The 56,888-nt window shown below is 62.5% G+C and carries 48 protein-coding genes and 3 pseudogenes (1 of these 51 running past the window's edge); 24 read left to right on the top strand and 27 right to left on the bottom strand.

The features are described from left to right. On the top strand, positions 1-325 hold the 3' portion of the coding sequence (locus tag MFF34_RS00255) for an iron-sulfur-binding ferredoxin reductase (protein ID WP_238209465.1). 596 nt of this gene lie to the left of the window's left edge; the window shows 325 of its 921 coding nt (coding positions 597-921); the start codon falls outside the window, past its left edge; it ends in the stop codon at positions 323-325. Positions 326-399: 74 nt separating this feature from the next. On the opposite strand, the gene MFF34_RS00250 is transcribed toward MFF34_RS00255, so the two are convergent. Both MFF34_RS00250 and pyk read right to left on the bottom strand, forming a co-directional pair. Then, positions 400-1,638 carry a delta-60 repeat domain-containing protein gene (locus MFF34_RS00250; protein ID WP_238209456.1) on the bottom strand — a complete coding sequence of 413 codons (1,239 nt, stop codon included), beginning with the start codon at positions 1,636-1,638 and terminating at the stop codon, positions 400-402. A gap of 160 nt (positions 1,639-1,798) precedes the next feature. After that, complete coding sequence (gene pyk, locus MFF34_RS00245) at positions 1,799-3,250, bottom strand: pyruvate kinase (protein ID WP_027594073.1); 1,452 nt, start codon at positions 3,248-3,250, stop codon at positions 1,799-1,801. Between the two features lie 180 nt (positions 3,251-3,430). Between pyk and MFF34_RS00240 the strand changes: the two genes are divergently transcribed. The 3 genes from MFF34_RS00240 to sbcB all read left to right on the top strand — a co-directional run bounded on the left by MFF34_RS00240 (position 3,431) and on the right by sbcB (position 5,782). Next, positions 3,431-3,817 carry a tol-pal system YbgF family protein gene (locus tag MFF34_RS00240; RefSeq protein WP_238209454.1) on the top strand — a complete coding sequence of 129 codons (387 nt, stop codon included), beginning with the start codon at positions 3,431-3,433 and terminating at the stop codon, positions 3,815-3,817. Between the two features lie 123 nt (positions 3,818-3,940). After that, positions 3,941-4,309 carry a PilZ domain-containing protein gene (locus MFF34_RS00235; protein ID WP_027594075.1) on the top strand — a complete coding sequence of 123 codons (369 nt, stop codon included), beginning with the start codon at positions 3,941-3,943 and terminating at the stop codon, positions 4,307-4,309. Between the two features lie 36 nt (positions 4,310-4,345). After that, positions 4,346-5,782 (top strand): exodeoxyribonuclease I, encoded by a 1,437-nt coding sequence (gene sbcB / locus MFF34_RS00230; protein WP_238209452.1) that lies wholly within the window; start codon positions 4,346-4,348, stop codon positions 5,780-5,782. A gap of 73 nt (positions 5,783-5,855) precedes the next feature. On the opposite strand, the gene mvaT is transcribed toward sbcB, so the two are convergent. Beyond that, positions 5,856-6,233, bottom strand: coding sequence for a histone-like nucleoid-structuring protein MvaT (gene mvaT, locus MFF34_RS00225; protein WP_027594077.1), 378 nt, complete (start codon positions 6,231-6,233; stop codon positions 5,856-5,858). A gap of 283 nt (positions 6,234-6,516) precedes the next feature. Here mvaT and purU point away from each other — a divergent pair, with 283 nt between their 5' ends. Next, complete coding sequence (gene purU / locus MFF34_RS00220) at positions 6,517-7,368, top strand: formyltetrahydrofolate deformylase (protein ID WP_027594078.1); 852 nt, start codon at positions 6,517-6,519, stop codon at positions 7,366-7,368. Positions 7,369-7,653: 285 nt separating this feature from the next. On the opposite strand, the gene MFF34_RS00210 is transcribed toward purU, so the two are convergent. The 5 genes and pseudogenes from MFF34_RS00210 to MFF34_RS28195 form a co-directional block, all read right to left on the bottom strand. After that, positions 7,654-8,646, bottom strand: a complete 993-nt coding sequence (locus tag MFF34_RS00210) for a lysylphosphatidylglycerol synthase transmembrane domain-containing protein (RefSeq protein WP_027594079.1) — start codon at positions 8,644-8,646, stop codon at positions 7,654-7,656. Beyond that, entirely contained in the window at positions 8,643-9,407 is a 765-nt protein-coding gene (locus MFF34_RS00205) for a DUF2334 domain-containing protein (RefSeq protein WP_238209448.1), read from the bottom strand. Before MFF34_RS00205 ends, MFF34_RS00210 begins: the two co-directional genes overlap by 4 nt. Next, positions 9,400-10,521: a glycosyltransferase family 1 protein gene (locus MFF34_RS00200; protein ID WP_238209446.1), complete on the bottom strand. Its 1,122-nt coding sequence runs from the start codon at positions 10,519-10,521 to the stop codon at positions 9,400-9,402. Before MFF34_RS00200 ends, MFF34_RS00205 begins: the two co-directional genes overlap by 8 nt. Positions 10,522-10,755: 234 nt before the next feature. Continuing rightward, positions 10,756-11,352 (bottom strand): annotated as a pseudogene (locus MFF34_RS28200) (methyl-accepting chemotaxis protein); the annotation flags it as partial. 261 nt (positions 11,353-11,613) lie between these two features. Then, positions 11,614-12,486, bottom strand: a pseudogene (locus tag MFF34_RS28195) (cache domain-containing protein); the annotation flags it as partial. Positions 12,487-12,797: 311 nt separating this feature from the next. On the opposite strand from MFF34_RS28195, the gene MFF34_RS00190 reads away from it, so the two are divergent. Beyond that, positions 12,798-14,273: a helicase HerA-like domain-containing protein gene (locus MFF34_RS00190; RefSeq protein ID WP_238209444.1), complete on the top strand. Its 1,476-nt coding sequence runs from the start codon at positions 12,798-12,800 to the stop codon at positions 14,271-14,273. Between the two features lie 164 nt (positions 14,274-14,437). On the opposite strand, the gene MFF34_RS00185 is transcribed toward MFF34_RS00190, so the two are convergent. Further along, the gene (locus MFF34_RS00185) at positions 14,438-15,910 is read right to left on the bottom strand and encodes an inorganic phosphate transporter (RefSeq protein ID WP_027594084.1); all 1,473 of its coding nucleotides are present in this window, start codon (positions 15,908-15,910) and stop codon (positions 14,438-14,440) included. Positions 15,911-16,223: 313 nt separating this feature from the next. Continuing rightward, entirely contained in the window at positions 16,224-16,424 is a 201-nt protein-coding gene (locus MFF34_RS00180) for a hypothetical protein (RefSeq protein WP_027594085.1), read from the bottom strand. Positions 16,425-16,957: 533 nt separating this feature from the next. Between MFF34_RS00180 and pcaR the strand changes: the two genes are divergently transcribed. The 8 genes and pseudogenes from pcaR to pcaC all read left to right on the top strand — a co-directional run bounded on the left by pcaR (position 16,958) and on the right by pcaC (position 25,150). Continuing rightward, positions 16,958-17,833, top strand: a complete 876-nt coding sequence (pcaR, locus tag MFF34_RS00175) for a pca regulon transcriptional regulator PcaR (protein WP_050580745.1) — start codon at positions 16,958-16,960, stop codon at positions 17,831-17,833. Between the two features lie 333 nt (positions 17,834-18,166). Then, positions 18,167-19,513, top strand: a complete 1,347-nt coding sequence (locus MFF34_RS00170; RefSeq protein WP_027594087.1) for an MFS transporter — start codon at positions 18,167-18,169, stop codon at positions 19,511-19,513. Between the two features lie 183 nt (positions 19,514-19,696). Next, a pseudogene (locus tag MFF34_RS00165) lies at positions 19,697-19,886 on the top strand (CoA-transferase subunit beta); the annotation flags it as partial. A gap of 2 nt (positions 19,887-19,888) precedes the next feature. Further along, complete coding sequence (gene pcaF, locus MFF34_RS00160) at positions 19,889-21,091, top strand: 3-oxoadipyl-CoA thiolase (protein WP_099430329.1); 1,203 nt, start codon at positions 19,889-19,891, stop codon at positions 21,089-21,091. Positions 21,092-21,277: 186 nt separating this feature from the next. Beyond that, the gene (locus tag MFF34_RS00155; RefSeq protein ID WP_027594089.1) at positions 21,278-22,567 is read left to right on the top strand and encodes an MFS family transporter; all 1,290 of its coding nucleotides are present in this window, start codon (positions 21,278-21,280) and stop codon (positions 22,565-22,567) included. A gap of 9 nt (positions 22,568-22,576) precedes the next feature. Beyond that, positions 22,577-23,941 (top strand): 3-carboxy-cis,cis-muconate cycloisomerase, encoded by a 1,365-nt coding sequence (locus MFF34_RS00150; RefSeq protein ID WP_238209442.1) that lies wholly within the window; start codon positions 22,577-22,579, stop codon positions 23,939-23,941. Between the two features lie 11 nt (positions 23,942-23,952). Continuing rightward, positions 23,953-24,744, top strand: coding sequence for a 3-oxoadipate enol-lactonase (gene pcaD / locus MFF34_RS00145; RefSeq protein ID WP_085273603.1), 792 nt, complete (start codon positions 23,953-23,955; stop codon positions 24,742-24,744). Positions 24,745-24,754: 10 nt separating this feature from the next. Further along, positions 24,755-25,150: a 4-carboxymuconolactone decarboxylase gene (gene pcaC / locus MFF34_RS00140; protein WP_136913148.1), complete on the top strand. Its 396-nt coding sequence runs from the start codon at positions 24,755-24,757 to the stop codon at positions 25,148-25,150. Between the two features lie 66 nt (positions 25,151-25,216). Here pcaC and MFF34_RS00135 read toward each other — a convergent pair whose 3' ends face one another. The 6 genes from MFF34_RS00135 to ttgA form a co-directional block, all read right to left on the bottom strand. Continuing rightward, a complete protein-coding gene (locus tag MFF34_RS00135) occupies positions 25,217-25,741 on the bottom strand; it encodes a DUF962 domain-containing protein (protein ID WP_099430327.1) in 525 nt (174 codons plus the stop codon). Positions 25,742-25,854: 113 nt separating this feature from the next. Next, complete coding sequence (locus tag MFF34_RS00130; RefSeq protein WP_238209439.1) at positions 25,855-26,778, bottom strand: LysR family transcriptional regulator; 924 nt, start codon at positions 26,776-26,778, stop codon at positions 25,855-25,857. A 214-nt stretch (positions 26,779-26,992) separates the two neighbouring features. After that, on the bottom strand, positions 26,993-28,246 hold the full coding sequence (locus MFF34_RS00125) for an OprD family porin (protein ID WP_027594095.1): 1,254 nt from the start codon (positions 28,244-28,246) through the stop codon (positions 26,993-26,995). A gap of 257 nt (positions 28,247-28,503) precedes the next feature. Then, positions 28,504-29,958, bottom strand: a complete 1,455-nt coding sequence (locus MFF34_RS00120; protein WP_238209432.1) for an AdeC/AdeK/OprM family multidrug efflux complex outer membrane factor — start codon at positions 29,956-29,958, stop codon at positions 28,504-28,506. Then, positions 29,955-33,107, bottom strand: coding sequence for a multidrug efflux RND transporter permease subunit TtgB (gene ttgB / locus MFF34_RS00115; protein ID WP_099430323.1), 3,153 nt, complete (start codon positions 33,105-33,107; stop codon positions 29,955-29,957). Before ttgB ends, MFF34_RS00120 begins: the two co-directional genes overlap by 4 nt. A gap of 3 nt (positions 33,108-33,110) precedes the next feature. Next, on the bottom strand, positions 33,111-34,265 hold the full coding sequence (gene ttgA / locus MFF34_RS00110; RefSeq protein ID WP_027594098.1) for a toluene efflux RND transporter periplasmic adaptor subunit TtgA: 1,155 nt from the start codon (positions 34,263-34,265) through the stop codon (positions 33,111-33,113). Between the two features lie 254 nt (positions 34,266-34,519). Between ttgA and ttgR the strand changes: the two genes are divergently transcribed. After that, positions 34,520-35,152, top strand: coding sequence for an efflux transport transcriptional regulator TtgR (gene ttgR / locus MFF34_RS00105; protein ID WP_027594099.1), 633 nt, complete (start codon positions 34,520-34,522; stop codon positions 35,150-35,152). Between the two features lie 169 nt (positions 35,153-35,321). Here the strand turns inward: ttgR and MFF34_RS00100 are convergent, their stop codons facing one another. Next, on the bottom strand, positions 35,322-36,773 hold the full coding sequence (locus MFF34_RS00100; protein WP_238209422.1) for an MDR family MFS transporter: 1,452 nt from the start codon (positions 36,771-36,773) through the stop codon (positions 35,322-35,324). Between the two features lie 347 nt (positions 36,774-37,120). Between MFF34_RS00100 and MFF34_RS00095 the strand changes: the two genes are divergently transcribed. Further along, the gene (locus MFF34_RS00095; protein WP_027594101.1) at positions 37,121-37,990 is read left to right on the top strand and encodes an oxaloacetate decarboxylase; all 870 of its coding nucleotides are present in this window, start codon (positions 37,121-37,123) and stop codon (positions 37,988-37,990) included. 19 nt (positions 37,991-38,009) lie between these two features. On the opposite strand, the gene MFF34_RS00090 is transcribed toward MFF34_RS00095, so the two are convergent. Then, on the bottom strand, positions 38,010-38,183 hold the full coding sequence (locus MFF34_RS00090; protein WP_238209420.1) for a hypothetical protein: 174 nt from the start codon (positions 38,181-38,183) through the stop codon (positions 38,010-38,012). A 68-nt stretch (positions 38,184-38,251) separates the two neighbouring features. Then, on the bottom strand, positions 38,252-39,160 hold the full coding sequence (locus MFF34_RS00085) for a LysR family transcriptional regulator (protein WP_238209418.1): 909 nt from the start codon (positions 39,158-39,160) through the stop codon (positions 38,252-38,254). 104 nt (positions 39,161-39,264) lie between these two features. On the opposite strand from MFF34_RS00085, the gene MFF34_RS00080 reads away from it, so the two are divergent. After that, on the top strand, positions 39,265-40,140 hold the full coding sequence (locus MFF34_RS00080; protein WP_238209417.1) for an MBL fold metallo-hydrolase: 876 nt from the start codon (positions 39,265-39,267) through the stop codon (positions 40,138-40,140). 27 nt (positions 40,141-40,167) lie between these two features. After that, the gene (locus tag MFF34_RS00075) at positions 40,168-40,782 is read left to right on the top strand and encodes an NAD(P)-dependent oxidoreductase (protein ID WP_027594104.1); all 615 of its coding nucleotides are present in this window, start codon (positions 40,168-40,170) and stop codon (positions 40,780-40,782) included. Here MFF34_RS00075 and MFF34_RS00070 read toward each other — a convergent pair. Continuing rightward, positions 40,776-41,648 (bottom strand): LysR substrate-binding domain-containing protein, encoded by an 873-nt coding sequence (locus tag MFF34_RS00070; RefSeq protein WP_099430317.1) that lies wholly within the window; start codon positions 41,646-41,648, stop codon positions 40,776-40,778. The genes MFF34_RS00075 and MFF34_RS00070 overlap by 7 nt on opposite strands. A 114-nt stretch (positions 41,649-41,762) precedes the next feature. Between MFF34_RS00070 and MFF34_RS00065 the strand changes: the two genes are divergently transcribed. After that, entirely contained in the window at positions 41,763-43,400 is a 1,638-nt protein-coding gene (locus tag MFF34_RS00065) for a 5-guanidino-2-oxopentanoate decarboxylase (RefSeq protein WP_238209415.1), read from the top strand. A gap of 19 nt (positions 43,401-43,419) precedes the next feature. On the opposite strand, the gene MFF34_RS00060 is transcribed toward MFF34_RS00065, so the two are convergent. After that, on the bottom strand, positions 43,420-44,340 hold the full coding sequence (locus MFF34_RS00060) for an AraC family transcriptional regulator (RefSeq protein ID WP_238209413.1): 921 nt from the start codon (positions 44,338-44,340) through the stop codon (positions 43,420-43,422). Between the two features lie 199 nt (positions 44,341-44,539). Here MFF34_RS00060 and MFF34_RS00055 point away from each other — a divergent pair, with 199 nt between their 5' ends. Continuing rightward, entirely contained in the window at positions 44,540-44,833 is a 294-nt protein-coding gene (locus tag MFF34_RS00055; RefSeq protein ID WP_027594108.1) for a putative quinol monooxygenase, read from the top strand. A 56-nt stretch (positions 44,834-44,889) separates the two neighbouring features. After that, positions 44,890-45,123: a hypothetical protein gene (locus tag MFF34_RS00050; protein WP_238209410.1), complete on the top strand. Its 234-nt coding sequence runs from the start codon at positions 44,890-44,892 to the stop codon at positions 45,121-45,123. Here MFF34_RS00050 and MFF34_RS00045 read toward each other — a convergent pair whose 3' ends face one another. Together MFF34_RS00045 and MFF34_RS00040 are read right to left on the bottom strand one after the other, a co-directional pair. Further along, on the bottom strand, positions 45,124-45,735 hold the full coding sequence (locus MFF34_RS00045; RefSeq protein ID WP_027594110.1) for a flavin reductase family protein: 612 nt from the start codon (positions 45,733-45,735) through the stop codon (positions 45,124-45,126). It abuts the gene before it with no gap. A gap of 117 nt (positions 45,736-45,852) precedes the next feature. Further along, positions 45,853-46,179 (bottom strand): hypothetical protein, encoded by a 327-nt coding sequence (locus MFF34_RS00040; protein ID WP_099455190.1) that lies wholly within the window; start codon positions 46,177-46,179, stop codon positions 45,853-45,855. Positions 46,180-46,518: 339 nt separating this feature from the next. On the opposite strand from MFF34_RS00040, the gene MFF34_RS00035 reads away from it, so the two are divergent. After that, a complete protein-coding gene (locus MFF34_RS00035) occupies positions 46,519-47,271 on the top strand; it encodes a membrane protein (RefSeq protein WP_027594112.1) in 753 nt (250 codons plus the stop codon). Positions 47,272-47,631: 360 nt separating this feature from the next. Here MFF34_RS00035 and MFF34_RS00030 read toward each other — a convergent pair whose 3' ends face one another. The 4 genes from MFF34_RS00030 to bglX all read right to left on the bottom strand — a co-directional run bounded on the left by MFF34_RS00030 (position 47,632) and on the right by bglX (position 54,703). After that, positions 47,632-48,951 (bottom strand): MFS transporter, encoded by a 1,320-nt coding sequence (locus MFF34_RS00030; RefSeq protein ID WP_027594113.1) that lies wholly within the window; start codon positions 48,949-48,951, stop codon positions 47,632-47,634. A 281-nt stretch (positions 48,952-49,232) separates the two neighbouring features. Continuing rightward, complete coding sequence (locus MFF34_RS00025) at positions 49,233-50,558, bottom strand: sigma-54 dependent transcriptional regulator (RefSeq protein ID WP_085273592.1); 1,326 nt, start codon at positions 50,556-50,558, stop codon at positions 49,233-49,235. Further along, positions 50,552-52,309 carry an ATP-binding protein gene (locus MFF34_RS00020; protein WP_238209403.1) on the bottom strand — a complete coding sequence of 586 codons (1,758 nt, stop codon included), beginning with the start codon at positions 52,307-52,309 and terminating at the stop codon, positions 50,552-50,554. The genes MFF34_RS00025 and MFF34_RS00020 overlap by 7 nt, the downstream gene beginning before the upstream one ends. 102 nt (positions 52,310-52,411) lie before the next feature. Further along, entirely contained in the window at positions 52,412-54,703 is a 2,292-nt protein-coding gene (gene bglX / locus MFF34_RS00015; protein ID WP_099430310.1) for a beta-glucosidase BglX, read from the bottom strand. A gap of 186 nt (positions 54,704-54,889) precedes the next feature. On the opposite strand from bglX, the gene MFF34_RS00010 reads away from it, so the two are divergent. Next, positions 54,890-55,507: a TPM domain-containing protein gene (locus MFF34_RS00010; RefSeq protein WP_238209401.1), complete on the top strand. Its 618-nt coding sequence runs from the start codon at positions 54,890-54,892 to the stop codon at positions 55,505-55,507. Positions 55,508-55,602: 95 nt separating this feature from the next. Beyond that, positions 55,603-56,823, top strand: a complete 1,221-nt coding sequence (locus MFF34_RS00005) for an SAM-dependent methyltransferase (RefSeq protein ID WP_238209386.1) — start codon at positions 55,603-55,605, stop codon at positions 56,821-56,823. The last annotated feature ends 65 nt before the right edge of the window (positions 56,824-56,888 follow it).

The raw sequence follows: 56,888 nt of genomic DNA, 5'->3' as shown, positions 1-56,888 counted from the left end.
TACCGGGCTTGCGCCATTGTGGGGCATCTTGCGTGAGGCTGTGCGGCAGGGGCATCGTGGCGAGATTCGGGTGCTGCATGTAGCGCGGGACAGTGCCGGGCATTATCTGGCTGAAGCGTTGCAGGGCAGGGTAGGTGTGACCGTCGAGCTGGTGCTGGCGGAGCAGATGGAGGAAGCGCTGGCGGGGTTGCGGATGGTGTCACGACAGACGGTGGCACTCGTATGCGGGGCGCCCGCGAGTGTCGAGCGTTTCGCCCGGCGCCTGTTCATTACTGGGGTGCCGAGAGGCCAGGTGTATGCGGATGCCTTTGTTGAACACGTTTGAACCCTTGAACGAAGCACCTTGGTCAATCGCGGGCAGTTCGCGATTGACCGTTTGCCTTGTGCTGGCGCTGATTGTCAGGGCGCTGTGAGGCAACGTAGCAGGAAACCTTTGCGGATCCAGCCTTGCTCCTCTTCCTTTTCCTCATTGTCCTCGCCGGTCACCAATGTGCTGCCGTCTGGTTGCAGTTCGCTGCTTAAAACCCAATCCATGCTCTTCCCTAGAGAAAACGACAGCCAGCCATTCTCCTGAAAACCACTGTCCGGTTGGCCGTTGGTCAAGAACCTGCCGACTAAAAGATCAGCTTGATTCCCGCCGGTGTTCCCTACGGTGATGATGGCCTGGTCGTTGAAGACGGCGACCGTTTTCCAGTAACCACCGGTGGCCAGTGAGGTAATGGTGAAGTCCGCCAACGGTTGGCCCTGATTATCGAAAGCGGCGATCACACCTTTTTGAGGTGCTTCGACGCCGGCACAGACGATGGCGTTCGAAGCGAGTTTGGCAATCGAGAAGAAGTTGCTATGAGAAGTCAGCTCGGTGAAGGCAAAGCCTTCGTTACCGAATGTCGAGTCATATTCACCGCTACTGTGCAGCCGGATGACACAGGCTATCTCGAGATCAGCAGTCTCAACCGACCCGCCCAGCAGAATGAATTCACCGTCCAGAAGCATCGCGCTCGTATAAGTAATGTATCCCCTGGGCGGGGTAAGCTGCTTGTAACCGGTGCCGTTGAAGGTCGTATCCAAGGCGCCGTCGGCGTTGAACCGCATGATCAGGGAGTGGGTATTGTTGAACTGAAAAGTGAGGTAAACCTTGTCGTTCGCCCCAAGTGCGTGCACCTGCGGTCCTCCCTCAGCAACTTCGATAGCACGGGGTGAGGATGGGACGTGTGTTTGGTCGTGCTTCAAAAGGTCTGTGGGCGTTTTGATCAAAATATGGCCACCCTCGCCGAATGAAGTGTCTAGCAAGCCGTCGCTGCTGAATCGAGCCAGAGCGGGTTGTAGTCCATTATGCAATCCGATCATGAGGATTTTTCCGTCGGAGAGCAGGTGAACACTGCGGCCAACGGCGGATAGCGGGGGGGCGAACTTGCCTTCGGTCAGCCCGTTGTTTTTACCAAAGTGTTGATCGAGCTTGCCTGTGTCATCCACACGAAAAATGACGTAATTGCCGCCCACACTCGTGCCAACGCAAATTCTGCCATTCCTGTTATCTGGGATTGAAGACGCGATTTGCTCAATCGACCGGTGTGGACGAGCGACGCCGTAGGCGCCGTAGTCAGGGTCCAGCACGTTCTGTTTTCGGGTTGTGCTCATTGCTTTTCACCTTTCGTGTTGAACAGTGTGAAGCCGTTGCGTCACTCAACGATCGCAGGCTGGGCGCCACGACGAAACTGGCAAAAATGCTAGGTAGCGGACATGAAAAAGCCCCGTGAGGGGACTCACGGGGCTTTTTGACTATGGGCGTGTAAGGCAATCAGACCAGCGGATCACCGACATGCAGGATCTTCATGCCGTTGGTTCCACCGATGGTGTGGTAGCTGTCGCCCTTGGTCAGGATCACCCAGTCACCTTGTTGCACCAAACCACGCTTGAGCAGTTCGTCGACCGCTGCCTGGCTCACCTTGTCGGCCGGCAGCGAGGCCGGGTCGAAGGCGATCGGGTAGACACCGCGGAACATCGAGACGCGAGCCTGGGTAGCGCGGTGCGGCGACAGGGCGAAGATCGGCACGTGCGAACGCAGGCGCGACATGATCAGCGGGGTGTAGCCACTCTCGGTGAGGGCGATGATCGCCTTGACGCCCGGGAAGTGGTTGGCGGTGTACATGGCCGCCAGGGCGATGCTTTCGTCGCAACGCTCGAAGGTGGTGTGCAGGCGGTGGCTGGACTTCTGGTTGGTCGGGTGCTTCTCGGCACCCTGGCAGATGCGCGCCATGGCCTGGACGGCTTCGATCGGGTAAGCGCCGGCGGCACTTTCGGCCGACAGCATCACCGCATCGGTATTGTCCAGCACGGCGTTGGCCACGTCGGACACTTCGGCGCGTGTCGGCATCGGGTTCTGGATCATCGACTCCATCATCTGGGTCGCCACGATCACCGCTTTGTTGTTGCGGCGGGCGTGCTGGATGATCTTCTTCTGGATGCCGATCAGCTCGGCGTCGCCGATTTCCACGCCTAGGTCGCCACGGGCAACCATGACGGCGTCGGAGGCGGCGATCAGCTTGTCGAGGGTTTCGTCGTCGGCAACGGCTTCGGCACGCTCGATCTTGGCCACCAGCCACGCGCTGCCGCCGGCCTCGTCACGCAGCTTGCGGGCGTATTCCATGTCGCTGGCGTCACGTGGGAACGATACGGCCAGGTAGTCCAGGTCCATTTCCGCGGCCAGCTTGATGTCGGCCTTGTCTTTTTCGGTCAGGGCCGGTGCGGTCAGGCCGCCACCTTTGCGGTTGATGCCTTTGTGGTCCGACAGCGGGCCACCGATGATCACTACGCAGTGCAGTGCATCAGCAGTGGCGGTCTCGACGCGCATGACCACACGGCCGTCGTCGAGCAGCAGTTCGTCACCAACGCCGCAGTCCTTGACCAGGTCGGGATAGTCGATACCGACGATGTCCTGGTTGCCTTCGGTCAGCGGGTGGGCGGTGGAGAAGGTGAACTTGTCACCGATCTTCAGTTCGATGCGCTTGTTGCTGAACTTGGCGATGCGGATCTTCGGACCTTGCAGGTCGCCCAGCAATGCGACGTGGCGGCCGTTCTTGGCCGCGATTTCACGGATCAGGCGAGCGCGCGCCTTGTGCTCGTCCGGCGTGCCGTGGGAGAAGTTCAGACGTGCCACGTCCAGGCCGGCAAGGATCAGTTGTTCGATCACTTCCGGCGAGTTGCTGGCGGGGCCAAGGGTGGCGACGATTTTGGTACGGCGGATGGTCATGCACAGACTCCTATAGTGAAGCGCAGCGAAAGGCTACTCCTGAATCTCGCTGTAGTCATTGTTCCGTTGCACTACCTGCGACCAAGGCAGGGTAGCGTTTGAACGGTCAGGGCATCCTTGCAAAAGGGTGTGAAGATTTATGGGCAAAGGCCGATACACTGGCATCAAAGGAGACCCCTCATGCGAGCCCTGATCGTTTTAGCCTTGGCGGCCAGCGCCGTCGGCTGCACCCGCTGGTCCATGGACCACCACTTGAACAATGCCTACCGTGCCTACGACCGCGGTGATTGCCAGCGGGTGATGCTGGAGCTTTCGCAGGTCGACCGCACCAGCCGCTCGCGACCGTTCGTCCACCCCGAGGTGTCGCTGCTGCGTGGCCAGTGCCTGGAACGCCAGAAGCTGTTCGTGGACGCTGCGCAGACCTACGAGTACATGATCCGTGCCTACCCAGGCAACGAATACGCGTACCGCGCCCAGGCCCGGCTGCAGACCCTCGAGAAGCTTGGCCATTACCGTGGCGCCGAGGCTGCCGTGGCCAACCCGGTGCAGACCACCCCTTGGCGTTAACACCAAGGTGTGATTTATTTCACGGGATTAACCGCGCGCGCTGCGCTAATCTGTAACTCAGTTGTTACAACAACCGCCAGTACCGCGCATTCCTGGCACCGGGTACGGACTGCACTTGTGATCATCTTCAACAAGCGGCATATCGAACGCCATCAGTTGCCCTGCGTTCTCAAGGTCTTCAACCGTTTTACCGATCAGCCGATCGGCCAGCTGGGTAATGCCTCAGTAGACGGTTTGATGCTCATCAGCCAACTGCCGGTGCTGGTCGGGCCGGATTACGAGCTGCAACTGCGTTTGCCGCTGGCCGGTGGCGGGTATCAGTTCATCAACCTTACCGCCAGTTGCCTGTGGTGCCGCGAAGACCAGACGCCCGGCCATTACGACTCCGGCTTCATGTTGCTGCAGGCGCCCCGCGAGTACGACGAGTTCGTTCGCTCTCTGCACGACTATTTCAGTTTCCGCCCCGCCAACGCTTCCGCTAGAGCCGAGTAGGCTAGAATCGGGTCGACCTCGATACAGGACGACCCCGTGAGCTCCAGCATTTTCTGGCACGACTACGAAACCACTGGCATCAACCCGCGCTGCGACCGGCCGCTGCAGGTGGCCGGTGTGCGCACCGACTTCGACCTCAACGAAATCGAAGAACCGATCAGCCTCTATTGCCGCCCCTCGGACGACATCCTGCCGCACCCGGCTGCTTGCCTGGTCACCGGCATCACCCCGCAACAGCTGGAAACCCAAGGGCTGTGCGAAGCCGAATTCATGACCCGGGTGCACGCGCAACTGGCGCGCCCAGGCACCTGTGGCGCTGGCTACAACACCCTGCGCTTTGACGATGAAGTGACGCGCTACAGCCTTTACCGCAACTTTTTCGACCCTTACGCCCGTGAGTGGCAGGGCGGCAACAGCCGCTGGGACCTGATCGACATCGTGCGCACGGCCTACGCCTTGCGCCCTGAAGGCATCGAGTGGCCGCAGCAGGATGGCCGTACCAGCCTGCGTCTGGAGCTGCTCAGCAAAGCCAATGGCATCGACCATGGCCATGCCCACGAGGCACTTTCCGACGTGCGGGCCACGATTGCCCTGGCGCGCTTGATCCGGCAAAAACAGCCGAAATTGTATGAGTGGCTGTTTCAGCTACGCAGTAAACAAAAAGTGATGGAACAGGTCCGTTTGTTGCAGCCGCTGGTACATATTTCGGGACGTTTTTCGGCGGCCCGTAATTACCTGGGTGTGGTCCTGCCGCTGGCGTGGCACCCGCGCAATCGCAATGCCCTGATTGTCTGCGACCTGCATCAGGAAACCCTACCGTTATTGCGGGAAAGTCCTGAAGTTCTTCGTCAGCGCTTGTATACCCGCCACGAAGAATTGGCCGAGGGCGAATTACCCGTTCCGCTTAAATTGGTGCAGATCAATCGTTGCCCAGTGCTGGCGCCACTCTCGGTATTGCGCCCGGCCGATCAACAACGGTTGGGCATCGACTTGACGTTGTTACAATCGCGTGGCGAACAGCTGGCCAATCAACAAGCACAATGGCAAGACAAGCTGGAACACATCTACGGCAAGGATGATTTCACGCCGAGTGAAGATCCTGAACAACAGTTGTATGACGGTTTTCTGGGCGACCGTGATCGGCGTTTGTGTGAGCAAGTTCGCACGCTGGAACCCGCGCAATTGGGCCAGGGGCACTGGATGTTCGATGACCCGCGCATGCCTGAACTGTTGTTCCGTTATCGGGCTCGCAACTTCCCTGAGACCTTGAACAGTGAAGAGCGTCAGCGTTGGTATGGCTTCTGCCAGCAACGCCTGAGCGACCCGCAGTGGGGCGCGCCGAATACCCTGGGTGATTTCGAGCAGGCGCGGCAGCGTGCCTGGGAAGGCGCCGACGAGGCGGGCCGGCGGGTTCTGGATGCGTGGCAGGAACACGCGCGAAAACTGCAGGCACAATTTGCAATTGCGCAGTGAATGGAAAAACAAAAACGCCGGCATTGAGCCGGCGTTTTTTTGTTGCGCTAAGCAACGTTGAGCGTGCGAACAATCAGTCCAGCAGGGTCGCCCAGCTTTCAACCACGTCACCACCCCACTTGGCTTTCCATTCTTTCAGGGTTTTGTGGTTGCCGCCTTTGGTTTCGATCACTTCACCATTGTGCGGGTTCTTGTATTGCTTGACCTTGCGCGCACGCTTAGTGGCGGTAGGCTTGACCGCGCCGCGAGGCGCTTTGCTCAGTTTCGACTCTGGGTCGAGCAGGGCAATCACATCACGCAGCGACTTGGAGTACTCGCCCATCAGCGTGCGCAGTTTGCCTTCGAACTCCAGCTCTTGCTTCAGCTTGTCGTCTTGCGACAGGTTGGCCAGGCGGGCTTGAAGTTCCTTGATGGCTTCTTCGGTGGCGCGGTACTCGTTAATCAGGGACATGGAGAGTTCCTTTAATGCGTGTTCAGAAATGTGTGGGCCAATAATAGACAGGCGATACTCGCAAGTAAACATACAAATGGGCCATTAACTGTTAATTAAGCTGTGACAACATTTCTCTGCGTGAACAAAAATTTACATTAACCCTGGGTTTTGTCATGCCGCTGAACAGGGCCACGTCTTGTGTACCTGGCGGTGAGCACAACGCACGCGGTGCGATCCATACTGCGTTTTTCCTGGCGGGCCGCTAGAATGAGCGCCTTTGCGAAGTTCTGGAGTCTCATTCATGCGCACCTATCGTCTGGTGATCGCCTGCCCCGACCGTGTTGGCATCGTGGCGAAAGTCAGTAATTTCCTGGCCTTGTACAATGGCTGGATCAACGAAGCCAGCCACCACTCCGATGAACAGAGTGGTTGGTTCTTCATGCGTCATGAAATCCGTGCCGAATCCCTGCCATTCGGTATCGAGGCATTCCGCGAGGCGTTCGCGCCCATCGCCGAAGAGTTCTCCATGACCTGGCGTGTAACCGACTCGGCGCAAAAGAAGCGCGTGGTGTTGATGGCCAGCCGCGAATCCCACTGCCTGGCCGACCTGCTGCACCGCTGGCACACCGATGAGCTGGATTGCGATATCCCCTGCGTTATCTCCAACCACAACGACCTGCGCAGCATGGTCGAGTGGCACGGCATTCCGTTCTTCCATGTACCGGTCGACCCCAAGGACAAGGCGCCAGCCTTCGCCGAAGTGTCGCGCCTGGTCCAGGAGCACGCGGCCGACGTAGTAGTGCTGGCTCGCTACATGCAAATCCTGCCGCCGCAGCTGTGCCAGGACTACGCTGAAAAAGTGATCAACATCCACCACAGCTTCCTGCCATCCTTCGTCGGTGCCAAGCCTTACCATCAAGCGGCCCTGCGCGGCGTGAAGCTGATCGGTGCGACGTGCCACTACGTGACCGAAGAGCTGGATGCCGGCCCGATCATCGAGCAGGACGTGGTACGTGTCAGCCATGCCGACAGTATTGAAGACATGGTCCGCTTCGGCCGTGATGTCGAGAAGATGGTGCTGGCCCGCGGCCTGCGTTATCACCTGGAAGACCGCGTGCTGGTGCACGGCAACAAGACCGTGGTGTTCGACTGATACCGAGCCGGTCTGCTTCGCAGCCCATCGCCGGCAAGCCGGCTCCCACAGGTGCGGCGCTAGCCTTGGAGGCTACACCGTTCGGGTGGGAGCCGGCTTGCCGGCGATGGGGCGCAAAGCGCCCCCTCAATCGCGAGGAAACGCTCATGCCAGATCCACGTGACAAAGCTGGCGCCTCACCACCGCCAACCCTCGGCGAGGGCTGCCTGGCCCGCTATGACCCCGAGGCCCTGAGTGACGCCGACGGCACCGACTTCCCCGGTGCAGCCGAACTCTGGCAGCAACTCAACCCGCCTGACGCCGCCAACGCTCCAGCAGCGGGCGTGCCAGCAGGCAAGCGAACACCGGCCCACCCGCCAGCAGATAAAAGTAGTAAGTGACCGCGCGCCAGATAACGATCGCTGCCGCCGCTGTCGAACTGCCCACCAAGGGTGTGAGCAGGCTTGCCGAGGTCAATTCGGCGGCACCTGCGCCACCCGGCAACAGGCTGAACTGGCCGGCGCTGAGCGAGAGCATCTGCACCAGGAAGCTGGGGATCCACGACAGCTCCACACCCAACCCCTTCAGCACTAGGTACAGCACGCTGTAACGCAGGCCCCAATGCGCGCAGGTCAGGGTGAAGACCAGTGCCAGCGTGCGCTTGGGCAGGCGCCAGGTTTGTGCCAGGGCGTCGATGAAGTGCAGCAGCTTGCGCGCCCAGCGGCGTTTACGCCCCGCAGACATCCCCAGGCGCTGTAACAGGCGACCGTTCAAGCGCATCAGCCCACGCCGGTAGCGCAGCAACCCCAGCACTACGACCAATGCCGCACACAGCAACAGTGCGCTGCCCAGCAACATGCTTTGCTGGCTGTGCCCCAGGCGGTGGAACAACGCATAGCCGGCAATCGCCAGCATCGCGCAGAAGAAAAACAGCAAGTCGTTCAACTGGTCCATGGCGAATACCGCGCCGCTGCGCGCCGGGCCAATGCGATCGCGCGCCAGCAAGGCCATCAGGGTCAGCGGGCCGCCGCTGCCGCCAGGGGTGGTACAGATGGCGAACTCGGTGGCCATGACCACGCCGAGGCTGCGCAGGTAACGCAGTTGTGCGCCTTGCTGGCCGAGCAGCAGGCGCAGGCGAATGGCGTTGATCACCCAGCACAGCACGATCATGCCCAGTAGCATCAGTAACAGGCCGGGATCGAAGCGTTGCAGCCGGGGCAGCAGTTCGCTGCCGCCCAGCAGTGTCGGTACCAGCACGGCGCCCAGCAGGGCCAGGCCTAGCCAGCCCAGGCGATTCATGCGCTGGCCTGGCGGTCCAGCCAGGCGGACTTGGTCAACGGCTCGCGGCCCTCTGCCAGCAGCGTCTGCAGGGTGTGTAGCCAGTAGTCGCGTGATACGCGGTGGCGCATGTCCACCGGGTGCAGGCCGAGGCGCAGGGTCTGCGCGCCACGCCAGCGTTGGCATTGCCAGTCGCAAAGTACCTTCGACACCCTTCGGCGCCAGGCGCTGCGTGCGCTCCACACCAGGCCGGGGGCCTCGATGGCGGTGAACTCAGGCAGGCGGTACAGGTGCTGCGGTGTGCTGGTGTAGCGCAGCGGCAATTGGCGCAGGGCCTGGCGCGTGCCTTCGCTCATCAGCCAGGCGGGGGCGACGAAGCCGGCAACCGGCCAGGCTTGCCGCTCGAACACCGACAGGCCTTGCTCCAGGCGTGCCAGCGCCTGACGGTGATCCAGCCCATAGAATTCGCCTTCATGGGTATAGATGCGGCGCATGAAAAACGCCCCGGGGCTGCGCGGTGGCGCGCCGTCGTCAGCATGGTAGTAGCCATGCAGCGCCAGCTCATCACCCATTGCCAGGCGCCGGTCGAGCAGGCGGCAGAACGTGGGCGAGCGGTGCAGGGGGTTGCGGTGGTGAAAGTCTGGCACCACCAGCCAGGTCATGGGCACACCGCCGATCTTGTCGACGGCTTCGACGAAGGGTTGGTAGTCGGGCCAGGTCTCGGGCGCGATATCGTGCAGCACCAGCATCAGGCTGCGTGCTGCGCTGCCGGTTTCAGCCATGGGCCCGCGCCTGCGGTTGGTGGCCGAGCACGGCCTGGTAATGCTGCAGCAGGCCGGCGACTACGTTGTCCCATGAATAGTGTTGCTCGACATGGCGGCGGGCTTGGGTGCCTAGGGTACGCACGCCCTCTTCGAACACCTGGCGCACCGCCTGCGCCATCGCCGCCCCGTCATTGGCCTGGCACAGCCGCCCGCATTGTTCGTTGACGATTTCGCCAAAGGCACCGGCACGCACCGCCACCACTGGCGTCGCGCTGGCCATGGCTTCGAGAATGACCAGGCCGAAGGTTTCCTGGTCGCCGGCATGCACCAGCAGGTCGGCACTGGCCATCAGCCTGGCGACCTCCTGCGGCGGGCAGAAGTAGTCGATCACGCTGACGTTCTGCGGCACATTCACAGGCATGTTGGAGCCCACTAGCAACAGGTGGTAGGGCCGCCCCAGGCGCTGCATGCAGTCGAGCAGTACCGGCAGGTTCTTTTCCCGCGAGCCACGGCCGGCGTAGATCAGCAGGCGGCTGGTGTCGGCAATCCCAAGTTCCGCGCGCAGGTGCGGGTCGCGGTGGTCGGGGTTGAAGGTGGCCAGGTCTACACCCAGGCGCTGCACATGCACATCGCGTATGCCCAGCCGGCGCAGTTTGTCGGCCATCACCTGGCTGGGGGCCAGCACCCGGTCGAAGTTGCCGTACAGCTTGCTGACATAGGCTTCGACATTGGGCGTGAACCAATTGCCCATGCGGTTGCTGACCAGCAGCGGCAGGTCGGAATGGTAGAAGCCAATCACCGGCACATCGAGCTGGCGGCGTGCCTCCAGGGCAGCCCAAGCGGTCAGGTACGGGTCGCCGACTTCGATCAGGTCGGGTTTGAGGCTGCGCAGCACATTGCACCAAGGCGCCAGGCGCACCGGGAAGCGGTAGCCATTGCCAAAGGGCAGGGGAGGGGCCGGCACCTGGTAGATGCCATCGGTGTGTTGTGCGCTGGCGCCGGGGATCAACAAGCTGTGGCGCACGCCTTGGATGGCATCGAGGCGGCGGTGTTTGGCATCAAGATAGGTACGTACGCCACCACTGGCGGGGGCGTAGAACATGGTGATGTCGGCAATGTGCACGATCAGCATCCCTCCGGGATCGTCTTCGGGTCTGTCATCCGGCCGTAATGGGCCGGCGATGACGCGCCTAAAGGTTGACCTACCAGAAGGATAGTTTGTTCGATCGAGGTTGGGCTGGTTGCTGCGGGCTTGTAGGCGCAGCCTTTTGCTGCGAAGAGGTCGGCACGGACGCTACAGCTTTGTGGGCTGAGCTGGCCTCTTCGCAGCGCAAGGCTGCGCCTACAGGGGGCTATTGAGCAGTCACTAGATACGGAAGCTGCCCACCAGGTGTTTCAGGCGCGAAGCCTGTTGCTCCAGGTCCGAACACGCGCGCAGGGTGGCCTGCAGGTTTTCGACACCTTCCTGGTTGAGCATGTTGATCTCGTTGATGTCCATGTTAATCGCCTCGACCACGGCTGTTTGCTCTTCGGTGGCGGTGGCCACCGACTGGTTCATGCCGTCGATCTCGCCGATACGCACCGTCACGCTGTCCAGCCGCTCGCCGGCCTGGTTGGCGATCTGCACGCTGTCCTGGCTGTGGCGCTGGCTCTGGCCCATGGTATCGACCGACTCGCGGGCACCGACCTGCAGCTCTTCGATCATGGTCTGCACCTGTTGTGCCGACTCTTGGGTGCGGTGTGCCAGGTTGCGCACCTCGTCGGCGACCACGGCAAAGCCACGCCCGGCTTCACCGGCGCGGGCGGCTTCGATCGCCGCGTTCAAGGCCAGCAGGTTGGTCTGCTGGGAGATGCTGGTGATGACTTCGAGAATCTGGCCGATGTTGACGGTCTTGCTGTTGAGCGTCTCGATGTGCGCACTGGAGGTGACGATCAAGTCGGACAGGCGGTTCATCGCGGCGATGTTGCGCTCGACCACCTGCTGGCCCTCTTCGGCCAGCAGCCGTGCGGAGCTGGCGTGTTGCGAAGCCTGGGCAGCATTGCCGGCGATTTCCTGTGCCGCGGCGCCCAGTTCATTGATGGCGGCGGCGACGCTGTTGGTGCGGTTGGATTGCTCGTCCGAGTTGGTCATCGACGAGTTCGAGGCGCTGATCACGCGCAGGGCCACTTCATTGACCTGCTCGGTGGCCGAGGACACTTCGCGGATGGAGCCGTGGATACGCTCGACGAAGCGGTTGAAGGCGCTGCCGAGCAGGCCGAATTCGTCGTGGTTGTGGATGCGCAGACGCTTGGTCAGGTCGCCTTCGCCTTCGGCGATGTCTTCCATGGCGCGTGTCATGGTCAGCAACGGTTGCATCAGCACGCGAATCAGCAGGCCGAGCAGGCCGATGATGATGACCACCGCGACCAGCGTGGCGATCACCGCCGAGGTGCGGAAGGTGCTGAGCATGGAGAAGGCTTTGTCCTTGTCCACCGACAGGCCGATGTACCAGTTGGCCGAAGGCAGGCCTTTGATCGGGGTGAAGGTGAGCAGGCGGGTCTCGCCCTGGGCCTGAACTTCTGTCAGCTCACCGGACAGTTTCGGCGTGTGCTGAGGGAATAGGTCTGACAGCGATTTCATCACCAGGCTCTGGTCCGGGTGTACCAGGATTTTGCCTTGGTCGTTGACCAGGAAGGCGTAGCCCATGCCGCCGAAGTTCAGCGAGTTGATGATCTGCACCAAGCCGTCGAGGGCCAGGTCGCCGCCGACCACGCCCACGCTGTTGGAGACCTTGCTGAGAATGCCGATGACCATCTTGTTGGTGGTCATGTCGATGTACGGTTCGGTCAACGTTGCGCCAGAGGCGTTCATGCCGTCCTTGTACCAGGGGCGGGTGCGTGGGTCATAACCCTCGGGCATCTTGGCGTCCGGGCGCACGCTGAAACCGCCATCGACTTTACCCAGGTACACCGTGAGGAAGCTTGTGATCAGCGCATTCTGCCCCATCAGGGTTTCAGCGTCGTTGGGGGCCTGGGCAATGTTTTGTGCCAGGTTCTCTACCAGCTTTATACGGCCTTCGAACAGGTTGCGGATATTGGTCGAAGTCGACTCGCCCATTTCAGTCAGATAATTCTCCAGATCCTCTCTGATGGCATTACGCTGGAGATAATCGTTATAGAGGGTGAACAGGCTGAAGGCGAGTATCACGATCAGTGAGGCCGCCAAGAGAATCTTGTGGCTGAAACGAAGGCTTTTGCTCATGGAGTAATCGGTTCCGCTAAGGTTTTATCGGGCGTTCGCACGAATACATCTGCAAGACAGTGCAACATCCCGGGAAGTCCTAGTTGGGTTGCTACTGTGTTCTAGGCGAATATCACCCCGAGGTATCGGCCGATACGCGGCAAAGCTTGAGAAGAGGATGAAAGAAGATGTCGGATTCTTCGCAAATAGTTGTAGGGGCGGGCCTTGATGGTCAGCCTGTCAATCAAGCCATGCGCCTCGCCAACCGTCACGGTCTGGTCGCCGGCGCCACGGGCACCGGCAAGACGGTCACCTTGCAGCACCTGGCCGAGGTGTTCAGTGATGCGGGCGTGGCAGTATTCGCGGCCGATGTAAAAGGCGACCTGTGCGGCCTGGGTGCGGCGGGCGCACCGCAGGGCAAGGTGGCCGAACGCATTGCCGGCATGCCTTGGTTGGGGCATACGCCGCAGGCTTATCCGGTAAGCCTGTGGGATATCGCCGGGCAGTCCGGCCACCCCTTGCGCACAACCCTCAGCGAAATGGGGCCGCTGCTGCTGGGTAACCTGCTGGAACTGACCGACAGCCAGCAGGCAGCCTTGTATGCGGCATTCAAGGTGGCCGACCGTGAAGGCCTGCTGTTACTCGACCTCAAGGACCTCAAGGCGCTGCTGGCGCACCTGAAGGACAACCCGCAGATGCTGGGTGAAGACAGCGCGCTGATGACCAGTGCCTCCACCCAGGCCTTGCTGCGTCGCCTGGCGACACTGGAGCAGCAAGGTGCCGAGGCGCTGTTCGGTGAGCCCGCGTTGCAACTCGAAGACTTGCTGCGGCCCGGCAGTGACGGCCGTGGGCGCATCCACCTGCTCGATGCCAGCCGGCTGGTGCATGAAGCGCCGAAGGTGTATGCAACCTTCCTGCTGTGGCTGTTGGCGGAGTTGTTCGAACAGTTGCCAGAGCGCGGCGATGCCGACAAGCCAGTACTGGCGCTGTTCTTCGATGAGGCGCACTTGCTGTTCAACGGCACGCCCAAGGCATTGCAGGACCGCCTGGAGCAGGTGGTTCGGCTGATTCGCTCCAAGGGCGTGGGGGTCTACTTCGTGACCCAGTCGCCAGGTGATCTACCCGATGCCGTGCTGGCCCAATTGGGTTTGCGCATCCAGCATGGTTTGCGTGCGTTCACCGCAAAAGAGCAGAAGTCGCTGCGGGCCGTGGCCGATGGTTTCCGCCCCAACCCCGCATTCGACAGCCTGGCGGTGCTGACCGAGTTGGGTATTGGTGAAGCGTTGGTCGGTACGCTGGAAGAGAAGGGCACCCCCGCCATGGTGCAGCGGGTGCTGATCGCGCCGCCGCAGTCGCGTATCGGGCCATTGAGTGCGGCTGAGCGCACTGCATTGATTACCTCGTCACCGCTGGCCGGGCGTTATGACAAGCCGGTGGACCGTGAATCGGCTTATGAAATACTCACTCAGCGCAAAGGTGAGCCTGTCGAGCCAGCGCCAGTGCCGAAGGCCGATGAAGAGAGCTTTGCCGACAAAGCTGGCGATTTTTTGCAGAGTGCAGCGGGGCAGGCGATCAAGTCCGCCGTGCGGCAGGCGGCCAATCAGTTGGGGCGGCAATTGGTGCGCGGGCTGATGGGGTCGTTATTGGGGGGCAAGAAGCGCTAGCAGCGCCACGCACTGCAGGAGCAGCCTTGCGCTTCGAAGAGGCCGGTACAGCCCATGAAGCTGTAGTGCCTTTGCCGACGTCTTCGCAGCGCAAGGCTGCTCCTACAGAGGCGCGGTAATATGAAAAAGGCGCCCGAAGGCGCCTTTTTCTACAGCGGTGTCGCTCAGCCGATTGCCTTGGACGCCAGCCAGAACAGGCCAGCTGCCAAGCCCATCGAGGCAGGCAGGGTCAGGATCCACGCCAGCAGGATGGTCTTCACGGTGCCGCCTTGCAGGCCGCTCTTGTTGGCGACCATGGTACCGGCCACGCCGGACGACAACACGTGTGTGGTCGATACCGGCAGGCTGAACACGTTGGCCATGCCGATGGCACAGGCCGCGGTGATCTGCGCCGACATGCCCTGGGCGTAGGTCATGCCTTGCTTGCCGATCTTCTCGCCAACGGTCAGGACCACGCGCTTCCAGCCGACCATGGTACCCAGGCCCAAGGCCAGGGCAACGGCCACGATCACCCAGAACGGTGCGTATTCGGTGGTGGCGGTGAGGTCTTTGCGCAGCTTCTCCAGGTCCGCCTTTTCACGGGCATCGAGGCCTGGCAGCTTGCCGACCTTTTTCGCCGTGTCATCCAGGCAGAGCAGGTAGCGGCGAACTTCCACGCGCTTCTCGGCATCCAGGGTGTGGTAGTCAGTCACGCCCTTGAGCGAGGCCTGCAGTGCGGCGATGGTCGGCTCGGTCTGCTGCGGGTTGCAGCTGAACTGCTCCGGCAGGTCGCTCGCCTTGGCCTTGCCCAATGCCAGGAACTCACCCAGGGTGGCGGCATTGCGCTCGTAGAACTGGCTCATGTGCAAGGTGGCGTCGCGGGTGCGTTCGATCTGATAGGTGGTGCTGTTCAGGTCGAGCACGAACTTGGCCGGTACGATACCGATCAGCACCAGCATGATCAGGCCAATGCCTTTCTGGCCATCGTTGGAGCCGTGCACGAAGCTTACGCCCATGGCCGAAATCACCAGTACCAGGCGGTTCCAGAACGGCGGGTGCTTCTTGTCGTCGAGCTTGCGGCGCTGTTCAGGCGTCTTGTGCATCTTCGACAGCGGGCGCCACCATTTAAGGCCGATCAGCACCAGCGCAGCGACCGCGAAGCCGGCCATGGGCGAGACCACCAGCGACATGGCGATGTCGATCGCCTTCTGCCAGTTGACGCCATCGCCCAGCGGGATGTCGTTGATCAGGGCGTTGGCCAGGCCAACACCGAGGATCGAGCCGATCAGCGTGTGCGAGCTGGAAGCCGGGATACCGAAGTACCAGGTGCCCAGGTTCCAGGTGATGGCCGCAGCCAACAGCGAGAAGACCATGGCCAGGCCGTGTCCGGTGTTCACATTGATCAGCAGCTCTACCGGCAGCAGGTGAACGATGGCATAGGCCACCCCGACACCACCGAGCAGAACGCCGAGGAAGTTGAACACGCCGGAGAAGAACACGGCGAGGTGCGGCGGCATGGCTTTGGTATAGATGACGGTAGCTACCGCGTTGGCGGTGTCATGAAAGCCATTGATGAACTCGAAGGCGAGTACGAAGGTCAAGGCGAGCAGGAGGCTCACCAACACCCAGGCATCCAGTCCGCTGAATAAATCGATCATGAAGGTTGTCTGGCGGTCTTAGGGGGGCGGGATTATGCCAGAAAATATTGGCAATCGATGCACCTGCTACAGACCAATAGCACGCACTGTGACGCAGCCTTCACGCGCTTGCCAACGCTTGCATGAACAGTAGCGTCCGCAAAAAAGCGTGAAATATTCAAAAAATCGGCAAATGTCTGGGAAATAATCGACGCTTGACTGATTCAAACGGCCGTATGAAATTTGTGTAATTCCATTTCATCATCGACCTCTGAGTAAAGATCGACCGCGCCCGGGCAGGCCGGGCGACGACGCGGAAGGCGGAACGTTGCGCTTACGGCTTGTCGCTGCGCAGTTCCTTTTCCATTTTTTCCAGTTCCTGGTTGAACGCCTGGTCACGCACGCTGGCGCGCTTGCGCCACGGTTTGCGTTCGGGGTCCGGTTGAGCGGCGTAGGTGGTCACTTCACCACCGTAAACATCCTTGTAACGTTCAGCCTGGCGCTCGAGTTCTGCGCGCAGTTCATCTTTCGTCACAGTAGTACCTGAGTAAGTTGAATTAAGACTGTTGTTTTAGCTGTACAGCATGCCCCTGTGCATACAAAGGATGCCACAGGGAAAGCAGAGGGGGTGCCATACAAAACCTGCACATGCGCGGGTTGCCCGTAAGTGCTGGAGACAGCGGTGTGTTCCATTACCACAGCAACAAGGCGTACAACCCAATCGATTATAGCAACCGATAATTCTTCGAACAGGGATATTTACCAAAGCCTGACATGCCCGTCGAAGTAGTTGGGCTCAATGGGTAACGCGTCACACCGTGCGTATAACTTTGAAAGGCGCGAGCGGCAAAAGTTCGTCGGCCAGCCGTGGCGAACGCAGAAAGTAAAACGGCCTCGCACAAGGCGAGGCCGTTGCCTGGGACTTCTACGGTGGGTACCTGACCAGTCTCTCCAAAGAAGCCACAAAGTGGCATGAGAAAGGTATAAGCAAAAGTGTCAGCGGTCAATTGCGATTATCGGCCGTTCGTTCGATAATCGCACGAACCAGCGTTTTTTTTGAGGTGAGCGATGAGCGACGAAACAGCGGCCAACGAATCTGCCAACCCAGAGTCGGCACGCCCTGCCGCACCCGCCCTGGCGCCGCCGATCGTGGCGTCGCCGGCCAAGCGTATTCAGGCGTTTACTGGCGACCCGGATTTCATGACCTCCCTCGCGCGTGGGCTGGCAGTCATCCAGGCGTTTCAGGAGCGCAAACGCCACCTGACCATCGCCCAGATCAGCCACCGCACCGAAATCCCTCGCGCAGCCGTACGCCGTTGCCTGCATACCTTGATCAAGCTGGGCTATGCGACGACTGACGGGCGTACGTATTCACTGCTGCCCAAGGTGTTGACCCTGGGCCATGCCTACCTGTCGTCGACGCCATTGGCGATTTCTGCGCAGCCGTACCTGGACCGCATCAGTGACCAACTGCACGAGGCGGCCAACATGGCCACCCTCGAAGGCGACGACATCCTTTATATAGCCCGATCGGCGACTGTGGAGCGGTTGATCTCGGTCGACTTGTCGGTAGGCGGGCGCTTGCCGGCCTACTGCACGTCGATGGGGCGCATTCTGCTGGCGGCGATGGACGACACCAGCCTGCGCGAGTACCTCGACCGGGCTGACCTCAAGCCGCGTACCAGCCGCACCTTGCACGATGCCGAATCCTTGTTTGCCTGCATTCAGCAAGTACGAGCCCAGGGCTGGTGCGTGGTGGACCAGGAACTGGAGCAAGGGCTGCGTTCGATCGCCGTGCCGATCTATGACGCTTCGGGGCAGGTGTTGGCTGCATTGAACGTCAGCACCCACGTCGGGCGTGTGACGCGCAGCGAACTGGAGCAGCGCTTCTTGCCGATCCTGCTGGCAGCCAGTCGAGACCTTTGCCATCAATTGTTTGGTTGATGCCGCGCAAGGGAGGGCCGCTGAGCGCCCTTCCTGCCCCATTATCGAGCACGGACGCCTTTCCTGTTCGATAAACGCACAATGTCGTGCTCAGTGAATTGCGTCGTCCCGGTAGGCTGATTAATGTCTCTCGCAACGGTCGGCTTTGCCGACCGAACAAGAAAAACATGTGAGGCACATACCATGACTACTGTCCCATCGCTGCCGCGGCCGCACCCGCTCGCAGCACTGTTGTATCCAGGCTGACGCAGGCCGCCATCCTTCTATTATCAACCCCTGTACTTGCGCGCTGAGTGCAGTGGCATGGCCGTGCCCTAATTCTGGATAACAACAATGAACCAACCGCAAACCAACGTCGGCAAATGCCTCGACGTCCAGTCGTTCATCAACGACCAGCCGCTGTCCCGCTATCAATGGCGCGTCGTGCTGCTGTGTTTTCTGATCGTTTTCCTCGATGGCCTGGACACTGCCGCCATGGGCTTCATCGCCCCGGCCTTGTCGCAGGAGTGGGGCATCGACCGCGCCAGCCTCGGACCGGTCATGAGTGCCGCGTTGATCGGCATGGTGTTCGGCGCACTGGGCTCAGGCCCGCTGGCCGACCGTTTTGGGCGTAAAGGCGTGCTGGTGGCTGCCGTGCTGGTGTTCGGCGGCTTCAGCCTGGCCTCGGCCTACGCGACCAATGTCGACCAGTTGCTGGTTCTGCGCTTCCTCACCGGGCTTGGCCTGGGTGCGGGTATGCCCAATGCGACGACGCTGCTGTCCGAGTACACCCCTGAGCGGCTCAAATCGCTGCTGGTGACCAGCATGTTCTGCGGCTTCAACCTGGGCATGGCGGGCGGTGGGTTTATCTCCGCGAAGATGATCCCGGCGTATGGCTGGCATAGCCTGCTGGTGATCGGTGGCGTGCTGCCGCTGTTGCTGGCGGTGGTGTTGCTCATCTGGTTGCCGGAGTCGGCACGCTTCCTGGTAGTGCGTAATCGCGGTACGGACAAAGTCCGCAAAACCCTGGCGCCGATTGCGCCGCAGGTAGTGGCCCAGGCGGCCAGCTTCAGTGTGCCGGAGCAAAAGGCGGTGGCGGCGCGCAACGTATTTGCGGTCATCTTCTCCGGCACCTACGGCCTGGGCACGATGTTGCTGTGGCTGACTTACTTCATGGGCTTGGTGATTGTCTACCTGTTGACCAGCTGGCTGCCGACCCTGATGCGTGACAGCGGGGCCAGCATGGAGCAGGCGGCGTTCATTGGCGCACTGTTCCAGTTTGGCGGCGTGCTGAGCGCAGTCGGAGTGGGCTGGGCCATGGATCGCTTCAACCCGCACAAGGTCATCGGCATTTTCTACCTGCTGGCCGGGGTGTTTGCCTACGCGGTGGGGCAGAGCCTGGGCAACATCACCCTGCTCGCCACACTGGTGCTGGTCGCTGGCATGTGCGTTAACGGTGCGCAGTCGGCCATGCCGTCGCTGGCTGCCCGCTTCTACCCAACCCAAGGGCGTGCCACGGGCGTTTCGTGGATGCTGGGCATCGGCCGCTTTGGCGCGATCCTCGGCGCCTGGAGTGGTGCGACGCTGCTGGGCCTGGGCTGGAATTTCGAACAGGTGCTGACAGCGCTGCTGGTGCCGGCGGCATTGGCGACGGTGGGTGTGGTCGTGAAAGGGCTGGTCAGCCACGCGGACGCGACCTGAGTGCCGAAGGGGGCCGCTTTGCGGCCCATTCGCAGCACAAGGCTGCTCCTACAGTAGAAATACATAAATGGTTCGATAATCGCACATAAGGTCGATTATCGGATTGTAAGGGACCTACCAGTCTCCTTAATCTGAACGCACTGATGAACCCTGACCGGTAGTCTCCAAAGCAAGCCGGCACCCCATGAATTCGCTGTCGCTGCGGTTCATTCGGGGGGCAACCCGCGAGCAGATCGTTGCGGCCATCCGCTGGGCGATCCGCTTTGCCGGCGACGTGCAGACCACCACCGAATCCACCCGAATCGAGATGTCCGCCTTACGCGACCTCGAAGCCCATACCGCCGCGGCCCATGGCCAGATGGCAGGAGATGCCAAATGCGCGACGTATTCATCTGTGACGCCATCCGCACCCCGATCGGCCGCTTCGGCGGCGCCCTGGCCGGCGTGCGCGCCGATGACCTGGCGGCAGTGCCGCTGAAGGCGCTGATCGAGCGTAACCCTTCGGTGCAGTGGGATCAGGTCGACGAAGTGTTCTTCGGCTGTGCCAACCAGGCCGGTGAAGACAACCGCAACGTGGCGCGCATGGCGCTGCTGCTGGCGGGCCTGCCTGAGAGCATTCCTGGCGTGACCCTGAACCGCCTGTGCGCATCGGGCATGGATGCCATCGGCACGGCGTTCCGCGCGATCGCCAGTGGCGAAATGGAATTGGCCATCGCCGGTGGCGTCGAGTCGATGTCGCGTGCACCCTTCGTGATGGGCAAGGCCGAAAGCGGCTACTCGCGCAACATGAAGCTTGAAGACACCACCATCGGCTGGCGTTTCATCAACCCACTGATGAAGAGCCAGTACGGCGTCGATTCGATGCCGGAAACCGCTGATAACGTCGCTGACGATTACCAGGTTTCCCGCGCCGACCAGGATGCATTCGCCCTGCGCAGCCAGCAAAAGGCCGCCGCGGCCCAGGCAGCCGGCTTCTTCGCCGAAGAGATCGTGCCAGTGCGCATTGCCCACAAGAAGGGCGAAACTATCGTCGAGCGTGATGAACACCTGCGCCCGGAAACCACCCTGGAAGCATTGACCAAGCTCAAGCCGGTCAATGGCCCGGACAAGACAGTCACCGCAGGCAACGCGTCGGGTGTCAACGACGGTGCTGCGGCACTGATCCTGGCCTCGGCGGAAGCGGTGAAGAAACACGGCCTGACCCCACGTGCCCGGGTACTGGGCATGGCCAGCGGCGGCGTGGCTCCTCGGGTCATGGGCATTGGCCCCGTGCCTGCGGTGCGCAAGCTGACCGAGCGCCTGGGTGTGGCGATGAGCGACTTCGACGTGATCGAGCTGAATGAAGCGTTCGCCAGCCAAGGCCTGGCCGTGCTGCGTGAGCTGGGTGTGGCCGATGATGCGCCGCAGGTAAACCCCAATGGTGGCGCGATTGCCCTGGGCCACCCGCTGGGCATGAGTGGCGCGCGCCTGGTGCTGACGGCGTTGCATCAGTTGGAGAAGAGCGGCGGGCGTAAAGGCCTGGCGACCATGTGTGTGGGGGTAGGCCAAGGTTTGGCGTTGGCCATCGAGCGGGTTTGATCAGGCTCGGCCTCTTCGCGGGTAAACTGGCTCCCAGAGGGATCCACGCAATCCTCTGTGGGAGCGGGTTTACCCGCGAAGAGGCCGGATCTATGAGACACAAGGCTAATGGCCAGCCGCGCAGCGGAACGAGTGTGTTACTAGGTATGTCTAGACTTACCTAGGACCCTCCAGGAGTAAAACCTCATGACCTCAACCTATTACACCGGCGAAGAACGCAGCAAGCGTATCTTCGCGATCGTCGGTGCCTCTTCAGGCAACCTGGTGGAATGGTTCGACTTCTACGTCTACGCCTTCTGCGCGATCTACTTCGCCCCGGCCTTCTTCCCCTCCGACGACCCCACTGTGCAGTTGCTCAACACCGCGGGTGTGTTCGCAGCGGGCTTCCTGATGCGCCCCATTGGTGGCTGGATCTTTGGCCGCCTGGCCGACCGCCATGGCCGCAAGAATTCCCTGATGATCTCGGTGCTGATGATGTGCGCCGGCTCCTTGATGATTGCCTGCCTGCCGACCTACGGCAGCATTGGCACCTGGGCGCCGGCGCTGCTATTGCTCGCCCGCTTGATCCAAGGCCTGTCGGTAGGTGGCGAGTACGGCACCACGGCGACCTATATGAGTGAAGTGGCACTGCGCGGCCAGCGCGGTTTCTTCGCCTCGTTCCAATACGTGACCCTGATCGGCGGCCAGTTACTGGCGGTGCTGGTGGTGGTCATCCTGCAGCAGTTGCTGACCGAGGACGAACTGCGCGCTTGGGGCTGGCGTATTCCGTTCGTGGTCGGTGCCGTGGCTGCGTTGATCTCGTTGATGCTGCGTCGCTCGCTGCACGAAACCAGCAACGCCGAAACCCGCAATGACAAAGACGCCGGCTCGATCAGCGGCTTGTTCCGCAATCACGCCGCGGCGTTCATCACCGTGCTGGGGTACACCGCCGGCGGTTCGCTGATTTTCTACACCTTCACCACCTACATGCAGAAGTACCTGGTCAACACGGCCGGGATGAACGCCAAGAGCGCCAGCTATGTGATGACGGGGGCGCTGTTCCTGTTCATGATCCTGCAGCCGTTCTTCGGCATGCTGTCCGACCGTATCGGCCGGCGTAACTCGATGCTGCTGTTCGGCGCCTTGGGCACGCTGTTCACCGTGCCCCTGTTGATGGCGCTGAAGACCGTGACCAGCCCGTTCCTGGCGTTCGTGCTGATCAGCCTGGCCTTGTGTATCGTCAGTTTCTACACCTCGATCAGCGGCCTGGTAAAAGCGGAGATGTTCCCGCCGCAGGTGCGCGCACTGGGTGTGGGCCTTGCGTATGCGGTGGCCAACGCCATGTTCGGCGGGTCTGCTGAATACGTGGCCTTGGGCCTGAAGACCCTGGGCATGGAAAACACTTTCTACTGGTACGTGACGGCCATGATGGCGGTGGCTTTCCTGTTCAGCCTGCGCCTGCCGAAGCAGGCAGCGTACCTGCACCATGACGATTAAGGACCTGCAATGACGTACCGTGCGGACAACCAGCTGTTCGATGCCTACTTCACCGCGCCGGCCATGCGCGAGATTTTCTCCGACCGTGGCCGCCTGCAGGGCATGCTCGATTTCGAAGCCGCCCTGGCCCGCGCCGAAGCGGCCGCAGGGCTGGTGCCGCACACTGCGGTGGCGGCCATCGAGGCGGCCTGCAAGGCTGAGCGTTACGACGCTGGCGCCCTGGCCGATGCCATCGCCAGTGCCGGCAACTCGGCGATCCCGTTGGTGAAGGCGCTGGGCAAAGTGATCGCCAGCGGCGTGCCCGAGGCCGAGCGCTACGTGCACCTGGGCGCCACCAGCCAGGACGCCATGGACACCGGGCTGGTACTGCAACTGCGCGATGCCCTCGACCTGATCGAGGCAGACCTCGCTCAACTGGCCGATACCCTGGCGCGCCAGGCCTTGCACCATGCCGACACCCCGATGGTGGGGCGTACCTGGCTGCAACACGCCACGCCGGTCACCTTGGGCATGAAGCTGGCCGGTGTGCTGGGCGCATTGACCCGTCATCGCCAGCGGCTTCAGGAGCTGCGCCCGCGCCTGCTGTGCCTGCAGTTCGGTGGTGCGTCCGGCAGCCTGGCAGCGTTGGGCAGCAAAGCCATGTCGGTGGCCGAGGGCCTGGCCGAGCAGCTCAAGCTGCACTTGCCCGAGCAACCCTGGCACACCCAGCGTGACCGGCTGGTGGAGTTTGCCTCGGTGCTGGGCCTGATCGCCGGCAGCCTGGGCAAGTTTGGCCGCGATGTCAGCCTGCTGATGCAGACCGAGGCGGGGGAGGTGTTCGAGCCTTCCGCGCCAGGCAAGGGTGGTTCGTCGACCATGCCGCACAAACGCAACCCGGTGGGTGCCGCGGTGCTGATCGGTGCCGCTACCCGCGTGCCGGGCCTGTTGTCGACCTTGTTCGCCGCCATGCCTCAGGAACATGAACGCAGCCTTGGCCTGTGGCATGCCGAGTGGGAAACCCTGCCGGATATCTGCTGCCTGGTTTCCGGCGCCCTGCGCCAGGCCCAGGTGATTGCCGAAGGCATGCAGGTCGATGCCGAACGTATGCGCCGCAACCTCGACCTGACCCAGGGGCTGGTGCTGGCCGAGGCGGTCAGCATTGTCCTCGCTCAGCGCCTGGGCCGTGATCGCGCCCACCATTTGCTCGAGCAGTGCTGCCAGCGCGCCGTCGCCGAACAGCGCCACCTGCGTGCCGTGCTGGGTGACGAGCCGCAGGTCAGTGCCGAATTGTCGGCAGAAGAACTCGATCGCTTGCTCGACCCTGCCCATTACCTTGGCCAGGCCCGCGTCTGGGTGGCGCGCGCCGTGGCCGAACATCAACGTTTCACTGCCTGAAGGAGACTGCTGTGGCGCATTTGCAACTGGCCGATGGCGTACTGAACTATCAAATCGATGGCCCGGCGGATGCTCCGGTGCTGGTCTTGTCCAACTCCCTCGGCACCGACCTGGGCATGTGGGACACGCAGATCCCCGTGTGGAGCGAGCACTTCCGTGTGCTGCGCTATGACACCCGCGGCCACGGCGATTCGCTGGTGACCGCCGGCCCGTACAGCATCGAGCAACTGGGCCGCGACGTCGTGGCCTTGCTCGACGCCCTGGACATCAACAAGGCGCACTTCGTCGGCCTGTCGATGGGCGGCCTGATTGGCCAGTGGCTGGGCATCAACGCCGGCGAACGCCTGGCCAGCCTGACCCTGTGCAACACCGCCGCCAAGATTGGCAGCGATGAGGTCTGGAACCCGCGTATCGACACCGTGCTCAAAGGCGGCCAACAGGCCATGGTCGCGCTGCGCGACGCGTCCATCGCCCGCTGGTTCACCCCAGCCTTCGCCCAGGCGCAGCCCGAGCAGGCCCAGCGTATCTGCCAGATGCTCGCGCAGACCCAGCCTGAGGGCTATGCGGCCAACTGCGCTGCGGTACGCGACGCCGACTACCGCGAGCAGGTGCAGCGTATCCAAGTGCCGACGCTGATCGTTGCCGGTACTGAAGACGTGGTGACCACGCCGGAACATGGCCGCTTCATGCAGGCGGCTATCAAGGGTGCCGAGTATGTCGATTTCCCGGCGGCGCACCTGTCCAACGTCGAGATTGGCGAGCGCTTCAGCCGCCGTGTACTCGACTTCCTGCTGGCCCACTGAGGACAACGCCATGGATGAGAAACAACGCTACGACGCGGGCATGCAAGTGCGCCGCGCGGTGCTGGGCGATGCCCACGTGGACCGCAGCCTGGAGAAGCTCAACGACTTCAATGGCGAGTTCCAGGAAATGATCACTCGCCATGCTTGGGGTGATATCTGGACCCGCCCTGGCCTGCCGCGCCATACCCGCAGCCTGATCACCATCGCCATGCTGATCGGCATGAACCGCAACGACGAGCTCAAGCTGCACCTGCGCGCCGCTGCCAACAATGGCGTGACCCGTGACGAGATCAAGGAAGTGCTGATGCAGAGCGCGATCTATTGCGGTATTCCGGCAGCCAATGCCACCTTCCACCTGGCGGAGTCGGTGTGGGATGAGCTGGGGGTTGAGTCGCGCCAGTCGTGACCTTCGCTGTTTTCACTGGCCCTATCGCCGGCTTTCCGTCGATGGGGCCAGTGGCGGCAACTGTTGTCACACCGCCGCGTTTTTCTGCCTGATGGCAACCGGCCCGGCGTTGGCTTCCACGGCCCGCTTCAGCGCCGGGCACAACCCCAGCATGAATGCAGCTTCAGCCACCACGAACAGCGGCCCGATGATCAGCCCGCTGATGTCGTCGACGAACGCCGGCTTGCGGCCCTCGTAGTAGTGGCCGACGAACTGGATGATCCAGCCCAGCACAAATGCCCCCAGCCCAGCCCCCAGCCACAGCCCGGTGCTTTGCACCGCCAGTACCTGGCCAACCCACAGGCACAGCCCCAGCAGCAGGCCCATGACCAGCCCGAAGCGCAGGTCCAGGCGCAGGTAGAACCACACCGAGGCGGCGGCCGCCAGCAGGGCAGGTGACAGCCAGATGCCTGCAATGTCCCAGCCTGGGCGCGACAGCAGGATGGTCACGGCCAGCACGATCAGGGGAATGCCGACGAAATGGGTGGCGATGTTGCGCGGGTCGCGGTGGTAATGGGCGTACTGGCTCAGGTGCTCTTCGAGGTTTTTCATTGTTGTGCCTCCCTGGTTTGCCTGATCGGGGTTTACTGCCTGTGCCGGCCCCTTCGCGGGCACAGGCAACCTATATTGCTCAGGATAGCCTGCAGCCCACCAGCATCATCACTTCAGCGAATGGCAGCACTCCGCAGGGGCGCATCCAGCCCCACCAGCGTCTCGATCATCGCCCGCGCCGCCGGTGACAATCGGTAGCCGCTGCGGCTGACCACGCCGCAGCGCACGCTGAGCACTTCCAGCGCTGGCGGCAGGTTGCGCCAGTGCAGGCGCACCAGGCGGCCGGCCGCCAGGTCTTCGGCAACGGCTTCTTCGCTGGCGGTACCGATTGCATTACTGGCCTGCACGACACTGCGCAGCACCGCCAGGTGCTCGGTCTGCAGGTGCGGGGTGAAGTCGTTGCGCCCGCTCAGGTTGGCCAGGCGCTTGCGCACACCGGGCGCGAGCAGGGCGCTGGCCAGCGGGTAGGTGAACAGGTCGTTGGTCGACAAGCTGTCCTTGGCCAGCAACGGGTGGCCGGGGCGGCAGAAGAACAGGCCGGGGCGTGGCGAAAGCGGCTCGGTATGGAAGTTGGGGTCGGCCTCGAACGGGCGGATGTCGTCGACGAAGAATTCGATTTGCTCACGGCGCAGTGCCTGGCCGAGGCGCTCGGCATTGTCCACCAGCAGCGAGGTACGAATACCCGGGTGGCTGTCGATGAAGTGGCGCAAGGCATCGGGGACCAGGCGAACAGCCAGTGCCGGGCCGCTGCCGAAGTGCAATTCGCCAGCGTCGAGCTTGGTCATCTGTAGCACTTCGTTGCTCAACTGCGCGGCACCTTGCACGAGGCGGCGTGCGTGCTGCAGCACCACCAAGCCTTCCGGGGTGGGTGGCAGGGCCTTGCTGGCGCGGTCTACCAGGGCGCAGCCGAATGTCTGCTCCAGGCCCTGGATGGCACGGCTGAATGCAGGCTGGGTGATGCCCATGGCTTCAGCGGCGCGGACAAAACTGCGGTATTCGTTGAGGGCGATAAAGTAGCGCAGTTGACGGAGGTCCATGTCGCGGCTCTGGGGCGGGGATCAGGGCTCGATTTAAGCTGCTACAGCTTATGTCGTCAACGAAGGTTTGTTTAGGTTGTTATGCGATATAGTTATTTGTGCGTCAAGTCATTCGGCCTCTTCGCGGGTAAACCCGCTCCCACAGGGACCGCGTGGTTCTTCAAACCGGCGCGGACCTGTGGGAGCGGGTTTACCCGCGAAGAGGCCTGTGAAATTACAGCAGGTTCAGCGGGTAGCTCACGATCAAGCGGTTCTCATCGAACGCGTTGGTGCTGAAGTCCCGGCGCATGGTCGAGTTGCGCCACTTCAACGAAAGGTCCTTGAAACTGCCCGACTGCACCACATAAGCCAGTTCCGTTTCCCGCGCCCATTCCTTGCCGTCGTCAACGCCACCTGCAGTCACGTTGTCACCCTTGATATAGCGGTTCATCAGGGTCAGCCCCGGTACCCCGACAGTGGCGAAGTTGAAGTCATGGCGAACCTGCCAGGAGCGTTCCTTGGCGTTGTCGAAGCTTGAGTTGTAGCTGTCGTTGGCCAGGGTGCCGCCGCTGGTGCCGTTGACGCGCATCCAGGCGTCATCGCCGCTGACCTTCTGCAGGCCGACGTAGAAGGTATGGCCCTGGTAGCGAGCCGAGAGCAGCGCCGAGGCGGTGCGGTTGTCCAGGTCGCCGGCGCGCTCGGCACCGTCTTCCTTGCCAGTGAAGTAACCGAGGTTGGCGCCCAGGGTCCAGTCGCCCAGTGGCTGGCTGTGGACCAGGTTGAGGTACTGCTGGCGGTAGATGTCCTTGAGCTGGGCATCCCACAGGGCAATCGTCGTGCGCTTGTCGTTGAAGGTGTATTCACCGCCGCCGAAGTTGAAGCGGTCAGACGTGAAAGCACCGCGGCCATTGAGCGACATGTCTTCCATGCTGGCGTCGTTGCGCGGGCTGTTGGCGCGGAACTGGCCGGCGTACAAGGTCAGGCCGTCGATCTCTTTGGAGGTCAGCTGGCCGCCGCGGAAGGTTTGTGGCAGCGAGCGACCATCGTCGGAGCGCAGGATCGGCAGCACCGGCATCCATTCGCCGACCTTCAATTCGGTCTGCGAGAGCTTGGCTTTCAAGGCCACGCCCAGGCGGCCGAAATCATCGGCGGGGCGGCCATCGTCGTGCACCGGCAGCAGGTGAGTGTTGGTGGTGCCTTTACCGCCATCGAGCTTGACCGAGTACAGGCCCAGTACGTCCATGCCGAAACCGACGGTGCCTTGGGTAAAACCGGAGCGGGCGTCGAGGATGAAGCTTTGGGTCCATTCTTCGGCCTTGGCCTGCGGGTGAGCCGGGTCGACGAAATTGCGGTTGATGTAGAAGTTGCGCAGGTTGAGGGTGGCCTTGCCGTCCTCGATGAAACCACCGTCGGCGGCGAACACGGGGAGGGTGCAGGACATGGCCAACAGGCCTGGCAGCAGCTGGCGTGCGGGGTACGAAATGCTCATCTGTCGTGGATCTCTTGTTTTTATTGGCGAGCCGTTGCATTGCAGGATGCGGCCTGCAAGCACGGGTCTTTTGATGAACGTGGGCAACGTTGCGTGAGCGGATGGTGCGGGGTAGGCAAGGGGGGAGGCAATTCGTCGCAGACGGTATGGGGCGATTATCGAACGGAATGTTCCAGTTGGTTAATTGTTTTCATGTGCCGGCAACCGAAAACAAAAAGCCCACCGCGAAGGTGGGCTTGATGCTGCTACCGGATCATTCAGCTTTTCGGTGTTTCCACCGAAGCTTGCTGATTGGCCTGACCGGTCTTCTCGTACCAGCCACCGCCGAGCGCCTTGTACAGGTTGACCTCGCTGGTCAGCTGCGACAGGCGATCACCGATCAGTGCCTGCTGGGCGCTGAACAGGTTGCGTTGGGCGTCGAGGAAGGTCAGGTTGCTGTCGATACCGATACGGTAGCGACGCTCCGCCAGGCGGTAGTAATCCTGGTTGGCCTGCACCAGGTCACGTTGTGCCTGCAACTGCTCTTCGAAGGTCTTGCGCGCCGCCAGGCCATCGGAGACTTCCTGGAAGGCGGTCTGGATGGTCTTTTCGTACTTGGCGACGTTGATGTCCTTCTGGATCTTGGAGTAGTCCAGGCTCGCCTTCAGGCTGCCGGCGTTGAAGATCGGCAGGTTGATCTGCGGCTGGAACAGCCAGGTACCCGACCCCCCCTTGAACAGGCCGCCCATGTCCGGGCTTAGGGTACCGGCATTGGCGGTCAGGCTGATGCTCGGGAAGAACGCTGCGCGGGCCGCGCCGATGTTGGCGTTGGCGGCCTTGAGCAGGTGCTCGGCTTCCTGGATGTCTGGGCGACGTTGGAGGATGTCCGACGGCAGGCCGGCCGGTACTTCGGCCAACTGGTCGGCATTGAGCTCCAGTGGCGTAGGCAGGTCGGCCGGTACGCCGGTACCCAGCAGCACGGTCAGGCTGTTGAGGTCCTGTGCCACCAGGCGTTGGTACTGCGAGTACTTGACCCGAGCGCCTTCCACGGCGGTGCGTGCCTGGCTGAGGTCGAGGGCGGAGGCCACCCCGACTTCATTGCTGCGACGGGTCAGGTTGTAGCTTTCCTGGTAGGTCTTCAGCGTTTCTTCGGTCAGCTTGAACAGCGCTTGATCCGCCTGCCAGGTGTAGTAGGCGTTGGCCACGCTGGCCACCAGGGCGATCTGCGTGGAGCGCCGCGCCTGCTCGCTGGACAGGTAGGTTTCCAGGGCCTGCTCGCTCAGGCTGCGCACCCGGCCGAACAGGTCCAGCTCATAGGCGCTGACGCCAAGGGTGGCCGAGTACTGGCTGGTGATGTCGGCTTGGCCAGTCTGCGACATGTCTGCCGGTACCCGCTGGCGGCTGCCGCTGCCGGTGGCCGAAACCGCCGGGAACAGGTCGGCCCGCTGGATGCGGTACTGCGCACGGTAGGCGTCGATGTTCAACGCCGCGACACGCAGGTCGCGGTTGTTGACCAGCGAGGTCTGGATCAGCTGCTGCAGGGCCGGGTCGTGGAAGAACTGGCGCCAGCCCTGTTCAGCGGCGGCTACGTCTGCCGATTCGGTCGGCGAGTACGCAGGGCCTTGCGGCCACTGCGCTGCCACCGGTGCTTCCGGGGTCTGGTAGTCAGGGATCAGCGAGCAGCCGCCAAGAATCAAAGCGGTTACCGCCAGGGACAACAAAGACTTGGTCATTGCCCAGCCTCATAACGTGGAGTTTCAGGGGTGACGTCTTTTTCCGGCTGTTTGCTGCCGAACAGCGACGACACTGCGACGAAGAATAGCGGTACCCAGAAGATTGCCAGTACGGTGGCGCTGATCATGCCGCCGATCACGCCGGTGCCGATGGCGTGCTGGCTGCCGGCGCCCGCACCGCTGGCGATGGTCAACGGTACCACGCCAAGGATGAACGCCAGCGAGGTCATGATGATCGGGCGCAGACGCATGCGGCACGCCTCGATCGCGGCGTCGTACAGGCTGCGGCCCTGCTCGTGCAGTTCTTTGGCGAACTCGACGATCAGGATCGCGTTCTTCGCCGCCAGGCCGATGGTAGTCAACAGGCCGACCAGGAAGTACACGTCGTTGGACAACCCGCGCAGGCTGGTGGCGATCAGTGCACCGATGATCCCCAGTGGTACGACCAGCACGACGGCGATCGGGATCGACCAGCTTTCGTACAGCGCTGCCAGGCACAGGAACACGAACAGGACCGAGAGGGCGAACAGTGCCGGCATCTGCGAGCCGGAGAGTTTTTCCTCGTAGGACATGCCGGTCCAGGAGAAGCCGATACCGCTTGGCAGTTCGCCGGCGATACGCTCGACCTCGGCCATGGCCTCACCGGTACTGTAGCCAGGCGCTGGCGCACCGAGGATTTCCATCGCCTCGACGCCGTTGTAGCGGGACAGCTTCGGCGAACCGTAGGTCCATTCACCTTTGGCGAAGGAGGAGAACGGCACCATCTCGCCTTTGCCGTTGCGCACGTACCACTTCTGCAGGTCTTCCGGGCTCATCCGGGCGTTCGGTTCGCCTTGGATGTACACCTTCTTGACGCGGCCACGGTCGATGAAGTCGTTGACGTAGCTGGCACCCAGGGCAATCGACAGGGTGTTGTTGATGTCGGCAATGGTCACGCCCAAGGCGCTGGCACGTTCGTCATCGATGGTCAGCTGGTACTGCGGCTCATCGTTCAGGCCGTTCGGGCGTACGGCGCTGAGCACCTTGCTCTGCGCGGCTTTGGCCAGGAACTGGTTGCGTGCTTCCATGAGTTTGGCATGGCCGACACCGCCGCGGTCCTGGAGGAACACGTCGAAGCCGGTGGCGTTACCCAGTTCGAGTACGGCAGGCGGGGCGAAGGCGAACACCATCGCATCGCGGAAGGTGAAGAAGTGCTGCTGGGCACGCTGGGCCAGGGCGAACACGCTGTTCTCCTTGGAGCGCTCATCCCACGGCTTCAGCATGATGAAGGCCATGCCCGAGCTTTGACCGCGGCCGGCGAAGTTGAAACCGTTGACGGTGAACACCGACGACACGGTATCGGCTTCGTCCTTGAGCAGGTACTCACGCATCTGGTCGACCACTGCCTGGGTGCGTTCGGCACTGGAGCCTGCCGGGGTCTGCACCTGGGCAAACAGCACGCCCTGGTCTTCTTCAGGCAGGAACGCCGTCGGGATGCGGGCGAACAGCCAGATCATGCCGACTACGATCAGCGCGTAGGCCAGCAGGAACGGCACCTTGTTGCGCAGGATGGTACCGACGCTGCGCTCGTAGCCGTTTACGCTGCGGTCGAAGTTGCGGTTGAACCAGCCGAAGAACCCACCTTTGGCCACATGGTGCTCGCCCTTTTTCAGCGGCTTGAGCATGGTGGCGCACAGTGCCGGGGTGAAGATCAGCGCCACCAGCACCGACAGGCCCATGGCCGAGACGATGGTGATGGAGAACTGCCGGTAGATCACACCGGTGGAGCCACCGAAGAAGGCCATTGGCAGCAGTACCGCCGACAGCACCAGGGCGATACCCACCAGGGCACCCTGGATCTGCTCCATGGAGCGCTTGGTCGCCTCCTTGGGTGGCAACCCCTCTTCGGACATCACCCGCTCAACGTTTTCCACCACGACGATGGCGTCGTCCACCAGCAAACCGATGGCCAGGACCATGGCGAACATGGTCAGGGTGTTGATGCTGAAGCCCGCGGCGGCAAGGATGCCGAAAGTACCCAGCAACACCACCGGTACGGTCATGGTGGTGATGATGGTGGCGCGGAAGTTCTGCAGGAACAGGTACATCACCAGGAACACCAGGACCACGGCTTCGATCAGGGTGTGGATTACCCCGCTGATCGATTCGGTAACCACCGGCGTGGTGTCATACGGGAACACGGCCTTCACGCCAGGCGGGAAGAATGGCTCGAGGTCGCTGATGGTCTGGCGCAGGGCCTTGGCGGTGTCCAGGGCGTTGGCACCGGTGGCCAGCTTGACCGCTAGGCCCGATGCCGGCTTGCCGTTGAACTGGGCGCTGACGGCGTAGTTCTCGCCACCCAGGCCTACGTCGGCGACATCGCCCAGGCGTACCTGGGAGCCGTCGCTATTGACCTTGAGCAGAATCTTCTCGAACTGCTCGGCGGTTTGCAGGCGGGTCTTGCCGATGATGGTGGCGTTGAGCTGGGTACCCGGTGTGGCCGGCAGGCCGCCGAGCTGGCCGGAGGACACCTGCACGTTCTGCGCGGCGACTGCGGTCTTGACGTCGACTGGGGTCAGCTGGAACTTGTTCAACTTGGCCGGATCGAGCCAGATACGCATGGCGTACTGTGCACCGAACACCTGGAAGTCACCCACACCAGCAGTCCGCGAAATCGGGTCCTGCATGTTCGAGACAATGTAGTTGGCCAAGTCGTCCTTGGTCATGCTGCCGTCTTCGGACACCAGGCCGATCACCAGCAGGAAGTTTTTAACCGCCTTGGTGACGCGGATACCTTGTTGCTGCACTTCTTGCGGCAACAGCGGCGTAGCCAGGTTCAGCTTGTTCTGAACCTGAACCTGCGCGGTGTCAGCGTTGGTGCCTTGCTCGAAGGTGGCGGTGATGGTCATGCTGCCGTCGGAGTTACTTTCCGAAGACACATAACGCAGGTTGTCGATACCGTTGAGCTGCTGCTCGATGACCTGCACCACGGTGTCCTGCACCGTCTGCGCCGAGGCGCCCGGGTAGGTCACGGCGATGGCGATGGCCGGTGGCGCGATGCTCGGGTACTGGTTGATCGGCAACTTCAGGATCGACAGTGCCCCGACCAGCATGATCACCAAGGCGATCACCCAGGCGAAGATCGGGCGATCGATAAAGAACTTCGACATGGTTTACTCCGCTTTGGCGTCTGCTTTCGCCGCGTTGGCCTGATCAGGGCTGGCCGGCTTGTTGACGTTGGTGGCTTCGCTGACCTTGACCTCGACGCCTGGGCGCACGTATTGCAGGCCTTCGGTGATCAGGCGGTCGCCTGGGTTCAAGCCTTCCTCGATCAGCCAGTCGCTGCCCAGGGTGCGGCTGGCCTTGAGCTGGCGCAGTTCGACCTTGTTTTCCTGGTTGACCACCAGTGCGGTCGGCGCGCCTTTGAGGTCGCGGGTCACGCCCTGCTGTGGGGCCAGGATGGCGTTGGCGTTGACCCCGGCGCGCAGGCGGGCATGCACGAACATGCCAGGCAGCAGGGTGTGGTCGGGGTTCGGGAAGATCGCGCGCAGGGTCACCGAGCCGGTGGTCTCGTCGACCGCGACTTCGGAGAATTCCAGGCGACCCTGCTGCTTGAACAGGCTGCCGTCTTCGAGCACCAGTTGCACCGATGCGGCGTTGTCGCCGGCCTTTTGCAGCTGGCCGCTTTCCAGGTCACGGCGCAGCTTGAGCAGCTCGGCGGTGGACTGGGTGACGTCGACGTAGACCGGGTCGAGTTGCTGGATGGTCGCCATGGCGTTGGTCTGGCCATTGCTCACCAGTGCACCCTCGGTGAACGTGGAACGGCCGATGCGGCCGCTGATCGGTGCCAGGACCTTGGTGTAGCGCAGGTCGATCTGGGCGCTCTTCAGTGCTGCCTCGGCCTGCAATCGTTTGGCATTGGCGTCGTCGTATTCCTGTTTGGAGACGGCTTGTTCATCGATCAGCTGCTTGTAACGCTCGGCCAGCGAGCGGGTCGCCTGCAGGTTGGCCTGGGCATTGGCCAGGTTGGCTTCATAGACGGCTGGGTCGATCTGGTAGAGCTGCTGGCCTTCCTTGACGTCGCTGCCTTCTTTGAAGAGGCGCTTGAGGATGATGCCATTGACCTGTGGGCGCACTTCGGCGACGCGATAGGACGTGGTACGCCCCGGCAATTCCGAGGTCAGGGTGAAGGCTTGTGGTTGGAGGGTCACGACGCCGACCTGAGGAGCCTGCGCGGCAGGCGCTGCTTCTTCTTTCTTGCAGCCACTGAGCAGTGTTGCCAGGGCGACGGCGGAAACCAGAGCGGTAACGGCTGGCTTGAATTGCATGAGGATCCTCGGGGCGCTGGAGCAGGAGACGCTCAAGAGTAATGGAAGAGTCTGGTCAGAAAAATGCTATCGGGTGGATAAATAGCTTGCTAAGGAATATACTTACATTCATGGTTGTTTGTAAATACCGCTGGGTAGTACTTGGCTACTGCCGCAGCCCTTGATTAGCCCATCCGGGAGACGCCCTGCAGAGGCGACCCCGGCGGTTTCCCCGTGTGCGCCGCGCGCTCGGGCCCAGATGAGGTTGTACTGCCATGGTCCGTAGAACCAAAGAAGAAGCCCAGGAAACCCGCGCCCAGATTATCGAGGCGGCGGAAAAGGCCTTCTACAAGCGCGGGGTTGCGCGAACCACCTTGGCTGACATCGCCGAATTGGCGGGCGTGACCCGAGGTGCGATCTACTGGCACTTCAATAACAAAGCTGAACTGGTGCAGGCGTTGCTCGACAGCCTGCACGAAACCCATGACCACCTTGCGCGTGCGAGCGAAAGCGAGGATGAACTGGACCCGCTTGGTTGCATGCGCAAGCTGCTGTTGCAGGTGTTCAACGAGCTGGTGCTCGATGCCCGAACCCGGCGTATCAATGAGATTCTGCATCACAAGTGCGAGTTCACCGATGACATGTGTGAAATTCGCCAGCAGCGCCAGAGCACGGTGCTGGATTGCCACAAGGGCATTACCCTGGCGCTTGCCAATGCAGTGCGCCGGGGCCAGTTGCCTGCCGAGCTGGATGCCGAGCGCGCGGCGGTGGCCATGTTTGCCTATGTCGATGGCCTGATCGGGCGCTGGTTATTGCTGCCAGACAGTTTCGATCTGCTGCGTGACGTCGAAAAATGGGTCGACACTGGGCTGGATATGCTGCGCTTGAGCCCGGCTCTGCGCAAATGACTCTTTGTTAAGGATTGTGAGGGAGTGTTTCCTCATTGTATTAACGGAGCATTAAAAGCGGGGGCCGCGCTGCGGCCCATCGCAGGCAAGCCAGCTCCCACAGGCGTGGCGCTGTACTTGTAGGAGCGGCCTTGTGTCGCGAAAGGGCCGCAACGCGGCCCCAGCAGGCTCAACGCCCACGCAATTGCCGGTCCGGTAACGCCAACGCCACCACCAGCCCCAGCAGTGCGATCACGCCACTGCCCATCAGCAAATGCCTGAATGTCTCCAGCAACCGCGCTTGGGTCTGCGGGTCTGCTTCGCCAGCCTTCAGGCTCCCCAGCAATGGATTGCCCAGCAGCTCGAACCCACCTTGGTGCAGCAACGCCAGCAGCAGGCTGGACATGCACGCCACACCCATGGCGCCGCCGAGTGAGCGGAACAGGTTGGTGGTACTGGTAGCCACGCCGATGTCCTTGATGTCCACGGCGCTCTGCGTGCCCACCAGCGAAGTCGGAAACTGTAGCCCGCAGGCTATGCCGGTCAGCAGCATGAACACGGCACTGAGCAGGGCCGACTGCGGCGGTGTGATCGCCATGGCGAAGATGGCCACCGGCATCAACAGTGCACCGGCGAGAATTTGCGGCTTGTAGCGCCCAGTGAGGCTGGTCATGCGGCCCCCGGTAAAGGCGCCCATCGGCAGGCCCATCGCCAGGGGCAGTAGGTGCAATGCCGCGCTGTCGGCGCCCGCCCCGGTGATGCCTTGGTAGCGCAAGGGCATCAGCATGGTCAGGGAAATCGACTGGAAACTGGCGAAAAAGATCACGCCCCAGCACAGCACCGCGACGCGGTTGCCGAATAGGCCGAGGGGCAACAGTGGCTCCTGGCAGCGTCGCTCGTGGGCAATGAACAGCATCAGGCCAAGCACCGCGCAGGCGAACAGCGCCAGCACCGGCGGCGCTGTCCAGGCGTGCCCTTGGCCAACCAGGGTAATGCCCAGCAGCAGGCTGCCCAGGCCAAGAATCAGTAGCACCGCGCCCAGGTAGTCCACCTGGGCCTCGCGACGCTTCACCGGCATGTCGCCGAGCGCCCGGTGGATCGCCCACAACGCGACCAGCCCCAGCGGCAGGTTGATCCAGAACACCCAGCGCCACGACAGGTACTCGGTCAGCCAGCCACCGAGCACCGGCCCGGCGACGCTGGCCACGGCGTACATACTGCTGAAGTAGCCCTGGTAACGCCCGCGTTCGCGGGGCGGCACGAAGTCACCGATGATCGCCTGGCTGACCGACACCATGCCGCCCGCGCCAACCCCTTGCAGCACGCGCGCCAGCACCAGTTGCTGCATGTCCTGGGCCAGGGCGCAGGCAATCGACGCCAGGGTGAACAGCGAGATGCCGGTCAGGATCATCCGCCGCCGGCCATACAGGTCGCCCAGCTTGCCGTAGATCGGCACCGCCACGGTCATCGCCACCATGTAGCCAGAGATCACCCAGGCAAGCAGGCCGACATCGTTGAACTGGGCCGAGATGGCCGGCAACGAGACGGCGACGATGGTTTGGTCCAGCGCACCGAGGAAGATGGCCAGCATCAGGGCGGTGAGCACGTTGCGCAGCACGGTCGGGGGCAGGGCGGCAGTCACGGGGTTACCTTGGCAATGGGCTTGAGGCCGATGAATTGTAACCTGACTTAGGTAGCTTCCTATGTACTATCTGCATCCCCTATGCAAGATCGGCATTGGCGCATTCATCCAGTGAGGCATGGCTGCGTGATATCGTGGCTAGACCGCAGGGGCTGTAATCCGTGGCCTGCACCAGCTTGGTGCAGCTATTTGCCGCAGGGTTTTCGTGCCGCTGTATCCCACACCTTTTATTCCTCTGCCTGCATGTCGAGCATGACCGCCCAGATGGCGACGGTTGGAACAGGTCAGGTAGACCCGATTCAGGGGTCGGTAGCAACCGTTCAATTTCACGTTATTGCGGAGTGATCATGCCCAGGGCTTCCCACCAAGATTTGCGTTTTGCCTTCCGCGAGCTGCTCGCTTCAGGTTCCTGCTACCACACCGCGTCGGTGTTCGACCCGATGTCGGCGCGCATTGCCGCCGACCTGGGCTTTGAAGTCGGCATTCTTGGCGGTTCGGTGGCTTCGCTGCAGGTGCTGGCTGCGCCGGATTTTGCCCTGATCACCTTGAGCGAGTTCGTCGAGCAGGCCACGCGCATTGGCCGTGTGGCGCAACTGCCGGTGCTCGCCGATGCCGACCACGGCTACGGTAACGCGCTGAATGTCATGCGCACGGTCATTGAACTGGAGCGTGCCGGTGTGGCGGCGCTGACCATCGAAGATACCCTGCTGCCGGCCCAGTTCGGGCGCAAGTCCACCGACTTGATTCCGGTTGAGGAAGGCGTCGGCAAGATTCGCGCTGCGCTTGAAGCACGGGTCGATTCGTCGCTGTCGATCATCGCCCGCACCAACGCCGGTGTACTCACCACCGAAGAAATCATCGTGCGTACCCAGAGCTACCAAAAGGCCGGGGCCGACGGTATCTGCATGGTGGGGGTGAAGGATTTCGAGCAGCTCGAGCAGATCGCCGAGCACCTGACCGTGCCGTTGATGCTGGTGACCTACGCCAACCCCAACCTGCGCGATGACGAGCGCCTGGCGCGCCTGGGCGTGCGCATCGTGGTCGATGGCCACGCCGCGTACTTCGCCGCCATAAAGGCTACTTATGACTGCCTGCGCCTGCAGCGCGGCCAGCAGAACAAATCCGAGAACCTCAGCGCCACCGAACTCTCGCACACCTACACCCAACCCGAGGATTACATCCGCTGGGCCAAGGAGTACATGAGCGTCGAGGAGTGACCGGCAAGGCGCCGTCAGCTCAACGCACGGCGCTCAAGGTTGCGCTTTGTGGCACGCAGTGTTCGTGCTGACAATGGGCGGCCGAGCTGGGTTGGTTGCGTAGCAGCTCGACCCGCCAGCAGGCCGACCCGTACAGCCCGGCGATGGCAAACAGTGCCATGACCAGCGCGAGCCTTCTTGTTTTGATGCCCATGGTGCTCACCTCCTGTTACAACGCCAGGTGATACCTCTAAGCGTAGGCCAATCTCCGGCGCTGTGGGGTTACACCAGGTCCTGATCCCATTCCGGCTCGGCCTTGAACCGCTGCGCGAGAAAATCCAGCATGCTGCGTAAGGTCGCCGGCATGTGCTTGCGCGAGGTATAGACCGCATTCAGGTTGAGCTCGCGTGGCCGTGCTTCGGGCAGCAGGCGCACCAGTTCGCCCGTGCGCAGGGCGGCGGCAGCCTGGTAGGTCGGCAACATGGCGATGCCGGCTCCGGCCAGTGCCGCCTTTTGCAGGGTCATCGCCTCATTCGCACTGATGTTGCCCTCGACCGGGACGGCAATAGCTTGGCCCTGCACCTCGAAATGCCAGAGGTGATGGCCGAAGTAGGCATGGGTCAGGCAGTTGTGCCCGCTCAATTCCTCGATCCGCTGCGGCGTGCCGTGCTCACGCAGGTAGGCCGGTGCCGCGCACACCACCGAACGGCACACGGTCAGACGCCGGGCGATCAGGTTCGGGTCCAGGTCGTTGCTGGTGCGGATGGCCAGGTCGATGCGCTCGTCCACCAGGTTGACCGTGCGATCGAGCATCTGCAGCTCGACCTTCACCCCGGGGTAGCGCCGTACATACGCGGCCACGGCATCCACCAGTTGAGCCTGCCCGAACGACGTACTGACGCTGATGCGCAGCGCGCCGCGGGGGGCGTCGTCCGGTTGGCGCACGGCCAGCTGCAGGTCACCGGCGAGTTCCAGCAGTTGGCGGCAGCGTGGCAGTGTTTCCTGGCCGGCGGCGGTCAGGCTCAACTTGCGCGTGGTGCGCTGCATCAGCCGCGCACCAACCCAATCCTCCAGTTCCGCCAGGTAGCGTGAAACCACTGGCCTGGACAGTTGCAGGTGGTCCGCTGCCGCCGATTGGCTGCCCAGGTCGATGACAGTGACAAAAACGCGCATCGCGTTGAGACGGTCCATGATTTGCCCGATTTCAGAAACAAACTATGTTTGAGCATCGCATTTTTTGGCATGGATCGGGCAACTAAGCTGGTGAGCATTCTTCTTCAAGGCGGACCGTTGCGATGTCGTTATTCAATCCCTTGCGTGGCCTGATGCTGGCCTGTGTTGCATTGACCGGCCAGGCGCTGGCTGCCGAACCTTTGCATTTGGACGTCTACAACCCTGGCCACGAGGCGATTTTCCCGGTCAGTTCGGTGATTGTCAGTGGCGAAAAGGACGCCGTGCTGGTCGATGCCCAGTTCGGCAAGGCTCAGGCCGAACAGGTGGTCGAGCGCCTGCGCGCCGGTGGCAAGCGGCTGACAACCATCTACATCAGCCATGGCGACCCGGACTACTACTTCGGTCTCGACACACTGACCCAGGCTTTCCCACAGGCCAAGGTCGTCGCCTCTGCGGCTACCGTCGCGCATATTCACCAGACAATGGACGCGAAGCTGGCCTACTGGGGCCCGCAAATGGGCGCGGACAAACCGGAGCGCCTGGTCGTGCCTGAGGTGCTCGAAGGCCATCACCTGACCCTGGAGGGCCAGGCGCTCGACGTGGTTGGCCTGGACGGCCCGCAGCCCGATCGCAGCTTTGTCTGGATTCCATCGATCAAGGCGGTAGTCGGTGGGGTGGTGGTTTCGGAACACATCCATGTGTGGATGGCCGATACCCAGTCGGCCAAGTCGCATGCCGACTGGCTGGGCACGCTCAAACGGATCGAGCAGTTGGCACCGCGCACCGTGGTCCCCGGCCATTACCTCGGCCAAAGCAGCCGTTCGCTCGCCGCCGTGCGCTTCACGGCGGACTACATTCAGGCATTCGATGCCGAAACCGCCAAGGCAAAAGACGCCGCTGCGTTGGTGGCTGCGATGAAAAAACGCTACCCGGACCTGGCCGACGAGAGCTCGCTGGAGCTCGGCGCCAAGGTCGCCAAGGGCGAGATGAAGTGGTAATTCCGTTCAACTGATGGAGTGTTTCCCATGAGCAAGATCGCAATCATTGGCGCCACCGGCCGTGCCGGCAGCCAGTTGCTGGAAGAAGCCCTGCGCCGTGGCCACAGTGTGGTGGCCATTGCCCGCGACCCGTCGCAGCTGCAGGGACGTGAGGGGGTGACCGTCAAGGCACTCGATGCCAAGGACAGCGCAGCGCTGCAAGCGGCTGTCGCCGGTGTGGACGCGGTGTTGAGCGCTGCGCATTTCTCGACGATCGAAGCGCACGCGATCATCGAGCCGGTCAAGCGTGCCGGGGTCAAGCGCCTGCTGGTGGTGGGCGGGGCGGGTAGCCTGCTGTTGCCTTCAGGGCACCGGGTGATCGACAGCCCGGACTTCCCCGAGGCCTACAAGGCCGAAGCGAGCGCGGGTGTGCGTTTTCTTGAGGTACTCCGCCAAGAGCCGAACCTGGACTGGACCTTCCTGTCGCCGTCGGCGGAGTTCGTAGAAGGCGAACGCAGCGGGCACTACACGCTAGGCAAGGATCATCTGCTGATCGGTGCCGATGGCAAGAGCTGGATCACCTTTGCCGACTACGCGATTGCCATGCTCGATGAGCTGGAGAAACCCGCGCATTCGCGGGCGCGGTTTACCGTCGGTTATTGAGCCACTGCCTGCAGCCAGTCCAGCAACTCGACCAGCCCGGCTGGCTGTTGCCTGGCCTGGCTGACCAGGTAATAGCCTTTTCCGGTCGTCACCTTCAGGGCAAACGGCATGCACAGCCGCTTGCTGCGCAGGTCATCGCCGATCAGCGACCAGTCGCCGATGGCCACCCCGGTGCCCTGGGATGCCATGGCCATCGCCATGTCCAGTGTTTCGAAATGCTGCTTCGGCCCCTGTACATCGAACGTGGCACCGGCCGCCTGCAGCCATAAACGCCAGTCATGCTCGTCACGCGAGGGGTGCAGGAGCATGTGGCGCATCAGGTCGTCGATGTTGGCCAACGGCAAGGGGCCTTGCAGCAGCGAAGGCGCGCACACTGGCGTCAGTTGCTCGTCGAACAGTTTGCGCACCTGCAAGCCCTGGTTCGGCGCGCTGCCATACACCACCGCTGCATCAAAGCCTTCGCGAGCAAAATCCACCCCATGCTGCACCGTGGTGGTCAGCTCTACCGGCACGTCCGGGCGCAGCGCCTGCCATTCCATCAGGCGCGGCAGCAGCCAGCGCATCACGCAGGTTGGCGCCTTGAGTTGCAATGTGGCGCTATGCCCGCCTACTTCCCGCACGCCTTGTTCGATCAGGGCAAACACCTGTTGCACCCTGGGCAGCCAGTCCTGGCCTTCACGGGTCAGGCTCAGGCCACGGGCCTGGCGCTGGAACAGGGCGTAACCGAGGTGCGCTTCAAGCGCGGCGATCTGCCGGCTCACGGCACCTTGGGTGATGTGCAACTGCTGCCCCGCACGGGTGAAATTGCAGTGCTGGGCGGTCACTAGGAAGGTGTGCAAGGCGGGCAGGGGTGGGAGGCGTTTCATTGCACTGAGCCATGATTTGAAGACATGGCTAGTATGTGTTTTTTTGCATTGTGGCGATAGCGCTGCCTTGGGTCCAATAAGCGCAGATTTCAACAAGACTCAAGGTAAACACACATGGCAACCTGCGGCGAAGTACTGGTCAAACTCCTTGAAGGCTATGGTGTGGACCATGTCTTCGGCATTCCAGGCGTGCATACCGTTGAGCTCTATCGCGGCTTGGCAACGTCCTCCATTCGTCATATCACCCCGCGCCACGAGCAAGGTGCCGGCTTCATGGCCGACGGCTACGCACGCACGCGCGGCAAACCCGGGGTGTGCTTCATCATCACCGGCCCAGGGATGACCAATATCACCACCGCCATGGGCCAGGCCTATGCCGATTCGATCCCGATGCTGGTGATTTCCAGCGTGCAATCGCGCGATCAGCTGGGCGGCGGCCGCGGCAAGCTGCACGAACTGCCCAACCAATCTGCACTGGTGTCGGGTGTGGCAGCCTTCTCCCAAACCCTGATGAGCGCAGACGACCTGCCCCAGGTACTGGCCCGGGCCTTCGCGGTGTTCGACGGTGCTCGACCGCGCCCGGTGCATATCGAGATTCCGCTGGACGTACTGGTCGAGCCGGCCGATCACCTGTTGCCGGCCCGCCCGGTCCGCAGCAGCCGGGCAGGTGCCGCGCCGCAGGCCGTGGCGCAGATGGCCGAGCGCCTGGCCCAGGCGAAGCGCCCGTTGATCCTGGCCGGCGGCGGTGCATTGAACGCTGGCGCTTCGCTGGCACGCTTGGCAGAGCAGCTTCAGGCACCGGTGGCATTGACCATCAACGCCAAGGGCTTGCTGGCTTCCAATCATCCTTTGCAAATCGGCTCGACTCAGTCGCTGCCGGCTACCCGTGCGCTGGTGGCCGAAGCGGATGTGGTGTTGGCCATCGGTACCGAGCTGGCCGAAACCGACTATGACGTGACCTTCAAGGGCGGCTTCGAGATCCCGGGCAGCTTGCTGCGGATCGACATCGACCCTGACCAGACGGTGCGCAACTATCTGCCTGAGCTGGCGCTGGTCGCTGACGCCGACCTGGCCGCCGAGGCACTGTGCGTTGCCTTGCAACAGCAGCCGCTGCCGGCGCGTGAAAGTACCTGGGGGCCAGCACGCGTCACGCAGCTGCGCCAATCGCTGGCGGACGGCTGGGACCAGCCGACCCTGAGCCAGACCCGCCTGCTGACCAGTATCCTCCAGACACTGCCCAACGCCATTCTGGTCGGGGATTCGACCCAGCCGGTGTACTCCGGCAACCTCACGCTGGACATGGATGAGCCTCGCCGCTGGTTCAATGCCTCGACCGGCTACGGCACCTTGGGCTATGCACTGCCGGCGGCGATGGGCGCCTGGCTGGGCAGCGCCGCGCAGATCGCCGAGCGCGCGCCGTCGGTTTGCCTGATTGGCGATGGTGGCATGCAGTTCACCCTGCCGGAGCTGGCCAGTGCAGTCGAGGCGCAGGTGCCGCTGATCGTGCTGCTGTGGAACAACCAGGGTTACGAAGAAATCAAGAAGTACATGGTCAACCGCGCCATCGAGCCGGTCGGGGTGGATATCCATACCCCTGACTTCATCGGCGTGGCCCGGGCGTTGGGCGCTGACGCGGAGCATGTGAGTGATATCGCGCAGTTGCAGGCGGCACTGGGGCGTGCGGTGGAGCGCAAAGGGCCGACGTTGATTCAGGTTGATCAGAATCAGTGGCAGGCGGCCGTTGCAGGGTAACTGAAACGGCCGGTAACCCTTACCCCGCTGTGGCGCGCAACCGCGCCACATCGCGGATCGGTGGTGCGCCATACAGCCGGCTGTACTCGCGGCTGAATTGCGAAGGGCTTTCATACCCCACGCGATAGCCCGCCACCGCTGCCTCAAGCCCGTCATTGAGCATCAGCCGCCGGGCCTCCTGCAGGCGCAATTGCTTCTGGTACTGCAGCGGGCTCATCGACGTCACGGCCTTGAACCGATGGTGCAAGGTCGAGGTGCTGAGGTTGACCTCACGGGCCAGGTCCTCGATGCGCAACGGCTGCTGGAAGTTCTGGTTGAGCCAGGTGATGGCCTGGCATACCCGATGGGTCTGGCTGTTGGCCAAGGCGATTTCATACAGCCGATAACCCTGCGGCCCACGCAGCAGGCGGTAGAGAATTTCGCGGCGGATCAGCGGCGCCAGCATGGCAATGTCCCGCGGCGAATCCAGCAGGCGGATCAAGCGCAGCAGCGCATCCAGCAACGCTGCATCGGTCTTCTCCACATACAAGCCACGGCCGGAAGGCAGGCTGGGCACCAACATCGGCCCGCTTTCGGCAATCAGCTGGCTGATCTCGGCCGGGTCCAAGTCCAGCCGCAGGCCCAGGCTTGGGTTTTCTGGGCTGGCATCGAGCTTCACGCCGCTCAGTGGCAAGGTCACCGACACCACCATGTAGTGCAGCGGGTCGTAGACGTACTGTTCGTCACCCAGGAACAGGCTCTTGCTGCCATGGGCAAGGACGCACAAGGCCGGCTGCGCCAAGGTGGGCACCGAGCGAACACTCTCCCGATAGCTGACCAGGTACAGGTCGTCGATGGCCGACGCGCTGCCGGGTGGGTCGCCGGCATGCCGGCGGATCAGCTCGGCCAGCTCCTGGCGTTGCACTTCCAGGGGCGGTTCGATGGACGTGGGGGTGGTCATGATGGCTTCCTCTACTGACTGACGCAGCATAGGTTTGGGCAATGGCGGGCGCTAGTCGAAAGCTGCAAGGCGATTGCCTGATCCTGCCGCGATGCAGGATCAGGCAATCGCCCGGCAGTAATAGCCTAACGCGTCGCGCGGGCCAGCCTCTAACCTTGGCAGCCTGGTTTTTCGTCCGCCTGCTCAAGGAGATCGTGCAATGACCCTACGACAACCGGTCACCCACTTGGCTTTCATCCGTGCCAGCAGCGGTCGTTCGGCGGAGCTGGGCGCGCGCCTGCGCGATCTGCTCGAACCCTCGTTGCGTACACCGGGGTGCCTGAGCTTCACGGTCCAGCGCTCGCAGGCCGACGCCGACCTTTGGCTGCTCAGCGGCAGTTGGCGTGATCAGCAGGCGATGAGCGGCTACTTCGCTTCGCCAACCCTGGAGGTATTCGGTGAGCTGGTGCAGGCGCAAGTGGTCAGCAGCCTGGACCTGCATACCTTCGATTGATTGCTGATGGGCACAGGTTAAAATGTCGCCCTTCGATCAACTACCCAGAGCGCAGCATGGCACGTAGAGAATTCCCGCAGTTCGAAGCCGTTTCGGCGATGGTCCCGGTGGAAGGTGGTGGCTACAACGCCGCAATAGCGGTGAAGGCGCTGGGCATGGGCGGGGCGCCGCGCTTTCACAAGGTACTGGACGGCCAGGTGTTCAAGGGCGCCGTGGCGGCCGATGAAGCCGCCTGCGCCGAGCTGGAACGCCTGCAGGACGTCACTGAAGAGGGCGAGCTGATCTGGTGATCAGTTGCCCACTTGCGGCCTGGCCATCTTGAACAGGTTGCCCAGTTCGAAATAGTCCGCCGGGCCGCCACCACGCAGGATCGGTTCGGCGGCGGCGGTGTCGTAGATACCGTTTTTCAGCAGGTGCTCGGCAATGTGCACCGCCACCACTTCGCCGAGGATCAGCCAGCTGGGCACCGACTCCTGGTCTGCCCGTTTCAGCTGGACGATCTGGCTCACTTTGCACTCGAATGCCACCGGGGTTTCGCCCACCCGTGGCACCTTGACTACGCGCGACGGCGCTGCTGTTAGACCGCTAAGTTCGAACTCATTGACGTCTGCCGCTACCGCCGCGCAGCTCTGGTTCATCGCCTCGGCCAATGGCCGGGTCGCCAGGTTCCAGACGAACTCGCCGGTCTGCTCGATGTTGTTCAGGCTGTCTTTGCGCCCGACGCTGCAGAAACCGATGATCGGTGGGATGTAGTTGAAGGCGTTGAAGAAGCTGTAGGGCGCCAGGTTCAGGCGGCCTTCGCGGTCGTGGGACGAGATCCAGCCGATTGGGCGGGGGCCGACGATGGCGTTGAAGGGGTCGTGGGGCAGGCCGTGGCCTTTGGCGGGTTCGTAGTAATACATCGGTGCTGGGCTTGCTGGCCCTACCTCTTGGGGGACGAGGCGCTAGTGTGCCAAGCCTTTGCCCGGCTGGAAATGATCAAGCCCGGCCGAAGCCGGGCTGGTTGCACGCATCAGGGGTTAGCTGATGCGGTGGGCGTTGGTGCGGTCAAAGCCGTCTTCGGCAAAACGTTGGCCGCCGGTGCGGTCGAAGCCATCTTCGGCAAAACGTTGAGCGCCAGTGCGGTCGTAGCCGTCTTCGGCGAAGCGCTGTGCACCGGTGCGGTCGTAACCATCTTCAGCGAAGCGTTGGCCGCCTGTGCGGTCGAAACCGTCTTCAGCGTACGCGGCGGATTGGCTTTGTACCGCTGCGAAGGTGTGGGCGCTGGTGCGGTCGAAGCCGTCTTCGGCGAAGGCGCCAGTGGCGATTACCGAGAGGGCCAGGGTGAGGATCAGTTTGTTTTTCATGGTCGTTGCTCCAGGGGTGCGAGAGGTTGTTTGTTTCTATGGGTTTAATCCTACGCCGATAAAATTGATAAAAAAGCGCAAAAAATAGCGTCTAGTTATCGATTATATCGATGTGTGTGCCCGCGTCAGCGATGAGCCCTCCAGTGGGCTGAGGGGAACGTTGCAGGGTGGGGATCAGCGTTTCGCCAGCCATTGCAGGATGACGACGTCGAATTAATGTGGCGTTAAGGACGAAAATAAGCCTGCAGGCGGTAATGAACGCTTTTTTCATACGCCATAAACCGATTTTTCAGGCTTTGCTCAGCACCATCGCCGCACTTAAAACCGGAGCGGCAAACAATGAATAAACTCCCGCAAATCACCTTGGCCTTCTGGGTCATGAAGATCTGCGCAACGACCCTGGGCGAGACGGCGGGCGATTTGCTGTCGATGACCCTGAATATCGGCTACGCGCTGAGCTCGCTGATGTTGATCAGCGTGTTTCTGCTGACCCTGCTCGGCCAGCTCTACTCACGGCGCTACCACCCGATGCTCTATTGGCTGGTGATTCTTTCCACCAGTACGGCCGGCACCACCATGTCCGACTTCATGGACCGCACGCTTGGCTTGGGCTACGCCGCAGGCTCGTCGATTCTGATCGGCATCTTGCTGCTGACCTTCCTGGTGTGGCGCCTGAGTGGTAACCCCTTGGACGTCACCCGTATCAAGAACCGCGCGGGCGAGTTGTTCTATTGGGTGGCGATTCTGTTCTCGAACACCTTGGGCACCGCCTTGGGCGATTACCTGGCAGATGATTCGGGGCTTGGCTTTGCCGGTGGTGCCTTGCTGGTGGGCAGTGCCATCGCGCTGGTGGTTGTGGCGCGTTACTGGACACGCATCCCGGGCGTGGTGCTGTTCTGGGTCGCGTTCGTCCTGACCCGCCCGTTCGGCGCCACCCTGGGCGACGTCCTGACCAAGCCACACGAGAAGGGTGGGCTGGACTTCGGCACGGTCGGCTCCTCGGCAGTGCTGGCCGGTGTGCTGCTGGTACTGGTGCTGATGGCGACCTATTACCAGCGGCGGGAGCCGCGTCAGGTGCTGGAGATGTCCTGAGTATTGATGCGATAACGGGTACTGCGGCCCCCGTCGAGCAGCCGGTTGAGCACCTTGACCTGTTCGGGTAAAAAGGCCGTTCGCCCCAACTTATCAATGAGCCGAATAATACTGCTAATCGGCTCACGCCATAAAAAGGTTCTTCAGGTAATGTTGGGGAAGTGTGGCTGCGATTTGCTTGCTGAGAGATAGGGTGAAAGCTGCCAAGTGCTTGTCTTGGGTTTTGAGGTGGTGCGCAAATCGAGCGCCGCGCGGGCGGCGCTCGATCTCAAAGGCGCATAAGATCCAGCGACAAGCACCCCCAAAAAAGGGGCGCCCCGTGCAACGGAGCGCCCCTTTTTCATATCTGCCGGATCAGTATCAATCGGTGGTGATGCGCGAATGATGCTTGGTGTCTTTCATGGTCGCGTACACCAGCAGCGAGCAGGCGATGCAGCCGGTGACGTACCAGTAGAAGCCGGTTTCCATGCCATTGCTCTTGAACCACAGGGCGACGTATTCGGCGGTGCCGCCGAAGATCGACACGGTCAGGGCGTATGGCAGGCCAACGCCCAGGGCGCGGATTTCAGTCGGGAACAGTTCGGCTTTGACCACCGCGTTGATCGAGGTGTAGCCACTGACGATGATCAGCGCCGCCATGATCAGGAAGAACGCGCCCCACCAGGTTTGCACGGTGTGCAAGGTGCTGAGGATCGGCACAGTGAACAGCGTGCCGAGTACACCGAAGGCGATCAGGATAGGGCGCCGGCCGATCTTGTCGGACAGGCCGCCGATCACCGGCTGCAGGCACATGAACAGGAACAGCGTGGCGGCCGAGATGGTGGTCGAGTCGCTGATGCTCATGCCCACGGTGTTGACCAGGTACTTTTGCATGTAGGTGGTGTAGGTGTAGAAGGCCAGGGTGCCGCCCATGGTCAGGCCGACCACGGTCATCAGCTCTTTGGGATGACGCATCAGGGTGCGCATCAGGCTTTCTTTGGACTTTTCCTTCTTGGTGAAGGAGGCGGTCTCTTCCATGCCGCGACGCAGGTACAGCGCAACCACCGCGCACAGCGCGCCGATTACGAAGGGAACACGCCAGCCCCAGGCATACAGCTGCTCGGTGGTGAGCGTCTGTTGCAGGATGATCAGCACCGCCAAGGCGATGAGCTGGCCAGAAATCAGGGTCACGTACTGGAAGCTGGAGAAGAACCCACGGCGCTCCTTGCTGGCCATCTCGCTGAGGTAGGTGGCCGAGGTGCCGTATTCACCGCCCACCGACAGGCCCTGCAGCAAGCGTGCGAAGACCAGCAGGATCGGCGCGGCGACGCCGATGGTTTCATAGCCGGGCGTCAGGGCGATGAGCAGCGAGCCCCCGCACATCAGCAGGACCGAGGCCATCAGCGCGGCCTTGCGGCCTTTGCGGTCGGCATACAGGCCCATCAGCCAGCCACCGATCGGGCGCATGAGGAAGCCCACGGCGAAGATCGCGGCGGTGTTGAGCAGTTGTGCGGTGGTGTCGCCAGCGGGGAAGAAGGCTTTGGCGAAGTACAGCGAGAATGCGGCGTAGACGTACCAGTCGTACCATTCGACCATGTTGCCGATGGACCCGCTGAAGATCGACTTCAAGCGGCTGGCGGTGGTTTTTTCTGCGGCCGGCGCGATGGCCGCCCCGGTTGGCAGGGAGGTGGCGTTATCCATCAGGGATACCTTCTCGTTGTTTTTGTGGAGCGCGCCGGAGCGCTGCTTACCACGGTGATTGCAGAAGGTGTGCCAAATGGGTGCGAGGTGATTCATTTGAGGGCGCTGCACCCCGTTCGCAGGCAAGCCCGCCTGCACCAAGCCCACTGCGCATGCGGGCTTGGTGGGAGTGGGCTTGCCCGCGAAAGGCTGCAAGTCAGCCCCTAGAAGGTAAAGCGTTGGGGTCAAGGATGAGCGGATTTCCGCTCATATAGCGCTGACGGTAAGCAGAAATTCGCCTATTACAGGAAGTCTTCGCGCACCAACCCGTGCCGCTGCATTTTCTCGTTCAGCGTACGCCGCGGCAGCTGCAAAGCCTCCATCACCCCCTTGATCTCCCCTTTGCTCTGACGCAACGCCGCTCGCAAGCACTGCGCTTCAAACGCCTCCATCTGCTCGCCCAGCGACTGCCCGGCCGGTGCCACTTCTATGTTCGGCGAACCCAGCCCCAGCGCATGCCGCTCCGCCGCGTTGGCCAACTCGCGCACGTTGCCCGGCCAGTCGTGGGAAAGCAGCTGCGCCAACTGGCTACCGCTGAGCGGCGGCGCTGTTCTGCCCAGTTTTTCAGCGCCAGCACGGGCAAAGTGTTCGAACAGCAACGGAATGTCCTCACGTCGCTCTCGCAAGGGGGCCAAGCGCAGCTCGGCAACGTTCAAGCGATAGGCGAGGTCTTCGCGAAAGCGCCCGGCGCGGGCTTCTTCCAGCAGGTCCGGTTTGGTCGCGGCGATGATGCGCAAGTCGACGCTGATGCTCTGGTTGGCGCCCAGGCGTTCGAGCTTCTGTTCCTGGATCACCCGCAGCAGTTTTGCCTGCTGGGCGAGGGGCATGCTCTCGATCTCGTCAAGAAACACCGTGCCCCCGTTGGCATACTCAAGCTTGCCGATCCGCTTGCCCTGGGCGCCGGTGAAGGCGCCGCTCTCATGGCCAAACAGCTCGGCTTCGAACAGTGATTCAGGGATTGCCGCGCAGTTGAGGGCCACGAAGGGTTTGCCCGCACGCGGGCCGAAATCGTGCAGGCAGCGGGCCACGCGCTCTTTGCCACTGCCGGTTTCGCCGCGGATCAGCACATTGACCGGCAGGCCGGCCAGCTCCAGCACCTGCCGGCGCAGCTGTTGCAGGCCTTGGGACATGCCCAGCAGGGTGTTTTCGAGGCGTGACTTGAGGTCGGCCTGCTCGTGCAGCCGGCGGTTCTCCAGCACCAGTTGGCGCTTTTCCAGGGCGCGACGCAGGCTGCCCAGCAGGTGCTGCGGGGTGAAGGGTTTTTCGAGGAAGTCGTAGGCCCCCTTGCGCATGGCATCCACCGCCATCGGCACATCGCCATGGCCAGTCAGCAGGATTACCGGCAGGTCGGGGTCCTCTGCCTGCAGGCGCTCGAGCAATTGCAGGCCATCCATGCCCGGCATGCGCACATCGCTGATGATCACGCCAGCAAAGTGCTGTGGCAATTGCGCCAGGCAATCCTCGGCGCGGGCGAACAGTTGCACGCTAAAGCCGGACAGGCTCAGCCATTGCTCGACCGCCGTGCGGATACTGGCTTCATCATCGACGACGATCACTGAATTCAACATACAGGCTCCAGGTCGCGGGGCAGGGTGAGGCTCAGGCGGGCGCCGCCCGGCAGGTTCTCGGCCTGCAGTTGGCCGCCGGCTTCGTGGACGATGCCATAGGAAATGGCCAGGCCAAGGCCCAGCCCTTCGCCCACGGGTTTGGTGGTGAAGAAGGGGTCGAAGACCTTGGCCAGGTGTTCTTCGGCAATACCGCCCCCCGAATCGAGCACGCTCAGCCGCCATTTGTCGTGATCCAGCTCGATGCGGATCTCCAGGCGTTTGTAGCGTTTGTCGGCCATGGCGTCGAGGGCATTGCGCAACAGGTTGATCAGCACTTGCTCCAGGCGGATGGCGTCCCCGCGCACCCAGGCAGGGCGTGCCAGGTACAGCGCGACCTCGACGCCCTCGCTGCGAATACGGGTATCCAGCAGGTGCAGGGCCTGGTCGACCACGCCGGCCAGGTCCAGGCGCTCGCGCAGCCCGACCGGGCTGTTACGGGCAAAGGTCTTCAGGTGGCTGGTGAGCGCGGCCATGCGCGTGAGCATCTGTTCCAGGGGTTCAAGGGCCCTGCGCGCTTCGTCGTAGCGGCCATGGTCGAGCAGCAGGCGCAGGGTTTCCAACTGCATGCGCTGGGTGGTCAGCGGCTGGTTGATCTCGTGGGCCATGGCCGCCGACATCTGCCCGAGGGCGGCCAGCTTGGCCGATTGCACCAGGCCTTCTTGCGCGGTGCGCAGTTCACGGGTGCGTTCTTCGACCTGGCGCTTGAGTGCTTCGCGGCTGCGCTGGCGCAAGCGCGCCAGGCGCAGGCGCTGGCTGACGAACAGCGCCGCGAAGACCAGGCTCAGCCACACGGCCGCAGCGCCAAGGGCGGCGTTGCGGCCGTCGGCGGCGACCTGCGGTTTGCGCAACAGGTGCAAGGTCCAGTCTTCACCTTGCAGTGGCAGGCGTTCCCACAGGTATTCGGCGACGCCCTCCGGGCCTTGCACGCGGGCCAGGTGGCTATTGTCGGCAAAACGGGTCAGTACCTGATGCTGCAGGGGCACCAGGGGTTGTTTGTCGTACTGGCGGGTCTCAGCCAGTTCTGCACGGTCAGCGCCGCTCAGCGGCTGCAGCTCGCGGTAGCGCCAGCCGTCCTGGTTGGCGATGAAGGTAATGCCACGGGCATCGCTGACCAGCAGGATATCGTTGCCCTGGCGCCATTCACGTTCCAGCTCGGGGAATTCGAGCTTGACCACCATGGCACCGAGGAAGCGGCCATGCTCATCATTCACCGCGCTGGCCAGGAAGTAGCCTGGCACGCCACTGGTCACACCCACCGCGTAGAAGCGGCCGCTGCCTTGGCTGCGGGTCTGTTTGAAATAGGGGCGAAAGCCGTAATTGGAGCCCACGTAGCTGCTCGGCAGCCGCCAGTTACTGGCCGCGATGGCCAGCCCGGTGCGGTCGAGCAGTTCGAGGGTAGACGAGTTGGCGGCACCGTTGATGCGTTCAAGCTTGCGGTTCAGGGCGTCTTGTACCGGCTCGCTGACCGGGCCGCGCAGGGCTGCGATCAGTTCCGGGTCGAGTGCCAGCACGGCGGGCAGGGCGCGGTAGCGTTCGATCAGGGTATGCAGGGCGTTGGCGTACAGGCCCAGTTGCTGGCTGGCGCGCTGGGCGTCGTCTGCCATGGCCTGACGCTTGGCCTGGTGCATGGCCCAGCCGGCGCTGAGCGCGGTGCCGAGCAGGATGAACAGGACGATCAGCCCCAGACGCAGGGCGCGAAAGGAAAACGGCATGGGGCGGATCCGAATGATAAGGGGGATCGCGGGTAAACCCGCTCCCACAGAGGTGGCATGTAGCCTGGGGAGCGGGTTTATCCAGCAAAAGGCTGGTACTGCTTACAACAACTCGAAACTTTTCTGCTGCACCGCCTCGGAATCCAGCCCTACCTGGACATTGAACTCCCCAGGCTCTGCAACCCGCTGCAGTTGGCCATTGTAGAACTTCAGGTCTTCCTCGTTGATGCTGAAGGTCAAGGTTCGCGACTCGCCAGCCTTGAGCATCAGTTTCTGGAAGTTTTTCAGCTCTTTGACCGGGCGGCTCATGGAGGCCGAGACATCCTGCAGATACAGCTGCACCACGGTCTCGCCGTCACGCTTGCCGGTGTTCTTCACAGTGACCTTGGCCTCCAGCGTAGCGCCACGCTTGAGGTCCTTGCTCGACAGGGCCAGGCCTGACAATTCGAAGCTGCTGTAGCTCAAGCCATAACCAAACGGATACAGCGGCCCGTTGGGCTCTTCGAAGTACTGCGAGGTGTAGTTGCCGGGCTTGCCGGGTGTGAACGGCCGGCCAATGCGCGTGTGGTTGTAGTACATCGGAATCTGCCCGACTGAACGCGGGAACGTAATGGCCAGCTTGCCGGACGGGTTGTAGTCGCCGAACAGCACGTCAGCGATGGCATTGCCCCCTTCGGTGCCGCTGAACCAGGTTTCCAGCAGGGCGTCGGCCTGCTCGCGTTCCCAGGCGATCGACAGCGGGCGGCCATTCATCAGCACCAGTACCAGCGGCTTGCCGGTGGCTTTCAGGGCCTTGATCAGTTCGCGCTGGCTGGCCGGAATTTCCAGGGTGGTACGGCTCGACGACTCGTGAGACATGCCACGCGACTCGCCGACCACCGCGACCACCACGTCGGACTGCTGCGCGGCCTTGACCGCTTCATCGATCAATACCGCGGCAGGGCGCAGGTCGTTGACGATTTCCGGGGCGTCGAAGTTGAGGAAGTTCAGGTAGTCGAACATCGCCTTGTCACCGGTGACGTTGGAACCCTTGGCGTAGACCAGCTTGGCCTTGCCTTCTACGGCGCGGCGCAGGCCTTCGCGAACGGTCACCGAATGCACCGGTTTGCCGTCGGCCGCCCAGCTGCCCATCATGTCGATCGGCGCATCGGCCAATGGGCCGACCAGGGCAATGGTGCCGGCCTTCTTCAGTGGCAGGGTCTGGTTGCGGTTTTCCAGCAGGACCAGGCTGCGGCGGGCCACGTCACGCGCGGCGTCGCGGTGCAGGCGGTCGTTGCCGTAGTAGTCCTTGAGGTCGGTTTCGGCTTTGCCGATCCGCACGTACGGGTCTTTGAACAGGCCCATGTCGTACTTGGCCCCAAGCACTTCGCGCACCGCCTGGTCCAGCTCGCCCTGGGTCACTTCACCGTCCTTGAGCAGCCCTGGCAGCTCTTCGCCATACAGGGTGTCGTTCATGCTCATGTCGATACCGGCCTTGATCGCCAGTTTGGCCGCTTCACGGCCATCACGGGCAACCCCGTGGCGGATCAGTTCCTGGATGGCGCCGTGGTCACTGATGGTCACACCTTTGAAGCCCCACTCCTTGCGCAGCAGGTCGTTCATCAACCAGGTGTTGGAGGTGGCCGGCACGCCATTGATCGAGTTCAACGCCACCATGACCCCGCCAGCACCGGCATCGAGCGCGGCGCGGTAGGGCGGCAGGTAGTCGTTGTACATTTTCGTCAGGCTCATATCGACCGTGTTGTAGTCGCGGCCGCCTTCCACCGCGCCATACAGGGCAAAGTGCTTGACGATGGCCATGATGCTGTCGGGGTTGGCCGGGCTGCTGCCCTGGAACGAGCGGACCATCACCTGGCCGATTCGCGAGGTCAGGTAGGTGTCTTCACCGAAGCCTTCACTGGTGCGGCCCCAGCGCGGGTCGCGGGCGATGTCGACCATCGGCGCGAAGGTCATGTCCAGGGCGTCGGCAGCGGCCTCGATGGCGGCAGTGCGGCCGACCTTGGCAATCGCGTCCATGTCCCAGGTCGCGGCCATGCCCAGGCCGATCGGGAAAATGGTGCGCTCGCCGTGAATGGTGTCGTAGGCGAAAAACATCGGAATCTTCAAGCGGCTGCGCATGGCGGCGTCCTGCATCGGCCGGTTCTCGGGCGCGGTGCGCGAGTTGAAGGTGCCACCGATGCGGCCTGCGGCGATTTCTTCGCGGATTTGCTCGTGGGTCATCTCCGGGCCGATGCTGATCAGGCGCAGCTGGCCGATTTTTTCGGCCTCGGTCATCTGGCTGATCAGGTGATCGATGAACGCCTGCTTGTCCTGCAGGGGCGGAGCGGTAGGGGCGGCGAGGGCCGCCTGACTGACAAGGCCCATGGCCAGGCCCAGCAAAGACAGTTTCATCATCAATTCCGTTGTGGGGCCTCTGCCGTATCCACAGTGATACGCGCGCGGCCGAAGTTTTCAGGCGGCTATTGTTGTACAGTTCGGGGGCGATTCTTCCAGCGGCGGATTATGCCTGAATATGTCGGCGGCCGATGGCACCCTGAATGCCTGGACAACAACAATAAGAACGATCGAGAGACCGCTGGCATGACCCCCCTCAACGAATACGACCAACGTCAGATCGCCGAAGCCATTGCCCGTGCCGAACGGCGTACCGATGCCGAACTGGTAACGGTGCTGGCCCGCCGTGCCGACGATTACGCCTACCTGCCACTGTTCTGGGCCGCGGTGCTGGCGCTGGCCGTGCCGGGCTTGCTGCAGATGCTGCTGGGCTGGCCCGGTATCCGTGGCCTGCTGGTGGCCAACGTCGTGCTGTTCATCGGCTTGTGCCTGCTGCTGCGCCACCCGCGCCTGGCCGGCTGGCTGATCCCGCGTGCCTGGCGCCGCTGGCGGGCGTCGAGCCTGGCCCGTCAGCAGTTTCGCGAGCAGAACCTGCAGCGCACCCGCGGTGCCACGGGGGTGCTGATTTTCGTCAGCGAAGCGGAGCGGCATGTGGAAATCCTGGTCGACCAAGGGGTCGAGCAATACCTCGATGCCAGCGCCCGCGCGGCCATCGTAGGGCGCTTTGCCGAACAGGTGCGTCAGGGCCGGACCTTGCAAGGCTTTGTCGATTGCATCGACGCCTGCGGTGAGTTGCTCAGCGAGCCCGTGCCGCGCACCCATGCCCGCAACGAACTGCCCAACCGTTTAGTGATTCTGGACTGACAAAAGCGGGCGTATGGATTGGGGGGCCAGCCTCACACCTGTAGAATGCGTGGCATTGCGCAACGCGCTCCCCGCAACTCGAGGCACCGTTTTTCATGTCCGCCAGTCCTTCCGCTTCCACCGCGCCAGAGGCGCGCGCCCAGTTCCTTGAGCTGCTGAGCGCTGCCCTGCACGGCAATACCTTGGTCAAACTGGTGCTGGCGCGCCATGTGGGTGCCGATCAGACCCTGCAGCGGATCATCGCCAAGCCACTGCAAGTCAAGGGCCAGCCCTGCCTGTCACTGGTGTATCGCCACCAGACCCGTGACATCACCCGCAACCTGCCACTGGAGCAGGCCGAAGCGCTGGTTGCCGAGCTGCTGCCTGACAGCTTTCGCAATGCGCACCTGTTCGATGCGGACGGTGAAGTGCAGCTGACCTTCAGCAAGAAAGGCAAGCCCATGCTCCAGCGCCACGGCGCCCAGGCGCCGCGTGATGCGGCTGCGAGCAGTGGCCATGACCGGGAGAAAAAGCGTTACCTGGAGCTGTCGCGGCCCTTTTTGCGTGACCTGGGCGTGACCGATGCGCAAGGTGCGCTGATCCCGTCGATGTCGCGCAAGTGGAAGCAGATCAACAAGTTCATCGAGGTGTTCGAGCACGCCCTGGCCAGCGCGCCGCTGCCGGCCGAACAGGCCCTGCGCGTAGCCGACTTTGGCTCGGGCAAGGGTTACCTGACCTTTGCCATGCACGACTACCTGCGCAACACGCTGGGCCGCGATGCCCAGGTGACGGGCGTGGAGCTGCGCCAAGAAATGGTCGACCTGTGCAATGCCGCGGCCTCGCGCCTGGACCACCCGGGCCTTGAATTCCAGTGCGGCGATGTACGCAGCGTGGTGCCCGAAGCCATCGAGGTGATGATCGCCCTGCACGCGTGCGACATCGCCACCGACTACGCCATCCACACCGGCATCCGCTGCAACGCCGCGATCATCATGTGCTCGCCGTGCTGCCACAAACAGATCCGCCCGCAACTGCACAGCCCAGGCTTGCTACAGCCGATGCTGCAGTATGGGTTGCACCTGGGGCAGCAGGCCGAGATGCTCACCGACAGCCTGCGAGCGCTGTACCTGGAAGCCTGTGGTTATGAAACCAAGGTGTTCGAGTTCATTTCGTTGGAACACACCAACAAGAACAAGATGATTCTTGCGGTGAAGCGCAAACAGCCGATGGATAACGCGGCGCTGCTGGAGAAGATTGCGCAACTCAAGGGGTTTTATGGGGTGCAGGAGCATTGCCTGGAGACGTTGTTGCGGGGGGATGGGTTGATTGCGGGTTGAGGGGTGGGCTTTTGTGCGCATGCCGTGAGTACTGCAGCGGCTGTAAGACCGAGCGCCGCCCGCGC

The sequence above is a fragment of the Pseudomonas sp. PAGU 2196 genome, from assembly GCF_022179005.1.
GTDB lineage: Bacteria > Pseudomonadota > Gammaproteobacteria > Pseudomonadales > Pseudomonadaceae > Aquipseudomonas > Aquipseudomonas kermanshahensis.
This window is presented reverse-complemented; position numbering and strand designations above follow the sequence as displayed.

What these genes read in the sequence shown, in the direction of transcription:
- pcaF (WP_099430329.1), top strand. Translation starts at nt 19,889, where the DNA reads ATGCGCGACGTATTCATCTGTGACGCCATCCGCACCCCGATCGGCCGC.
- MFF34_RS00250 (WP_238209456.1), bottom strand. Translation starts at nt 1,638, where the DNA reads ATGAGCACAACCCGAAAACAGAACGTGCTGGACCCTGACTACGGCGCC.
- MFF34_RS00210 (WP_027594079.1), bottom strand. Translation starts at nt 8,646, where the DNA reads ATGAATCGCCTGGGCTGGCTAGGCCTGGCCCTGCTGGGCGCCGTGCTG.
- MFF34_RS00060 (WP_238209413.1), bottom strand. Translation starts at nt 44,340, where the DNA reads ATGACCACCCCCACGTCCATCGAACCGCCCCTGGAAGTGCAACGCCAG.
- MFF34_RS00040 (WP_099455190.1), bottom strand. Translation starts at nt 46,179, where the DNA reads ATGAAAAACAAACTGATCCTCACCCTGGCCCTCTCGGTAATCGCCACT.
- MFF34_RS00010 (WP_238209401.1), top strand. Translation starts at nt 54,890, where the DNA reads ATGACCCCCCTCAACGAATACGACCAACGTCAGATCGCCGAAGCCATT.
- MFF34_RS00185 (WP_027594084.1), bottom strand. Translation starts at nt 15,910, where the DNA reads ATGATCGATTTATTCAGCGGACTGGATGCCTGGGTGTTGGTGAGCCTC.
- MFF34_RS00050 (WP_238209410.1), top strand. Translation starts at nt 44,890, where the DNA reads ATGGCACGTAGAGAATTCCCGCAGTTCGAAGCCGTTTCGGCGATGGTC.
- ttgR (WP_027594099.1), top strand. Translation starts at nt 34,520, where the DNA reads ATGGTCCGTAGAACCAAAGAAGAAGCCCAGGAAACCCGCGCCCAGATT.
- MFF34_RS00080 (WP_238209417.1), top strand. Translation starts at nt 39,265, where the DNA reads ATGTCGTTATTCAATCCCTTGCGTGGCCTGATGCTGGCCTGTGTTGCA.
- MFF34_RS00055 (WP_027594108.1), top strand. Translation starts at nt 44,540, where the DNA reads ATGACCCTACGACAACCGGTCACCCACTTGGCTTTCATCCGTGCCAGC.
- MFF34_RS00150 (WP_238209442.1), top strand. Translation starts at nt 22,577, where the DNA reads ATGACGTACCGTGCGGACAACCAGCTGTTCGATGCCTACTTCACCGCG.
- MFF34_RS00020 (WP_238209403.1), bottom strand. Translation starts at nt 52,309, where the DNA reads ATGCCGTTTTCCTTTCGCGCCCTGCGTCTGGGGCTGATCGTCCTGTTC.
- MFF34_RS00045 (WP_027594110.1), bottom strand. Translation starts at nt 45,735, where the DNA reads ATGTATTACTACGAACCCGCCAAAGGCCACGGCCTGCCCCACGACCCC.
- pcaC (WP_136913148.1), top strand. Translation starts at nt 24,755, where the DNA reads ATGGATGAGAAACAACGCTACGACGCGGGCATGCAAGTGCGCCGCGCG.
- MFF34_RS00005 (WP_238209386.1), top strand. Translation starts at nt 55,603, where the DNA reads ATGTCCGCCAGTCCTTCCGCTTCCACCGCGCCAGAGGCGCGCGCCCAG.
- MFF34_RS00155 (WP_027594089.1), top strand. Translation starts at nt 21,278, where the DNA reads ATGACCTCAACCTATTACACCGGCGAAGAACGCAGCAAGCGTATCTTC.
- MFF34_RS00125 (WP_027594095.1), bottom strand. Translation starts at nt 28,246, where the DNA reads ATGAGCATTTCGTACCCCGCACGCCAGCTGCTGCCAGGCCTGTTGGCC.
- MFF34_RS00030 (WP_027594113.1), bottom strand. Translation starts at nt 48,951, where the DNA reads ATGGATAACGCCACCTCCCTGCCAACCGGGGCGGCCATCGCGCCGGCC.
- pcaR (WP_050580745.1), top strand. Translation starts at nt 16,958, where the DNA reads ATGAGCGACGAAACAGCGGCCAACGAATCTGCCAACCCAGAGTCGGCA.
- MFF34_RS00205 (WP_238209448.1), bottom strand. Translation starts at nt 9,407, where the DNA reads ATGGCTGAAACCGGCAGCGCAGCACGCAGCCTGATGCTGGTGCTGCAC.
- pyk (WP_027594073.1), bottom strand. Translation starts at nt 3,250, where the DNA reads ATGACCATCCGCCGTACCAAAATCGTCGCCACCCTTGGCCCCGCCAGC.
- ttgA (WP_027594098.1), bottom strand. Translation starts at nt 34,265, where the DNA reads ATGCAATTCAAGCCAGCCGTTACCGCTCTGGTTTCCGCCGTCGCCCTG.
- MFF34_RS00025 (WP_085273592.1), bottom strand. Translation starts at nt 50,558, where the DNA reads ATGTTGAATTCAGTGATCGTCGTCGATGATGAAGCCAGTATCCGCACG.
- MFF34_RS00075 (WP_027594104.1), top strand. Translation starts at nt 40,168, where the DNA reads ATGAGCAAGATCGCAATCATTGGCGCCACCGGCCGTGCCGGCAGCCAG.
- MFF34_RS00120 (WP_238209432.1), bottom strand. Translation starts at nt 29,958, where the DNA reads ATGACCAAGTCTTTGTTGTCCCTGGCGGTAACCGCTTTGATTCTTGGC.
- MFF34_RS00065 (WP_238209415.1), top strand. Translation starts at nt 41,763, where the DNA reads ATGGCAACCTGCGGCGAAGTACTGGTCAAACTCCTTGAAGGCTATGGT.
- MFF34_RS00085 (WP_238209418.1), bottom strand. Translation starts at nt 39,160, where the DNA reads ATGGACCGTCTCAACGCGATGCGCGTTTTTGTCACTGTCATCGACCTG.
- MFF34_RS00190 (WP_238209444.1), top strand. Translation starts at nt 12,798, where the DNA reads ATGTCGGATTCTTCGCAAATAGTTGTAGGGGCGGGCCTTGATGGTCAG.
- MFF34_RS00200 (WP_238209446.1), bottom strand. Translation starts at nt 10,521, where the DNA reads ATGCTGATCGTGCACATTGCCGACATCACCATGTTCTACGCCCCCGCC.
- bglX (WP_099430310.1), bottom strand. Translation starts at nt 54,703, where the DNA reads ATGATGAAACTGTCTTTGCTGGGCCTGGCCATGGGCCTTGTCAGTCAG.
- mvaT (WP_027594077.1), bottom strand. Translation starts at nt 6,233, where the DNA reads ATGTCCCTGATTAACGAGTACCGCGCCACCGAAGAAGCCATCAAGGAA.
- MFF34_RS00095 (WP_027594101.1), top strand. Translation starts at nt 37,121, where the DNA reads ATGCCCAGGGCTTCCCACCAAGATTTGCGTTTTGCCTTCCGCGAGCTG.
- MFF34_RS00035 (WP_027594112.1), top strand. Translation starts at nt 46,519, where the DNA reads ATGAATAAACTCCCGCAAATCACCTTGGCCTTCTGGGTCATGAAGATC.
- MFF34_RS00070 (WP_099430317.1), bottom strand. Translation starts at nt 41,648, where the DNA reads ATGAAACGCCTCCCACCCCTGCCCGCCTTGCACACCTTCCTAGTGACC.
- MFF34_RS00090 (WP_238209420.1), bottom strand. Translation starts at nt 38,183, where the DNA reads ATGGGCATCAAAACAAGAAGGCTCGCGCTGGTCATGGCACTGTTTGCC.
- ttgB (WP_099430323.1), bottom strand. Translation starts at nt 33,107, where the DNA reads ATGTCGAAGTTCTTTATCGATCGCCCGATCTTCGCCTGGGTGATCGCC.
- purU (WP_027594078.1), top strand. Translation starts at nt 6,517, where the DNA reads ATGCGCACCTATCGTCTGGTGATCGCCTGCCCCGACCGTGTTGGCATC.
- MFF34_RS00240 (WP_238209454.1), top strand. Translation starts at nt 3,431, where the DNA reads ATGCGAGCCCTGATCGTTTTAGCCTTGGCGGCCAGCGCCGTCGGCTGC.
- MFF34_RS00135 (WP_099430327.1), bottom strand. Translation starts at nt 25,741, where the DNA reads ATGAAAAACCTCGAAGAGCACCTGAGCCAGTACGCCCATTACCACCGC.
- MFF34_RS00130 (WP_238209439.1), bottom strand. Translation starts at nt 26,778, where the DNA reads ATGGACCTCCGTCAACTGCGCTACTTTATCGCCCTCAACGAATACCGC.
- MFF34_RS00170 (WP_027594087.1), top strand. Translation starts at nt 18,167, where the DNA reads ATGAACCAACCGCAAACCAACGTCGGCAAATGCCTCGACGTCCAGTCG.